This window comes from Guptibacillus sedimenti (genome assembly GCF_028610665.1).
Taxonomy (GTDB): Bacteria; Bacillota; Bacilli; order Bacillales; family Guptibacillaceae; genus Guptibacillus; species Guptibacillus sedimenti.
In genome coordinates, this window is the sequence record NZ_JAQQWV010000008.1 from 1 (window position 1) to 57,671 (window position 57,671).

Consider the following 57,671-nt stretch of genomic DNA (forward strand, 5'->3'; position numbering starts at 1 on the left):
GTTGAACCCACCGGCGAACCATTTTGGGGTCAATTTCTAATTCTCTTCCTACTGTTTTGTAACCCATTCCCTCTTTCAGATACATATCTACAGCTTTTTTCTTAAATGGCACATCATATGTTTTCCTAATTTCTCCCATAGAAAAATCCCCTCCATAGTAGACAGCTTAATGTGCTTTCTTTTCTCTGTCTACTATGTGGGGATCATATCATATTGCGGGGGCTTTCTTCATTTCAATACAGGACGTAGATCTTCCAGCTTTTCAAACAAATGCCAAACAAAATCATCGACACCAAGCTCACGATGTGGATGCAAATCTTCAAGATCAGGATCATTCACGTAGTTGTAAATGCCCTCTTTCGATTCCCATTCAACGAGCATCATCACCTGCCTCGGCGCAATGTCCCCTTCTGGAGAGGAATCGAGCTTCCCAATAGCCACAACTTTTCCACCATATTGACGCAACGGTTCTTCTGCCCTTCTAGCATATTCAGCATATTCTTCCCCGTCTTTTACATTAAATAGATTCAGTGCGTACAGTGCCATGCTTCTCCCTCCCACTCTTTGTTTTACTAACTGTTATTGGAATTCCATTTAAAACGGCGGTTCCGGAGACAGCATCACGTCTTTTTTCATCGCTTAATAGATTGGTATTCACGCCTTTGTTATCCTTTGCTACCGCCATTTTCACACCGCTAAGACCATGCCCATAGCCATGGGGAATGCTTCCTACGCCAGCCATAATGTCGTTTGTTAGCTCCACAATAACTTCAATACGGCCTACTTCTGATTCCACAACAGCGACATCGCCATCTTGAATCTTAAGCCTCTCTCCGTCTGATGGGTTAAGCCATAATGTACACCGATCTTTTCCCTTCATAAGCACAGGTAAGTTATGCATCCAAGAATTATTTGACCGCAAATTTCTTCGACCAATTAAGAGCATCTCAGAATGACTTGATGCTTCTTTTTTCAGCCTACTCACGTCTTCTATTATTAACTTAGGAGCGAGCTCGATCTTCCCTGTATGCGTGAGCAGTACTTCTGGAATCCGTGATTTTAACGCTCCCAAATCAATGCCATGTGGGTTCTCTTCAAGCTTCTTTAGACTTAAACCATCCTGTTGTTTAAAATGGTCTCCGTAAGGCCCTGAACGGAGCATATAATCAAGCATTCGCTCTGGACCTTTTCGTCCTTCTAACGCTTTCGATATGTCCTTTGGGTTGCGACCATAAATAGGTGAGCGATCATTTTTAATGTCTTTTTTGATAAGATAGTGTATCGATGCATCATCTAATTTGCTTACAGCATCTTGATCTGGTTCTTCCTCTCCAACTAATGCTGCAAGCTTGAGAAGAATTTCCCACTCATCAAGCTGACCTTCATTTTTTTCAAAAACGGGTGGCGAGTAGTGAGAAATATTACGAACCGAAAGCTGGTAAAAGGAAAGGTCGTAGTGTGAGCGTTCAAGGGGTGTTGGTGCCGGAAAGATGACGTTTGCGTTTCTGGTCGTTTCATTTAAATAACAATCAACACTTACCATAAAATCAAGATCTTCCATCGCGTTTTGTAACCGCTTACTGTTTGGCGTTGATAAAACAGGGTTACCCGCAACCGTGACCAATGCACGAATTTGCCCTTCACCAGGGGTATCCATTTCTTCTGCAAGACACGCAACAGGAAGTTCACCTAGTACTTCAGGCATACGACTAACCCTGCTTCTAAAACGATCAAAACGATAGCCTTTTTTAGACGTTTTTCCACCGGCAGCAGGCGTTGTGAACATGACGCCGCCTTCACGATCCAAATTACCTGTCACATAATTTATCACGTCAATTAACCAGCTATTTACTGTTCCGAATGCCTGTGTACATGTCCCCATTCGTCCATATACAGCAGCGCACGTGGCAGAAGAAATGTCTCTTGCGATCGTACGAATCGTTTCTGCATCAAGACCGCATACGGCTGCCATTTTTTCAGGAGGGAAATCTTTTGCCAGTTTCTTTACTTCCGAAAGGCCGTTTACATGCTGAGCAAGATGCGTTTCCTTCGTTAATCCTTCAGCAAATAAGGTGTGAAGGATACTAAATAAGAAATATCCATCTGTGCCAGGTTTAATAAAATGATGGTCATTCGCCAGTTTAGCGGTAGCTGTACGAACTGGATCAACCACAACCAGACGCCCACCTCTGTCCTGTAAAGCTTTCAGTCTCCCACGCATGTTAGGTCCCGTCATTAAGCTTCCATTTGAAACGATTGGGTTCGCGCCAATAACTAGAAAATACTGCGTCCGATCAATATCTGGGATCGGTATGCTAAAGTCGCTACCGTACATAAACTCTGCTGCTAACTGTTTGGGAATTTGGTCAACTGTACTGGCAGAGTATTGATTACGGCTTCCAAGTGCACGAAGAAACAGAGGCAAATAGAGCATGCCTGATAGGTTGTGCACATTTGGATTTCCAAGATAGACGCCTACAGCATCTCGTCCGTGCTTTTCAATCACACCACGAAGGCCTTTCCTTACTTCCTTAATAGCTTCTTCATAGCTCACTGTAAACCATTCCGCCCCTTTTCGAATCATAGGCTCTCTTATCCGGTCTGAATCGTGGTGGAGTTCCTTTAAACTAAACCCTTTTGGACATAAATACCCTTTGCTAAAAGGATCTTGCTTATCTCCTTCAATATGCGTAACTTTTCCATTAACGGTGTGGATTTCTAACCCACACGTCGCTTCGCAAAGTGGACAGGTGCGATAGTGAACGTTCTCCTTAACCGAATCCATCATAGAAACCTCCTTTATACGATTCAAAATACCAACTGGTCAGTATTTAAGTTTACTGAAAATTCCATCATTATTCAAGAAAAAGAAAAAGCCTGCTCAGCTATAGAATCCATTTTTTTCTTAGTGCGTTTGCAACCGCTTCTGCACGATGGTTCGCATTTACCTTTCGAATCGCTGAACTCATATAATCTCGAGCTGTAAAATCACTTATATTAAGATGCTGAGCCATTTCTTTCGTACTATAACCATCAGCAGCATATTGAAGCACTTCGGTTTCACGTTTACTTAAAGGACTAGGGATTGTTGGAGTTGTTGGGAGCAAGTATGCGAGTGCGTGTTGAAAATACATCATCACTTCTTCAATAAGACCTTGATGAATCGTCACTCCTTCTTCTCTCTCGTCAAGAAGGACACAACCAATTGCAATACGTTCAATGCTTAGAGGAATAATTAAGACAGATGTTAAATCGTACGCTTCGATGTATTCTTCGGGGAAAAGCTGATGATGCTGATCCATCATTAAAAAAGCCGGTTTGTTCATAAGAAGGGCACGTTGAATGGGCGGTATCCGCCTTACGTCTTCACGAATAGCATTCATGGAGAAGACGCCATGGCGATCCACGCGAAGGATTCCTTCTCCTATACTAGTAAAGTAGGAAAAAGTGAACATGCTCGCACGCATGAATGGAAAATGAGCAAGGCATTGCTGAATCATGACTTCACAACGGTGGATTGGATCTTTGATCGAAAGCATTCGATGAAAAGAGCGCACCCACGCTTCCTCATGCATCGACATAATTCCCCCCTATCTTTTCAGGAATATAACCTTTGGACATCATTCGTTACACTAGTTATGTAAGCGCTTTCTAAGATTGCTCTTTTATTATAGAAGGTGCTCATTGAAATCGCAAGGAAAGGCGGTCTATTATGCGAAAGGAAATGATCACAACAAGTGGGCGTGGGCTTAAAGAAGATTCACTACCATTTCGCCTCTATCAAAAAGCTAAAAAATTTGGCGGATGGGACCCAAGGGAGATCGATTTTACTCAAGATGTGAAAGACTGGCAGTTTCTTACCGGTGATCAGCAGGAAGAAATTCTAAGACTCGTATCTCAATTTCAAGCTGGTGAAGAAGCCGTAACGCTTGATCTTCTTCCTTTAATTATGGTGATCGCAAAAGAAGGAAGATTGGAAGAAGAGATGTATTTAACAACCTTTCTGTACGAAGAGGCCAAACATACGGAATTTTTTCGGTTTTTTCTAAATCAGATTGGTCAAACTGGTGACCTTTCACGTTTTCACTCTGACACCTATCGCACCATTTTTTACTCGATCTTGCCGGATGCGATGGAAAAGCTACAGCACGATCATTCACCTGAAGCATTAGCGGAAGCGTCTACCGTCTACAACATGTTTGTGGAAGGTGTTCTTGCTGAAACCGGCTATTTCTCTTTCTATGAATCTCTTGCAAAAGCAAATGTGATGCCAGGATTAATGAAAGGAATCGGTTTACTTAAACGAGATGAATCGCGTCATATTGGCTACGGAACATTTTTGCTACAGCGACTGATCGCTGAACATCCCAACCTCTTTGACCTTGTTCAGAACAAAATGAATCAACTCGCTCCTCTTGCAGCACAGCTAACACAAGAAGGGATCGGTGGAAGAACACATAGTGCATTCGGAAATACGCTTGATGCGACTATGGCTTTTTCGATGAAACAACTCTCCGTTCGAATGGATATTCTGGCACGCGCAAAAGGAAAAAGTATGAACGAGATTTATCGCACTACTGAATCAGATGTTGGCGTTCTTTAATGTAAAGGAGGAAAAAAGATGTCAGTTAACGTTGAAATCAAATCATTTCCCCTCTTCATCAATGGTGAGTGGACTCCCTCGAGAGGAGGAACGCAGTTTGATGTGACGAACCCTGCAACAGGCGATGTGATTGCGAAAGTAACAGGTGGTACAGCTGAAGATGTTGATCAAGCTGTTGAAGCAGCTACTCAAGCTTTTGAAAGGGAAGAATGGCGGGAGATGCCCCCGAAAGAGCGGTCTAAATTGTTGTATACCATCGCTCAGAAAATCATGGAAAACGGAGAAGAGCTTGTCGCGTTAGAAGCACTTTCATCAGGCGGCACGGTAAGAAGGCTTGCTTCAAATGACATTATTCAAATGGTCGACCTTTTCCAAACGCTCGGCAAATTCGTACTCGAATATACGTATTCAGAAACCCTCCCTTCTCCCCCCTTTCCTGGCCCTGCCCATAACTTTATTTGGCGCGAACCAATTGGCGTATGTGCGGCCATTACGCCCTGGAACATGCCGATGCTGATTGCAACGTGGAAGATCGCTCCAGCACTTGCGATGGGAAACACCATTGTCATTAAGCCTGCTAGCTACACGCCGCTTACTACGCTCCGCCTTGCTGAGATCATCTCAGAAGTCGTCCCTAAAGGCGTAATTAATGTTGTAACTGGTAGCGGAAAAAGCGTTGGTGAACCTCTTGCAACTCATCCTAAAGTTGACAAAATCGCATTCACTGGGTCCACAGAAGTAGGGCGACACATTATGAGCCTCGCTTCTAGCACTGTTAAAAACACGACACTCGAACTTGGCGGGAAATCTCCTTCCATTATTCTTGAAGATGCAGACCTTTCACTCGCTCTTCCTGGTAGCCTATTCGGCGTTTTTCTTCACTCAGGTCAGCTCTGTGAAAGCGGGACAAGGTTGTTTGTCCCAGATAAATTATATGATCACGTCATTGATGGCCTTAAAGAACTTTCAGAGAAGCTTGTGCTTGGTAACCCGATTGACCCAGCGACAGATATGGGACCCGTGGTTTCTGCCACACAAAAAGAAGCCATTTTATCGTATATCGAGAAAGGAAGGCAGGAAGGTGCTCGTCTCATTTGCGGAGGTCACGAGGTAAATGTGAAAGGCTGTGAGAAAGGACATTTTATCGCTCCGACGATTTTTGCTGATGTGACAAACGACATGACCATTGCTCGAGAAGAAATTTTCGGACCCGTGCTATCCATCATTCGCTATAGTGACGTAGATGATGCGATTCAGATGGCGAATGATACGATTTATGGCCTTGCAGCGGGGGTTTGGACAACTGATGTGAATAAAGCCTATAAAGTTGTTCGCAAACTGCGTGCAGGCGTTGTTTGGATTAATGACTGGCATATGCTAAGGAATGATGCGCCATTTGGAGGATACAAGCAAAGCGGGATTGGTAGAGAAATGGGCAAGCATTGCCTTGATGCGTATACGCAGGTAAAACATGTGCATACATCTATGGTTCCAGAAGCTGAGCGGAGATCGTGGTATAGTCTTCTCTTTTCAAATCCATCTAAATAAAGGAGGGCGAAACGTATGTCTTTAACCTATTCACAATATATGCTTCGAACCGCCATTCATAGTGGCGCCGGCACTCGCGCACTCGTTCCAGACCTTTTCAGAGGACTTGAGGCAAAGCGAGTGGTTCTCTTTAGTGACCGTGGGCTTGAGCAGGCAGGAATTATTGAAAAGATTAAAGAAATTTTTGAGCTAACACCACATGGGACAGGTCCAGAACTTGCAGGAGTTTATCTTGATATTCATCAGGATGCTGGTAGCAATGATGTGAACGCTGCGCTTAAATTTGCTAGAGAAGTAAGTGCAGATGGGCTCCTCGCTGTTGGTGGCGGAAGCGTAATGGACACCGTAAAAGGAGTTAAATATGCCCTTCATCACGGCTTAACCGATATTAAAGAAGCGATCCCAGGCGGACTGCTTTATTTATCATGGCCAGAAGCGTCCTACATGCCAATTCCTCATATATCCATTCCAACGACAGCTGGGACAGGATCAGAAGTATCGCCAATTGCCGTGATCTATAACGAAGAAATAAAGATGAAGACAAATATCATTCATCCTTTCATTAATGCAGACATGGCCATTTTAGATCCCGAATTAACAACCGGTTTACCGGCTAAAATCACTGCATTTACAGGATTCGACGCGTTAACTCATGCCATTGAAGCGCTGGCCTCACCAACAGCTACTGCTCTAACAGATGCGTATGCACTGCAGTCGATACGCCTCATCGAATCCCATCTTCCCACCGCAGTGAAACATGGAGAAAATCTTCACGCGCGCATGGAAATGTTGCAGGCGAGCATGATGGGAATTACGGCATTTAGCTTTGCCCTTAACGCTATTCCAGTGCACAATTTCGCACATGCATACGGTGCCCTATTTCGTATTCCGCATGGACTCGCCAATGCTGTGTTCTTACCCGTTGTGATGGAAGTACTTCCAGATCTTTACCTTCCGAAAAGTAAAGAGCTTGCTGAAGCTCTGCATTTAGAGACATCTGGGAAAGAGAAACAGACGTTATTAACAGCAGTGATTGAAAAAATCCGAAACATGCAGCAGGAGATTGGACTCCCTGCTAATTTTAAGGACTATTCAATTCCCCCTGAAGCATTAGAGGCAACTGTTGCCGCCGTTAAAATGGATCCAGCCGCTCTCAACTATCCGCTTCCTCCAGAATTGATTAAAGCAGTTGGAGAACGAGTCATTCATGCTAAGAAAGTAACAGTATAATAAAAAGCACCGTGAGGTTTTCCCTCACGGTGCTTTTTTAGTAAGCAAGCCCAATTGATTCTCGAAGATAAAGATGATTGCTTACCGTTTGAAGCAAAAAAGCAGCCACATCTTCTCGTGATATTCGGCGTCCACCTTTTGGTACTCCCGTACGCGCCTTTCGATATTCCCCCGTCAATTCATCATTCGTTAATCCCATCGGCCGAGCGATTGTCCACTCTACTTCACTTGCAACAAGCAGGTCAGCAGCTCTTCGGTGATCAGCCAAAACGTTTTGCAACAGCTTACCCGCAATGAACCCTGTTACACCCGGAATTTCTTTATTAATTCCTGCCGAAGCCATATACACAATGCGATTCACCCCATGAATACTCATCGCATCGAGAATATTCGCGGTCATTGTCGAAAGTTCCGTTGTTTTTCCAAGTCCACTTGCCCCAAGGCAAGAAACAACCGCGTCAACATCAGAAGACATGGCTTGCTTCACATCAGCCGATTGCATTGCATCGCCAATTTCAACTGACAAATTCTTGTGAGACGTTTCAAGCTTTGAAGGTGTTCGAACAAATGCTGTTACGGTATGCCCTGCCGCAATCGCCTGCCTGACAAATGCATTCCCAGTACCGCCAGTCGCTCCGAATACAAGTAGCTTCATTGTATTGACCTCTCCCCTTCTCATGCGTTATATCTCTTTCATCCCTTTTTTTAAGGAATGTAAAACACCGAGCTACTTTACTTTTTTAATGAAAACGACTTTTAGATAATCCCCTTCTCTAAACTCTTTAATCGTTCGAAAATCTTCGGGAAGGGTAAATTCTTCAAGAAGCTGGTAACTTCCATTCGTTTCTTTAAAGGCTTGCTCAACGAACCCTTTAAATTTTTTCATATCGTAACCGCTATAGTTCGTAGAAGCAACAATTATCCCATTATCTTCTGTAATGGAAATCGCATCTTTCAAAAGATCTTTATAGTCTTTTGCTGCGCTAAACGTATGTTTCTTAGAACGCGCAAAGCTTGGAGGATCAAGAATCACCATATCGAACGATAAATTCTTTTTTACAGCATATTTAAAGTATTTAAAAACATCCATGACAAGGATGTTCTGTTCTTCATAATCAATTCCATTCACGCTGAATTGCTCAATTGTTTTATTTAAGCTTCGATTGGCAAGGTCAACGCTTGTCGTGTGAACTGCTCCACCTTCAACAGCAAAAACGGAGAAAGCTCCCGTATAAGAGAACGTATTTAGCACCGTTTTTCCCTTCGCATATTTATCTCGAATTAATTTACGAACCGGACGCTGATCTAGAAAAACACCTACCATTGCTCCTTCATTTAGATACACGGCAAAGTTCACACCGTTTTCTTTTACAATCAGTGGAAACTCTCCGCGTTCACCTGCGACAAAATCATCATCTTCTACATACTGCCCTTTAGCATCAAACCGCTTTTTCTCATAAATGCCTCTATAATCCACGAGCTGCTTTAACGCTCCAATGACAGCATGCTTAAATGAATAGACACCCTCGCTATACCAGTTAATGAGGTAGTATCCATCAAAATAATCAATCGTTAAACCTCCAAGGCCATCTCCTTCGCCATTCACAATGCGAAAAGCAGTTGTCGTCGGATCGTTAAAAAAGGATTTGCGGTGGTGAAGCGCTGTTTGAATTTTTCTAACAAAAAAATCTAGATCGATTTTTTCGTTTTCATTTTGCGATAGGACCCAGCCAAAACCTTTGTTTTGTCGTCCATAATAGCCTTTTGCAAGAAATTGGCCCTTCTCATCTTCTAGCCTAAGAATAACCCCTTCTTCTTTTAGGCTATCTGCATTCACGATCGATTCTTTAAAAATAAGGGGATAGCCTTTTTCGAATTTTTTCTGATGCTTTGCTTGCACCTGCACGCTTCGTTCGTTCCTCATCGTGTCATCCTAACTTTTCATGTTTTTTAATATGCTTGCATTATATCACGTATTCTTTCTCCTCCATAAGTGAGTATTCTCAGGTGGATAATTCAATACATCCGTTCAAAAACTAAGAGTGAAAGGTGGTGAACCATCGTGAAAACAAAATCAGGAACAGATATCGAGGAGGTAAAACGTCTTAACGCAAATTCCGGCCTCAGCTATAATCAAGCCAAAGAACAGTTAGCTAAAAAAATGATGAAGAAAAACAATGAGCTTCATTGAAACCTTGAAATGAGACGAATCACGTCTTTATCGTTTACAATAAGCTGGTGCTTTACTAACGCATCAGGAGGGTTTAAATGAACGAAAAAACTACTTCAAGCTATTTCAAAACCATTCTTCTTTTAAGTGTGGCTGTCTGGCTTGTAGTCATGAATACAACTATGTTTAATGTAGCACTACCTAACGTATTAACTGAGTTTAATCTCTCACCTGCTGATGGCGCCTGGATCGTATCAGGTTACTCGATCATCCTCGCGATTTTTACGATTACGTACACGCGCTTATCGGATTACCTTCCGATCAGACGACTGCTAATTGCAGGGATTGTCATATTTGGGATAGGATCTGTTCTTGGTTTCTTTGCTACAACATTCCCTTTTCTTCTTGCTGCACGGCTTTTACAAGCGACAGGTGCAGCAGCCATTCCAGGATTATCGATGGTATTCGCAGGACGGTTTATTCCATTTGCAAGACGTGGAAGAGCAATGGCGATGATTGCCTCTGCCTCATCACTTGGTTTCGGTCTTGGTCCGGTTGTAGGCGGAGTTGTGACGGAGTATCTTAATTGGAATTACTTATTTACCGTAACGTTATTTGTCGTTTTGCTTATTCCGATTCTCTTTCGTCGTCTTCCTGAAGAAGAAGTCCGAAAAGGAACCTTTGATATTGTAGGTGGAATCTTAACTGGAGCCACCGTCACAAGCTTCTTACTCTATATTTCAACATTTAACTGGCTATTTTTAGCGATTGGTATCATTGTAGGTGGACTGCTTTGGCTTCGAATCACTCGAACAAAGGCTCCTTTTATTCAGCCATCTCTTTTCAAAAACAACGGATATCGAAAGCTTCTGTATATGAGCTATCTTGGCTTCACAACACACTTTGCCATCTTATTGCTAATGCCGCTCATGCTTCAGAACGTTTACGAGAAAGGTCCATCTGTTGTTGGGTATATTATCTTCCCTGGAGCTATGCTTTCCGCTGTTGCTGCCATCTATGTTGGCAGACTGCTCGATCGCTATGGGAACATGAAAGTTATTTACCTTGCTCACGGACTGCTTCTCATTTCAACCGTGCTTTTCTATTTCCTTTCTCCACTTAATGAGTACATGATTATGATTGGCTATATGTTCACAAGTTTCGGTTTCTCTAGTCTTTCTTCAAGTACTACAAATGAAGTATCACGCATTCTCCCTTCCGAAGAAATCGCGACTGGCATTGGCATGAAGCAACTCATTCAATTTGTCGGCAGCGCTTCGGGATCTGTAGCCGGAGGAATACTCTTAGAGCTAAACGGATTAACCTACAGCACACAATCCTTTCAGCTCACGTATGCCTTCTTGTTCATCTTAATGGCTCTATCAGCAGTCATTATGATTGTTTATGCAAGAAAAGCAAAATCGTAAATTAGTGGTAAAACAGAAAAAATATGACCCACATGAAAACCCACCCTAAAACACGAGGGTGGGTTTTCATTCGACAAAAAGCGCGAGTGCCTGTCACCTCAAGCCCCTCTGCCATGTAAGCGGAACAATAAACAGTAGAAGCGCGAGATAAATCCATATCCCAAATGGAACATTTGTTACAACAAAATGAAGGCCTCCAAATACAGGAATTAAAAGCGCAAAAGGAATCGTCTTCCAGCCATCACTCTGCCCTGCAGACTCGAAAGGCTGTGAGAAAGGTAGCTTTCCTTTCAACATTCGAAAGCAAATGACGCTGTAGATCACAGCGATTAAGAGTACGATAACCAAGTCTGGTATGATCCGCATCCCAAATAAAATCCCATACAAAATACTAATCACAACAAATACCGGGGCAAACAGACGGATTAGGAAGGCTTTTAGTGTACCTTTAATGATCACTCCCTCACCTTGCAGGGGTGTAACGTGATAAATCCACGAGCCTTTGCTCTTGCTGGAATACTGAAGCATAATCACAATGCCAGGAATCATCATCATGCTTGCATAAATGGTTAAATACATTCGACCAGAAGTGATGCTATCTAAAGATCCACCAGCAGAGTATCCATTGTAAAGAAAAACAAAAGGAAAGATGATGGCAAAGCCTAACGAAGGATAGATTTTAAGCTTTAAATCACGCTCATTTTTCAACATTCTTTCTGCAAATTGATAAAAAGCATGTTCTTCTTTACTCGTTGTTAGAAGAGAAGCTAGACGGTTCATTCCTTTCGTCGTTTTCTTTTTCGACGGTCCTGCTTGATCCATTAATTTCAGTAGATTTTTTTCAAAGGTAGGTAATAGCGAAAGGTAAATCCATAAAGCGATTAAAGGAACTAGAAGTGCTAAAGCCATAAAAACATAGTAATAAGCTCCGCTAGCACCATTTAAAATAACGGCAAATGGCGCTCCAAACCAGACCGGCGGCAATAACACGTTCCACCATGCTGCTTCAAAGCTTGACTGTAATCCTTGAAATTCAAAGGCACGTGCAAGTACTTGGTAACCTATAACAATGGTAAAGGAAAGTCCTATTTGCACATAGTTAATGACGTCTCGCAAACGTTCTCCACCAAAAAATTTTAGAATCACATAATAGAGTAACGCAGTGATGGCCACAATGAACAAGTCGCTAAACAAAACCGTTACACTAAATAGTAATGCAAAGATAACGCCAAACTGAACAATTCCAACAACAAGAGGAACACTCACAATCGCTGCTGTTAAAAAGAACAAATAGACGGTCACATGGATCGCACGTGCAGCACTAATGGTCCTGTGATCAACTGGCCTTGTCCCTATTACCGTCTGATCACGAACGTCCAATAGTACAGATGAGAAATCGGAAATCATTGCCGTCATTATTAAAAACATTAACACTCCAAAAATCAAACTCATCTTAAACATAAAATTGTCGCCAATAAACAAAATGGGGATTAACGTTAACCCAATGAAAGCATAAAACCAGAGCGATTTCAGAAACTGGTTTGAATCCTGCTTTTTCTCCCCGCTCCTATTTTGACTCATAATCGTGGTAGGTCGCCTACCATCCATCATCAGCTTCACCTGAAGAATACGCCTCATTGTCGGATAATCAATGTCAAATCGCTCAAATATCACTCGAAACAAATCTAGAATTCTTAACGTAGTAAAATTCTTCATCTATGATCACGCTGAACGATCTGCACAAAATCCTCTGCAAGATTTTGGTGCTCATTAAATCCTGTCAACTGATTGAAAATTTCCTCTAAAGACCCTTCTTTGTTTTTCTGACGAAGCTGTTCAAAGCTTCCATCCGCTACGATTTTGCCATCGTTTAAGAGAAGGATGCGACTGCTGATTTTTTGAACAACCTCCATAATGTGAGAAGAATAAAAAATCGTTTTCCCCTGTGATGAAAGTTGTGCAAGAATTTCCTTAAACACCATGACACTGTTCGCATCTAGCCCATTAATTGGTTCATCTAGGAACAGAATATCAGGATCATGCAGTAAGCTCGAAATCAATAAAACCTTCTGTTTCATTCCTTTTGAGTAAGAAGAAATGCGCGAATCATAAACATCTTCAAGGTTAAATACACCCATAAGTAATCGCGCTTTGTAATCGGCTGAATCCGCGGTTAAGCCATAAAGCTCTCCTGTAAACGTTAAATATTCTCTCCCAGTTAAATTATCATAAATGTCCGCAGCTTCTGGTACGTAACCTATTCTTTTCTTGTATGCTACCCCACTTTCCTTAATGTTCTGGCCAAAAATTTCTACTTCTCCCGAATAAGACGCTTCTAGTCCAAGCATGATTTTAACCGTCGTGCTTTTACCTGCTCCATTCGGACCTATGTAACCAATGATCTGCCCCTCATATACGTCAAGATCAATATCATCGAGAACAAGTTTCTCATCATACCATTTTGTTAATCCTTTTAAAGAAAGTATCTTGCCCGGTCCGTGGTCCATTAAATCCCCTCCGTGTGTAAGCTTCTACTTCTTTCTACGAAACTTACAAAAAAAGGTTTCACTCTAAATAGGAGCTTCAAAGAAATCAAAGAAAAGACGATGCTTCATGCATCGCCTAACCTCTTCTTATTGGCTCTGTCTACCTAATAACGAATTTGCCTTCTCTGTCAGCGCATAGCCTTTTGAAAGCTTTTCGAGCATGCCATCCTTCTCGATCGATTTGATTGCTTTCACAACGTGTTTTTCTTCCCAATCGTTCAACAAACCATAGTTTTCATCCTCATGCAATCCTTGTATTCGCAGGGCATTTGTTGTTTTTCCAGTTAATACTTTTGACATCACATGTAGCGGCTGATTCTCATGCATCGAAATGAACTGAAGTACACCTTTTAATTCCCCGAAAGTGAGCACATTTCCCTTTATCGTTACATACTCCTCCTCATTTCTTGGACTGTGCTTAACTAGTGAGATTAGGCTGTCTAAATAAGTACGTACACGCGTAAATTCCGTTTCATTCACAATAGGCAAAATCACTCTCGGTTTAAAAGGTTCAATGGTATCTGTAGAGATTTTTGAAACCCATAGTAGCGGAGAACCTTCTCTTTCTTCAGGGAGGCTCACCTTTCTTAACTGCTCATATAAAATCACTGTATCTGGGGCCTCGTCTATTTCTAATCTACTTTTAAGGTCCAGCACATCGTTATAAAAGTCTACAACTGGTTCAAACGTCGAGAGTGCTTTTGCTACCTCATCAATCTTTTCAACTAAGCGAGGTGTTTTTTCTACCATTTCATTAAATTGACGTTCAATTGTGGCAATACGTTTCTGCGCACGTTCCATATTGATCTCTTCTCTTAGACGCACCCGCTCGTCCGATACGTTATAATAAACCGAAAATCTGCACGAAACACAACAATATTCAATCTCCGAGCTCGCAGCGTGAAAAATCATTTGTTTTTCATGTGAGCAAATGCTTTCGCCCATCCATAACCACGCATCAGGAATTTCCCGATACGGTCGCATGACAATCTCTACACGGTGTCGCCAAAAAGAAAGGTCTTCAGGAGAGTTTAACAAAGAAATTAACGGAGAATGATTGATTTTTTCTACTGCTTGAACAACTTCTTCCTTTTCTTTTGCTAGTTGAATAAAGGGATGGCGTTGAAAACCATCAACAATTTGTTTTTCCAAATCATGTCGAGTCTGTTTTGCGACATCAGCACAAAACAAATAATCGCGAAGCACCTGATCGAGATGATGATCAAGCTCTTCCTTTGAAAGATTTATGTACGATTCTCGATAGGTGGAAGAGCTATGAATTGGTATACCGTGCATCGGCGAAAAAGATTGCCAGATTAATTGCTCAGGTTTAATCAAATGTGGGTATAATTCATCTTCTTTATTTAAAGGAATCGGTAATACAGCATCGGTATCTTGATCGAGAAATGCCTGCAATTTCATCCGTTCTTCCCTAGTAAAAGCATCCATTTTTCGTTTCACATGATCATGAAGGCGATGAAGCAATCCTTTTTGTACTTTTTGTCCAACTGATCGAATTCGTTTGTTCTTCTTTCCCATTGGTACAAAAGCAAACATTGGATAAGCGTCAAAATGGTACGTATGTTGTTCCACAGACATTATGCAAAACCTTCTTTCTACCTTCCAGTTGGTTATCCATCAGTATAAGCCTAAGCTCACATTTCAAACAACCATTCGACATGCAAAAAACACATTCAGAATGAGGATACTTTTGTACGACATAGGGTATATAAAAAGAAAATCGAAGTTAGGGAGCAAGTCCTATGAAGAAACGGTCATGGTACAGAAGAAAGCGTTGGATTTTATTCAGTATTGTCATTCTCATTTTTGTCTCCGTTATTACATATCATCGTTTTAAGCCTTTACCAGAAGGAGTTTCTTATGCAAGTGAGGTTCATGAATTAAGCAGTGATGACATCGAATTCCTGTATGATTTAACGTACGATAAAGATGACGAAGAAGTGTATGACCATAGTATCTTTGACGAAGTCAACAAAACGATTAAAGAAGCGGATGAATTTCTCATTTTGGACCTTTTCTTATTTAATGGATATACAGATGGAAAACGTAATTATCCGAAAATTAGCGAGGAATTGTCAAAAGCTGTTGTTGAAACGATGGAAAAGAAACCTGACCTAAATGTAATTCTAATAAGTGATGAAGTGAATACAACTTACGGCTCTCATGAAGCAAAACAAATCAAGAAAATTGAAGACATGGGGGCGGAAGTGATTTTTACAGATTTAGAACGACTTCGCGACCCTAGTTTGTTTTATTCAGGGGTATGGAGAATGGCGTTTTCCTGGTTCGGACAAGATGGAAAAGGATGGCTTCCAAATCCAATGGCTCCTTCTGCACCGAAAGTGACGGCACGGTCCTACCTGGAACTCTTAAATGTAAAAGCTAATCATAGAAAAACGGTTATCACAGAAGATGCAGGAATGATCATGTCTGCCAATCCACATGATGCGAGTGGTTTTCATTCAAATATCGCTTTCAAGGTGAAAGGTACAATTTTAAATGAGCTCATCAAATCAGAGAAGGCTGTTGCCGCGTACTCTGGAGGGAATGTGTCAAAATTCCCGGACAAATCAATTTCTGATGCAAAAGCTACCGACGATGTGAAAGCGCAAATCGTAACCGAGAGTAAAATTCAAGATAGCGTTGTAACCGCAATTGATGATGCTAAGGAAGACGACCTTATTTATATTGGCATGTTCTACCTTGCTGATCGAGATATTATTGATGCTATCGTTGATGCGACGGAACGATCAGTTGACGTAAGACTGATACTCGATCCTAACCAAAATGCCTTCGGACAACAAAAAATAGGGTTACCTAATTTACCTATTACTGCGGAGCTGACGAAACAGGGAAATAAGCACCTCTCTATCCGCTGGTATGATACGAACAAAGAGCAGTTTCATACAAAACTTCTTTACGTAAAAGGAAAGAAACAAAGCACGATTGTCGGTGGATCAGGTAACTACACCTCTCGAAACATGGATGATTATAACATGGAAACTAATATCCATTTAAAAGCTTCAAACGACCAGAAAGTGATGGAAGACGTTGATCGCTATTTTGAAAGAATGTGGACGAACGAAGATGGTACGTATACAGTCGATTACAAAAAATATCAAAATTCTCTGTCTTCTTATAAGTATGTCATGTACATCTTACAGAAATTATTCCAGGTAACCACCTATTAAACCTAACTAAAAAAACCCCGGGGACCGGGGTTTTTCTTTATCTAGTTCTTCGTTTATTTCGCATTTTTTTCACAATCGGATAAATAATCGGACCGTATTTCATCGCTTTTTTAATCAGGTTTCTCATAAAAAGATACCCTCCTCTGTTACTTAGGACTATTCCCGTTTTCGTAGGACATAAACGAAAAAAATTAAAGGGATTTCATGTTATGTAGTAGAAATAGCAACTAAGCTTAAAACTAGGAGGAAAATCCCTTTTATGATCAAACAAGTGAGCCAGATTGCGATTCCCGTGAAAAAAATGGAACGAGCTGTTCAGTTTTACAAGGAAATGCTGGAGCTACAGTTATTATTTGAAACGGATCAAATGGCCTTTTTTGATTGTAACGGACTGCGTCTTCTTCTTAGCCTTCCAGATAAAGAAAAATTTGCTCACGCTAGCTCTATTGTTTATTTTCAAGTAAAGAATATTGAAAAAAGTTATGAGCGATTAAAAAAAGATGGCGTGCTATTTAGTAGTAAGCCTCATTTGGTTGCGAAAATGGATGATACCGAAACCTGGATGGCTTTTTTCGAGGATAGTGAGCAAAATACGCATGCCATTATGAGTGAAATTTCTACGAAGTAAAGAAAGGATGCCAGTTGGCATCCTTTCTTTACTGTCATTAATCTTCGTCTTTTACATCAGGATCTTCTGGAATTGGCTCATTCGCTTCCTCTTCTAATTTTAGCTTCATTTTTTCAAGCTGTTCAAAGTGAGTATTAAACTGCTCTTTATATAACAAATGCTGCTCACCATCAAAAATGGTACGAACGCGGTTTTCACGAATGAGCGTTTCAATATAAGATTCAGGTAGAGATAAATATTCTGCAGTCTCTTTAATCGTGAGATACATATCGTGGCCTCCAATGCCATTATTTACGTCTTAAGTCTTAGTTCATTTACTGCTCTAGTTTCTACTTTAATGATCTCAACTACTATAAGATTACCATAGAGAATATACGGGAGGGAACGACATGAGAAGTGGATTTTATGTCATTGTTGGTTTGCTAGCTGTTGGAGCAGTACTATTAATTCTATATGAAAACACCTCACTTTTTGTAGGAGGAAGCGATGAGAATAGCATCAAAGTGACGGAGCGAACGGAGGAAATCAACATAATCACACACAGTAGTGATATGAAAATCGTTCCTGAAGCTCGAAATGATGTAAAAGCAGCATTGAATGGGAATGGAGAATTATCTTTACGTAAGCAAGGGGAAACGATTGAAGTAGAAGTGAAGCAGAAATGGTATCAATTTTTCAACTTTAATGGAGAATCAGATGTCACTGTCTACTTACCCGCAGACTTTAATCAAAACCTTAAGCTTGAAGTGGGTTCAGGAAATGTTGAATTAAAAGGAGCTAGTTCTCTCGTTTTAAATGAGGTTGATATTGAGATGAGCTCTGGAGATGTTGAACTTTCTAACTTGCAAACGAAAAGCTTTAAACATGATGGATCATCAGGACGACTGATCATTGATCAACTCTCAACTGAAAAAGGAAGCTTTGATATTAGTTCTGGTGACGTGATCCTAACGAAGTATTCGGGACCACTAAAAGGAGAAATGTCATCTGGTGAAATGAAGGTTCAAATGGAACAGTTATCCGGAGATGTATCGTTTGATTTAAGTTCAGGCGATGTAGAACTAGACCTTCCCGATGATGCTAATTTCACACTCGATACAGAAGCAAGCAGTGGAGATATCTCTACAACTTTCACGTTAAAAGATCAAACGATAACGAACAATCGAATTTCTGGTGTCCATGGTAGTGGAGAACACCAGGTAAATGTTTCGCTTTCAAGCGGAAACGCTCGCGTGTATTAAATCGAAAAGGAAAGTTTGACTAACGAAATCTCTTCCATTATTGCCGGGGGAATGATTGGCAGAAGAATGCGGGAAACCAAGTAATACGATTCTCACTAAAAAAGCTCTCCACGACGGGGAGCTTTTTAACTAGGAATGAGGTTTATTTTCAAGTAGAGGTATGCGTGATTTATATTTCTTAATTAATGTTTGATTCCACTCATCTGATCCATTTACATTCCCACTTTTAAATACAGGAGGATGAATTCCTCGTTCAATTAACTGCTGAATGGCTTCTACTGTAATGCCGTTCATAACGGCCATCCCGAGTATTGTTGAAGTCGAACCAAATGAGATTTGATTCTTCTCATTATGCATCGTCGCATCGCCTGATGGAACTTGATGATCAATCACCAGATCAACCACTTCATACAAATACTTTCCTGAATGATGCCTGGAAGTTTGCCCAATTGAAGCTTTTCGCGAAGTCACTCCAATTACATATGCTCCTCTTTCTTTGCTAAGAAGAGCTACATCGATTGGAACTGGATTACGCCCTGACGTCGATACAACAATAACGACGTCTCCTCGTTGGATATCTTGATGAGCCATAAACTCTTTGGCCAGGTCATTGGTTCTTTCTAACGCAGAAGAACGCAACCCACCCCTATGAAGCATTAGGTCTTCAATTAAAATTGGACGAATTGGAGCAAGTCCTCCTGCACGATAGAAAACTTCTTCTGCCATCATATGCGAGTGACCACAGCCAAAAACATGGACGATTTGTCCGTTTTCTATACTCGTTGCCACAGCAGAACTAGCTCGCTTTATGGCGCTTACTTCTTGTTCTTCAATGACTTGAAGTGCTTGATTAATGTGATTGAAGTATTCGCTAAACAAGCGGCATCCTCCTTTAACGTTTCAGTGTAATCATAAATTTATAACGATCTGCTCGATACGAAGACTTTACAACTTCTAGTGGTGTTTCGTCAGCAAGTTTCGTATTCCGCTGAATGAGCAGGATTGGTGCACCCTTTTGAATATTGAGGTACTCGGCCTCTTGCTGTGTCGCTACAGACGACTCTAGCACCTGGGTAGCCTCATCGATCTTGATAGCGAGCTGATTTTCAATGTGATGATACAAGGAATGTTGAACAGTTTCTTCTGTTAGTCCTTTGACGAGGTTCGCTGAAATGTACGTCTTCTCGAGAGCCATCGGAATGCCATCTGCAAGTCTAATCCGCTTTATTTCGTATACTGGCGCGTGTTCTTGTATTTTTAACTGCTGCGAAATGTAAGAAGGAGCTGGTACGATTTCAAATCCAACAAGTTTACTGCTAGGCTCCATTCCTCGAGATTTCATATCTTCAGTAAAACTGGTTAACCCCATCAACTGCTGCTCAATTTTTTTCTCGGCTACAAAAGTTCCTACGCCTTTTTGGCGATAAAGGTACCCGCCGTTCACAAGCTCTGTAATCGCCTGTCTTACCGTCATACGACTAATGCTAAACCGTTCAGCATACTCTCGCTCTGAGGGCAATGAATCACCTGGCTTTAATTCGCCACGTTCAATTAGCCCTTTTATCCACTCCACTAACTGATAATAAATCGGTAATGGGGATGTCTTATCAATCATCGAACAAACTCCTTTCAGCGCACATTTACGCCAGACAACGCTTCTTTATCAGCAATTATTGTAACATGAGAATGCTTGTTTAATACCGATGCAGGAAAAGACTCGTCGACTTCACCTTCCATCAATTTTTTCATCGCATCGTTTTTCGATTCACCTGATACAAGTAGTAAAATTTCTTTGCTTTTCATAATCGTTGCAATCCCCATCGTAATGGCCTGGTATGGCACTTCCTTTATATCATCAAAAAATCGTGCGTTGGCTTCTCTTGTTGATTGCGCCAGTTCAACAATGTGCGTCGTTGCTTGAAAGGATGTTCCCGGCTCATTAAAGCCAATATGACCATTACTCCCCATGCCAAGAAGCTGAACATCGATCCCACCCGCTTCCTCAATACGCTCTTCATAGCCTTTACATTCTTCTACGAGATCAAGAGCAGTTCCGCTCGGGAGGTGAATATTTGTCGGAGGAATGTCGATTTTTTCAAATAAATTGTCGTACATAAAGGCGTGGTAACTATTTGGGTTTTCTGGCGAAAAACCTACATATTCATCAAGGTTGTATGTTGTCACCTTTTTATATGACGTGCCGTTTTGTTCATAGTCCTTTATTAGTCGCTTATATGTCCCAAGTGGCGTTCCTCCAGTCGCAAGGCCGAGTACAATCGCCGGGTTTGTTTGCACTTTGTCTATTAGATAATTTGCTGCAAGTTCACTCATGTGTTCGTAATCATTCGCTTGAATAATTCTCATTTTCCTCACTCCTTTCATTTGAATATGCAAGATGCCCTTTACAGAAAGTCATTATGACTTCCCCGTCTTCAGATCGTACGAAAAGATCTGCCTCTTTTCCTACAGCCAGACTGCCTTTACGATCAAAAACTCCGAGCTGTTTGGCAGGATTTTCTGATGCCATTTTAATCGCACTTTCAAGGGAGCATTTTGTATACTCTTGAATATTAGTAAGGGCGTCTTTCATTTTTAATACACTACCCGCTAAAGTGCCGTTTTCTAATAGCGCCTTACCATCTTTGACTTCTACTTCCTGTCCACCTAAATCATAGCGACCATTTTTAAGACATTTCGCTCGCATTGCATCCGTTATTAAAATCACGCCTGCATCCGTTTTTTGCTGATAAGCTAATTGAATCATCTCCGGTCGAACATGATATCCGTCTGCAATCACTTCTGTTTTTAATTGTTCATTCAATAATGCAGCTCCTACAACACCTGGCTCTCGATGATGTAGTCCTTTCATTCCGTTATAAAGATGCGTAATATGCGTAGCGCCGCATTTTACTGCTTCCATCACTTGCTGATAAGTGGCATCAGAATGACCAATTGATGCGATAATACCTCGATAAGTCAAATAACGAACGAGCTCTAAACCACCTTCTTTTTCAGGAGCAAGCGTCACGAGTTTAATCTTTTCTTTTGCAAGCTTATTCCAAGCTTCAAAAACTCGAATGTCCGGTCGCTGCATCGCGTGCAGCGGCTGCGCACCTGCTCTCTCACTATTTAAGAATGGTCCTTCTAAATGAATGCCAAGAACTTCAGCATGACCTGCCTTTTGGTTCTCCTCCACATACTCTCCTGCATTCTTCACAGCACGTTCGATTGCTTTTGGATCCTGGGTAATGGTCGTTGCTAAAAAGCTTGTTGTGCCTTCGCCAGGAAGTGCTTTAGTGATCGTATCTAGTGCTTCCGTCGTTGCATCCATCGTATCCGCTCCATTCACCCCGTGAATATGAACGTCAATCATACCTGGAAGCAAAGATACTTTCTCATGGAACGTATATACTTTTTCACCATCACTTTTATTACGTTGCTTTGCCGGCCCAATTTCAGTAATGATGCCATTCTCAACTTTAATGTAACCATTCTCAATCGTTTCTCGTTCGCTAAACACTGTTACCTGATCGATAACGAAACTTGTCTCAGCCAAACCAAACACTCCTCGCAGTTCTGTTAAATGAATACTACCACCATTAAGTACAGTTGTCTATACCAGTAATCAATCCAATGTTAGATCAGACGACATAATTGGTATAGACAACTATATTTAGTGCTGTTATGATGAACAGGATAATAAAACGTTTTCAAATTTTGAAAGGGGTTGAACGTTTATGCTCGGAGCTTTACAACGCATTGGTAAGTCATTGATGCTTCCGATTGCCGTACTTCCGGCTGCAGCTTTGCTACTGAGGCTGGGACAAGATGACTTACTTGGTATTCCATTTGTCGCTGCTGCAGGTGGAGCAATATTTGATAATCTTGCTCTCATTTTTGCCATTGGTGTGGCGATTGGCTTCTCAAAAGATAGCAACGGAGCAGCCGGTCTAGCAGGGGCAATTGGTTACCTGGTTCTGACTCAGGGAACTCAAGCAGTTAATGAAAACATTAACATGGCGATTCTTGGAGGGATCTTATCTGGTATCGTTGCTGGACTGCTTTATAATCGATTTCACGATATTAAACTCCCCACCTGGCTTGGTTTCTTTGGAGGGCGGCGGTTTGTACCAATCGTTACAGCCACTGCAATGGTTATACTTGCAGGACTATTTGGATTTGTATGGCCTCCTATTCAGGAAGGTATTAACGCGATAGGACAGTGGATTATTGATGCAGGCGCACTTGGGGTAGGGGTATTCGGATTCTTAAATCGATTGCTTATTCCTTTCGGGTTGCATCACGTACTAAATAGTTTGGTCTGGTTCGTTTTCGGTGAATATAACGGCGCCACAGGTGATCTGAATCGATTCTTTGCCGGAGATCCTTCAGCCGGTATTTTCATGGCTGGCTTTTTCCCTATCATGATGTTCGGGCTACCTGCAGCGTGTTTTGCGATGATTGCTGCGGCTAAAAAAGACAGAAGAGCTGAAGTAAGCGGAATGTTAATCGGTATTGCCTTTGCATCATTCTTAACAGGTATTACGGAACCGATTGAATTCGCCTTTATGTTCTTATCACCTTTATTATATGGTATTCACGCTCTTTTAACAGCTAGCTCCATGGTTCTCACTTACGTTCTAGACATCCACCATGGATTTGGCTTCTCTGCCGGTGCCATTGACTTTTTCCTTAATTATGGACTAGCACAGAAAGCAGGACTATTACTTGTTATTGGTTTGATTTACGGAGTCATATATTTTGTGGTATTCTACTTCTTAATAAAAAAATTAAACTTAAAAACACCTGGTCGAGAAGACGAAGATATGGCCACGGAAACGACTTCTCTTACTGAAGGTGACAAATACGATGTGATGGCTGGACATTTTATTCGCAGCATTGGCGGCATTGATAACATTTCATCCATCGATAACTGTACAACAAGACTACGTTTACAAATGAATGATATGTCAAAAGTAGACGAAGCAGAATTAAAGCGTTATGGAGCTCGAGGCGTGGTCAAAGTGAATAATCGTAACCTACAAATTATCGTCGGAACAGATGTTGAATTTGTGGCAGATGCCATGCGAGGCACGCGCTCTAATCCATCTAAAGCGACTACTAACGCTGGAACATTAACAAAAACAATAGCAGATCAAGCGTTTATTATGCCAGTAAAAGGAAAGATCATTCCATTGAACGAAGTGCCAGACGAAGTATTTTCTGCCGGAATGATGGGAGATGGTTTCGCCATTCTTCCTGAAGACGGCCATTTTGTTTCGCCAGTTGACGGCGAAGTCATAAGCGTCTTCCCTACTAAGCATGCAGTCGGTATCAAATCTGAAAGTGGAGTCGAAATATTGATACATGTCGGCATTGATACGGTCAATTTAAAGGGCGAAGGGTTTACGACTCATGTAAAAGAAGGAGATACAATCAAGAGAGGGGATAAACTAATGACTGTTGATTTAAGTAGCGTCAGAAGTGCTGTGCCATCTCTTGCCACTCCAGTCATTTTCACAAACTTACAAACGTTAAAAATTAAAAAGACAGGAAACATTCCTCAAGGCGATAGCGGGATCATTTCGATTGATTAATCGCTAGAAAATGAAGAAAGGCAGCGGAAATTCCGCTGCCTTTCGTTTTATTTATTCATTTTATCAAGAAATCCGCCGAGCAAATCATCTACGCTCTCTTCTTCCTCTTCTTCAACCGCTGAGCTTTGCTCTTGTTTTGCCTGATCCCAATCAAAATTCATTAGATCATCATCAGACATCTGTGGTAAAGCCTCAACAGGTTCTGATACTTCTCTCTGGACTGCTCTTTCTTCCTGCAAATAAAGGGCCTGATCAATATCAATCGAGTTACTGTTAAATGATGCAAGAAGAGATGCAGCGCGTACAGGATCTGATAAAATTTGGTAAACGATGTTTCCAAGAAGCGCTTCTGAATGCTCATGTTTTAACCAATCCCTTTGGGCTTTGCTTAATCCCTTGGGCAAAGGTACTGTAATTGCATCATTATCGCGTCTGATCGTTTGCGTGACACCATCTAAAACATACTCCGCAATGCGGCTTGAGAAGTTCCGTTTTTCTTCCTCTTTTAACTTCTGCAGCTGCTTTAGAATATGATCAGGTGTATCAGAAGGAAGGCGAAAAGTGATCGCCTGTCCTCTCTGTAACCCCGTCATCCCCGCCTTTTTCATCAAATCACCCTACTAGTTTTTGACCTTGTTCTTTTCTTCTTTCTTATCCTGGTGCTGAGGCTTGCTATTTTTACGAGTGAAGTCAGAGATGAGCTTGTAGTACGCATTCGACATCATCCAGATGCTTTCTTTCTCATCTTCAAAGAAATCAATATTGTACCCATCAAGGTTATTGTTCAACGTTTTGAGGTAATCTTTCAATACAATTGAACCGCCGCCAACGAAATAGCAGATTTCAGATTGAGAGTTCTTCTGCCATACGTTACGAAGGTGACGATATTGTTTCTTCGCAAGCTCTAAGAGAATACGATCTGTAATATCATGAACGCTTGTACGACTTCCGCGGACCATAATGTGATTACGATCGTTCTTCTTCGTAATAATATCTACCACATCACGACGGCTATCGAGTTCTACTCCGTGCTTCGAGCGAATTTCTTCACGTATGGCTTCAAGCGACTCAGCGACGCCAAGGTTAAAGCCCTGTGCCTTATCATCGTCGACATTACGGTTTTTAATAACCGCGATATCGGTAGAAAGACCACCAATGTCTTGAATTAAAATTCGCTTGTCGATCAAATCTTTATTAATGATATTTAAATCGCTATCCATAACAAGGTTAATGTAAGCTGCAAATCCCTCAGGATAAACTTTCACTTCATCAAATTTAATATTTACTTTCTTACCTTGATATTTCGGTGTTACAAGAAACTCTACCTGGTGCACAGATCCAAGAAGTCTTGAACGATAACCAACGTCTTTTCCTTCTTTTACTTCACGAAGCGGAAGACCTGTACCAAGTGTGTAATTGGCATCAATCACGCCGTTTTGGTTTTTGAAATTCGCTGAGTTCTTTGGATCAACTGCATCTAAAGCTAGAGAAGCAAACAGCATAACTAGTGTTTGGTCTTCTTCTGACTTTGCACTTCCAGGATCTAATTCAGTCGGGTTGTCACTCTTTGTTGCTAGATTACCAACTCGGTAGATCGCATTGTTATCCTTCAAAGCAGGGGAATGAACGCGAATGTGAATACCGTCAAGCGGATCTTTCGTATCCAATTCTTCAATTCCAATAACCGGGCGATCTTCTATATCTCTTGCAATCACATTTGGTATGTATAGGTCAGATTCGATTTTTCCATAGATTCCTTTTAGTGAGTCGTTACCTACATCGACTGCTGCAATTCTTGAATTACTCATAAAAATAATCCATCCTTTCATATTTAAAATCTAGTATTTCTACTATTAACTTAAAATTTATAGAATTTTTCAACCGAAGTCAATGAGCCATTCTATCTAGTTTACAAATATGTTTACTTGTATACAAAAACGTACACACGTAAACATATTTTGTATACATGTATACGTTTTTGTACACATATTGATATAAAGACATGTGTACGCATTTGTATACTTGTGTACATAAAAAGTTTACAAGAATACAAAATTGTATTCTTGTAAACAAATTTTGTATACATACATTTTTTTCTGCTCAGATTAAGTTTTAGCTACTTCCTTACATCCTTACTCTTACTCTCTTGTTAAAAAAGATAGTTAAAAGGATGGCCCAATTAGAATAGAGAAAGAGCTAACTAGTTTATTAATTTAAAATTTATTGATAAGAAAAAGACTACACGAGAGGTAGTCTTTTTAAGAAGTTTATATAAAAGGGGTTACATGAAAAAAACGACTCCTGCCCAAAACCATATTTTCAAACCTAACGTAACAATGCCAGTTACAAGACCTGTTATAGCAAATCCTTTCTTAACCGGGTTTTTCTTGCCGATTATCCCAAAAATGATGGCCAGAATAGCCAATGGATAAGGAATTAGAGGAATTAAAAAGAGGACAAGGCCTATGATGCCCAATACCATTGAGGATACAGCTAGACCATTACTGCTACTCTCTGGTTGAGGTGTTGTATTTACGTTACCTTCCAAATCAAATTCCCCCTTTTGAATCTGTTTTTTTTCATAATTGAATGTATTTGAGGAATGAGCATTTTATTACATAAAAGAAGCATGTAGCAGTTTCTTTATGCCACACGCTCACATTTTTTCTATATCTTATCAGTGATCAGCTATAAACAGGTTCGCCTTCATTAAGACCAAGAGTCTGAGCAATTAAGTGATTAATTTCCTTGAATAACTCTGGATTCTCTTCTAAAGCATATCCATGTGATGGGATCATTTCTTTAATTTTAGGCTCCCATTCTTGTAGGTATTCAGGGAAACATCTTTCAAAAACCTCTAACATGACATGTACAGCAGTGGATGCACCTGGGGATGCACCAAGTAGCGCTGCAATTGAGCCATCTGAAGCCGTAACCACCTCTGTACCGAATTGAAGCGTTCCTTTGCCCTGTTCTTCCGTATCCTTAATAACTTGTACACGCTGTCCAGCTACAACGATATCCCAGTCTTCCTTTTGTGCTGTCGGGATAAATTCACGCAATTCTTCAATGCGCTTATCCTCGGATAACATTACTTGTTGGACAAGGTATTTCGTTAATCCCATTTCCTTAACGCCTGCAGCCATCATCGTTAATACATTATTAGGCTTTACTGAACTAATTAAATCCATATTTGAACCAGTTTTAAGAAATTTAGGCGAAAATCCTGCAAATGGACCAAATAATAGGCTCTTTTTATTATCAATGAACCTTGTATCTAGATGAGGAACAGACATTGGAGGCGCTCCCACTTTCGCTTTGCCATAAACCTTACCATGGTGTTTTTCAATCACTTCTGGATTATTGCAGACCATGAACAGTCCACTTACTGGAAAGCCGCCAATTTGTTTTGATTCGGGTATACCGGTTTTTTGAAGCAATGGAAGGCTACCGCCCCCTCCTCCAATAAAAACAAAGTCTGCGGTATGCAATTCTAAGTTATCATTCGCCATATCTTTTACTTTTACTTCCCACAGGCCATCTTTCGTACGTTTAATATCCTCTACGCTACTCTTGTAGTGAATGTCTACATTCTCGCGTTCTAAGTGCTCAAACATGAGACGGGTTAACGCCCCAAAATTCACATCTGTACCAGAATCGATTTTTGTGGCAGCCATCGGCTCATCCGACGAACGACCTTCCATAATAAGTGGAATCCATTCCTTAAGCTTTTCAGGATCCTCAGAAAGTTCCATGCCCTGAAACAGAGGATTTCCTGACAACGCTTCCAAACGCTTTTTCAAAAACTTTACGTTATCTTCTCCAAAAACCAGACTCATATGGGGTATTGGTTTAATGAATTGTTGTGGATTGTGGATTAAGCCTTTGTTAACGAAATAAGACCAGAACTGTTTAGAGAGCTGGAACTGCTCGTTAATCTTGACCGCCTTGCTAATATCAATTGATCCGTCCGCTTTTTCAGACGTATAGTTTAGTTCGCATAGAGCAGAATGACCTGTCCCTGCATTATTCCATTCGTTCGAGCTTTCTTCTCCTGCACTTCCAAGTTTCTCAAATACTTTAACATTCCATTCAGGTGCTAATTCTTTTAATAAAGATCCCAAAGTTGCACTCATGACTCCAGCACCAATTAAGATAATATCTTTTGTTTGATTCTTGCTCATGATACCCTTCCTTGTCTCATTTATTTGTAATAAAAAGAATAGGCGCTCATGCTCAGATGTCATAAAAAGCAAGGCGACACTTAGGTACACAACATGTTCTATCCTAATTATACCTTATCATAGACAATTGTTATAATTGTAGAAAAAATAACAGATAATCTGATGCATTTTTACTAATTTTTACACATGATTAACTAGTAAAATGGTGAAAATAAAGATAGGTAAGAAACCAAAGTAGAAATCAGAAACCAGTTAAATAGGACATTTTAGTATGCTTCCCCATCCACCTAGTGTATAGACACTTTTGTTTTGATATGAGGCTCTGTTAACATAAATCGACTCGTTCTCTTGCACTTTTCGTATAATACTATTAAAGTATATATCGGTTGAAACCGAGTCTAACTTGCGATAGATCAGACGGAAACTTTTTTACTTTTTAATTTTGGGAATCGTTTTTCTCTTAAGGAAAGGGTTTAGATATAAAATGAAAGAGAATTTTTGGAAAGAGTTGCCACGGCCGTTTTTTGTTTTGGCACCGATGGAAGCTGTGACAGATGTCGTTTTTAGACATGTCGTGAGCGAAGCAGCAAGACCTGACGTATTTTTCACAGAATTTACAAACTCGGAAAGCTACTGCCATCCGAGAGGAAAAGACAGCTTACGAGGCAGACTTACATTTACGGAAGACGAACAGCCCATTGTCGCTCATATTTGGGGAGACAAGCCCGAATACTTCCGTGAAATGAGTATTGGTATGGCAGAAATGGGGTATCGTGGAGTTGATATTAATATGGGCTGTCCTGCTCCCAATGTTGCTCCAAAAGGAAAAGGATGTGGGTTAATTCGTCGTCCTGATGTTGCAGCAGAAATCATCCAGGCAGCAAAGGCTGGAGGGCTGCCCGTTAGTGTAAAGACTCGTCTCGGTTACACAGAAGTGGATGAGTGGCGTCACTGGCTAAGGCACCTTCTAGAACAGGATATTGTGAATCTTTCCATCCACCTTCGCACTAAGAAGGAAATGAGCGATGTAGATGCCCACTGGGAGCTTATTCCAGAGATCAAGAAACTTCGTGACGAGGTAGCACCTGATACGCTTCTGACGATCAACGGAGATATCCCAGACCGTCAAAAGGGACTTGAACTTGTAGAGAAATACGGCGTCGACGGAGTGATGATCGGACGAGGAATCTTCCATAATCCATTTGCTTTTGAAAAAGAGAAGAAAGAGCATACGAGTGAAGAATTGCTTGATCTGCTGAGACTCCACCTCGACCTTCATGATAAATATGATAGAGAACTCGAGCCACGGATCTACAAAGCGCTTCCCCGTTTCTTTAAAATATACGTTCGCAGTTTTCGCGGAGCAAGTGAATTGAGAAATCAATTGATGAATACAAAATCTACTGACGAAGCACGGGCTCTTCTAGATGAATTTATAGAGAACAATGGTTTAAAGGGCCAGAATGGTTTTACGGTTTCTTGAGTAAAATTTGTTTCGTTTAAAACGATAGTAGGTTCTTTCTAGGAGAGGAAAGCCAATCGTGCTTTTCTCTCTTTTTTTTTGTTATTTAAGTAAAAAAGCATTGGTAAGCAACTAGGCTTCTCAATGCTTCCATTATTTTAGCTCCACCGACTATTAATCTTTATCTCTAGCCACCTGAGTATCTCGAATGTTTTTCTGAATCGTAATAGCTGCAAATAGGCTAAGAACAAAGGACATACCATAGAATCCTTTTTCACTTAAAATAATACTTCCAGCGTTATAAAGTCCGATTGCCATCAAGCCAATGGCTACAATAACCGCTAACCAACTAAGGCCATAATAAATGCCCGAAACAGGGATATCCTCATCCTTGTCCCTCACCGCTTTTTGGAGGGATACAGCTGCATACAGTCCAAATACCAATACAGCGAAGTAATACCCCTTCTCATTGAGCTCCATTGCCGCATTGAAAAGGCCAATCAAATAAGCAGAAACACCGATGACCAAAGCTGTCCAACTTGCTCCTTTAAACGCAGCAGTCGGTTCACCTTCTTTTCTTTCCATCTTGATCTTTTTTTCAGTCGACTCCATTAACGGATTTTCATTCATATCAGACATTAGAAGCCCCCCTTTACTTTTATTCACCTTGTAAGTTTCCTATAAAAACCATTATAGCAATTTTCTACAAATTGTTTTTACTAAAATTGAAGAAATGATTTATTAATTAACCATATGATCATACTGAGGAACACCCACTCATTCATCACAGCTTTAAAATAAACGAGAATAGGACCCAAATCATATGTTTATGATCCGAGCCCTTTATAATTATTTCTGGATAATAGTTTCCGAGTCTACTTTTTTCATATGTGATATCTATTTCAGACCAGTAAAACCGTATTTATTTACTTATGATACGGTTCACCTCGATTAATCTTAAATGCTCGATACACCTGCTCCACCAAAATAAGCCGCATCAGCTGATGAGGAAACGTCATTTTTGAAAAAGAAAGCGTATCGTTTGCTCGTTTCAGAACCTCATTACTTAATCCAAGTGATCCACCAATGACGAAGGCAATCTTGCTTTTCCCATATGTCGCTAACTGATCAAGATCTCGAGCAAGTTGCTCAGATGTTTTCATTTTTCCATTTATGGCAAGAGCGATGACGTGTGCATCAGGTGAAATCTTAGATAAAATGCGGTCTCCTTCTGCTTTTTTCACCTGGATCATTTCCGTCTCACTTAAATTTTCTGGTGCTTTTTCATCAGGAACTTCAATCACGTCGATTTTAGCGAAAGGCCCTAATCGCTTTGTGTATTCTTCAATTCCCTGTTTCAAATATTTCTCTTTCAGCTTTCCTACCGTTACAATACTAATATTCAAAAGTTATCCCCACCTGTGTATCATTTTGTAAGTCCACAGCAAATAAACAGGTTATCCACAGTTTCTATCCACATATACACAATTTTCATCCACATATCGTGACCGAATATTAGTTCGACACCATATATGTTGCGTTATTTTTACAATACTCACACTCTGTGGACAACTTTTCTAAGTCATTTTCAACTTTCTCTAGTACAGGAAACTGTCCTGTTTCATCTACAGCAACATCAAGAGCCAACTCTACATGTTCTTCACAACAATAAATTTTCATACAATCGCTCCTTTCTAACCACATCGTTGCTAAGGGGTTTTTCCAAAAGGAAACAGGAGAGTTTCCTCCCCTGTTATGATTACGAATGCTGCTGCTCAGCTAGCGTAACTTCAACCTCTTGCTTAGTTCCTTCACGATAGATCGTTAATTTCACGCGATCGCCAATTTCTTTCTTCGTGTAAAGAAACTTACGTAGATCAATGGAATTCTTAATCTTATTCCCATCCATCGCTGTAATCACATCTAACTCTTTTAGACCCGCAATTTCTCCAGATGATGTTGGAAATACGCTCATCACCACAACGCCATAATCGACCTTATCAGGAAGCTTGAGAGACTCGCTCCAATGGTAAGTTGGAATTTCAGATAGTGATTTTGTTCCGATTCCAATCTCTGGTCTTCTTACTTCACCGTACGATTCAAGATCGTTAATAATTGGTTCAGCAATATTGATGGGAATTGAAAATCCGATTCCTTCTACGCTTGATTGGGCAATCTTCATAGAGTTAATTCCTACAAGTTGACCTGAAATGTTAATTAACGCTCCACCACTATTTCCAGGATTAATCGATGCATCTGTTTGAATAACATCTGCATTCCAATCAATCGTCCCGTTTTGATCTGTATCTACTGGAAAGGATCGCTCCGGATTACTGATTATCCCCTGCGTTACCGTTCCTTCTAAGAAGCCTAAAGGGTTACCGATCGCAATAGCTGGCTCACCTGGCTTTAACGTATCAGAATCGCCGAACTCTGCAACCATTGTAACCGCCTCAGAAGGGATTTTAAGCACCGCCAGGTCCATCAGAGGGTCAGTGCCTATAAGCTCTGCTGAAACGCGTTTCTCGGCGTTTAAACTCACCTCAAGCTGCCCCGCACCTTCTACTACGTGATTATTCGTTACAACAAAAGCATCTTTACCCTCTTTTTTGTAGATAACACCTGATCCCGCTCCAGCTTCTCCGTAATCTTCTGCCCAAAAATCGGTTTTCTGCAGATTAATAACACCTACTACCGCTTCCCCTACATTCTGTACCGCTGAAGTAATATCATTTGTTACATCAATGCTAAGGTTCTTCGTAATCGGTTGCTGTTCAGCTTCTGATTCCGCTTCCTCTTCTTGAGGAGGAGCAATATCAGGTAGTACCCCTACGTCTGATAGAGCAGGAACCGTAAATAGAATGAGCAGTGCACCGAGGATCGCACCAACTAATCCCGCCACAAATGCTCCGCCGCGGTTCCCTTTCTGCCGCATTGGTCGGTTGTTTTCATCGCCATCATAATAGCCCAAAGTGTTCACCAATCCTTTCAATTAAAAAAGGAGACCTTTAAGACCAATTTCGTTCACCAAAACTCTTCTCTACGAATTTATAATTTTGTTAGAACGGTAGGGGAAGCAGGGTCTGTATCATATAACGCAACCTGTTCTCCTACTGCAAAACCATTTTGTTCAAGAGTTTGTTGGACAGAAAGTCTTGCCAGGTCTTTCATGTTATTATCTTTACTTAAATGGGCTAAATAAATACGCTTTGTTTGATCACCAATAATGTCCGATAAGGCTGCCGCAGCATCTTCATTTGAAACGTGCCCCATATCGCCTAGAATACGTCTCTTCACGTTCCATGGATAGCGCCCCATCATTAACATGTTAATGTCATGATTTGACTCAAACACAAGCATATCTGAATTACGAATCGTTCCTTTAATGCGATCACTTACGTATCCAAGGTCAGTTGCAATACTCAACTTCTTGCCTTCGTGATGAAAGGCATAAAACATCGGCTCAGCTGCATCATGTGACACACCAAATGATTCAACATCCAGATCATCGAAAGTTTTGATTGTATCCATATCGAAATGAAACTTTTGCTCCACAGGTATTTCCCCAATTAATCCTGACATTGCATCCCATGTTTTTGCATTGGCATAAATGGGAAGTTTGTAGCGTCTGGCGAAAATACCAAGACCTTTAATGTGATCGCTATGTTCGTGCGTCACAAGCAACCCATCCAGATCTTTTGGATCAAGATGGGCTTTCGCGAATAGTTCTTCAAGTTTCTTTCCACTTAATCCGGCATCGACTAGAAGCTTGTGCTTCTCTGTACCAACATAAATGGCATTACCTGTGCTTCCACTTGCAAGCACACTAAATTCAAGAGACATATAACGTTCCTCTCCTACTCATCGCTTGTACCTGTCTTCGGCTTTGAAGGATCAGGCTGATCGCTGGCATCTGATTCCTTCTCATCCTGTTCACTTTCAATACTTTCTTCGGTATCACTAAACACTGTTTTTTCTATCGCATTAACGTAATAATTTTTTTCTGGATCATCATTCTTTTTATTCGATACAACAACTTGCCACGTTGGAACAAAAACAAATGTATCTCGCTCATCTTCGTTTGCGACAGTTGTATAATAACCAATCGACATATTTTCAACTTCATCATTTAAACCAATATCTTGTTGGTTTAATAAAAGGCCAATCGTTTCAGAAGCAGGATCAATTTTACGTTCTTTGCCTATTTTCTGAAGACTTAAATAAGTTTGTGTATAAGAAACAACTTTATCGTCCTTAAGTGTTACAATCAACATGCCTGATTCTTGACTATATATCGGGCGATCCTCAAACGTTTCTACGAAATACTTAATATTTGGGTTGTTTTCAGCAGGACCGTAATATTGATACTTCCCACCTTCGTAAACATACGTTTCCAGAAAGATCGAAAAAGCAGAAGGCTCTGTTGGATCACTTATAGGAAAAGGCTTCTTAAGCGTTGAAACTAATTTTTCTCCATCAAGTGTAATATCCTGACTCGTTCCTTCTTCTAACGTTTTTTCTTCTTCCTCTGTAAATTCATGAACATCTCCACTAATAAAAGACATTTTTTCTGATTGCACAGGAAGGTTCTTTTCATACGTTACGTTTAGATTTTTTAGCTGATCTTCAATCGTAACCTGTTTCTGTTGTTCAATTTCACTTAATTCCGTTTGCTTTTTAAATAAATCACTTGCGAGAAAGATATTAAACACTAGGAAGGTTAAGATTAATATCGTTTTCGTTCTATTCCAATCCAACTTCTTCCCCTCCCAGTGCATTGCTAGTAGATTGCAGCGGTGTCCAGGTACCATTCAATTTAACAAACCATTGGGGTATAAGCGAAAAGTCATATGGCTGATTTGCTGAACGATCAATTGTATAACCAACTGTCATGTTTTGTATCTCACTTGTTTTAAAGCTTCCTTCTTCAAGTAGGGCCTCAACATCTTCATAACCTGGCAGCTGACGTTCACTAATTTCCTTCGTGTATTGGATAATTTTCAACATCCGCTTGTACGTACTAACGTCATTATTTTCTAATGTCACGTTAACTTCATCTAAATCTTCTGTAGAAGAACTATAAACCGGATAACCTTCTGTATAAAGACGGAAAGTGATTTGATCTGTATTTTTCTGAGAAGATGTAACCCATTCGCTCAGCACATACTTATCATCGTTTAAATCAGTTACACGAAAGCCAAAATGTTTGTTAATAAAGCCATACGCATCAAGAATAGGTGATTCATTTGCGTCAAATTGACTTGACGTTGATGGTGGATTTTTAAAAACCATGTATTCATTATCGTAATTAAACGTTAAATCACGGCTTCCATCTGTATAAAGATCTGAAATGTTGTTAAACGTGTTCTTTTCAACCGTATCTTGTTCAGGGAAAAGCGCTTCTTTAAAATCTTCTTCATTTGCTAGTTCGTCTGTACTTCCTCCAAATGAAGCAATCGACTGACCTTGAATCGGTAAATAAAAAATGGGAGATTTATCAGAAACTTGAAGTTCATTAGCTCGGGCCATCTCCATTTCTTCTGCTTCATTACTCGTAATATCGAAGGAAGAGAAGACGTTTGCATACCATTCTTTCATTTTACTAGAAGCCTCAATCGTGGCACGCATGCCAACTTGACTCGATGTGTTGAGAAGAATGATCTCGTTATTTTTACCAGATGCAATTGAAGGAATAATAATACGATCAAACGTCGAAAGAGGAATATCGTCTTTTGATATACTCACTAATTTTTTTAACACATCATTTGAAAGCAAGGTAGGGAAAATAAGCTCAACGCTATCCCCTCTTCCCTCTAAATCTTCCATATCATTTTCCACCGTAAAGGATTTAATTTTAATTCCAGAAATAAATTCATTATAAAATTCATTAATGGTGTTGAAATTAAAGGAAGTAAAGTGCTGATTATCAATATGATAAACGAGCTGATTTGGCTTCACCACATCACTAATATTCACTTCCTGAATACCAACAGGACTTGCTTCTGTTGGTGCTGCTTCTTTCTCATACTCAGGTTCGAACGTCCAGATCTGCCAGGTGAGAAATAAACTAGTTAGAACAAGGACGTTCAATAAGATTGTTTTAAAATTCTCAAACTGCTTCTTTGTCATTCTCACTTGTCCTCAACCTCCCTTATTCGTTTATAAGGGAGAGTAAAGTAGATCGTTGTTCCTTGTCCCCACTTACTCTCTGCCCAGATGTCCCCATGATGTGCATGGATCATTTCCTTGGCAATAGCCAAACCAAGCCCAGTTCCCCCGATCTGCCTAGAACGGGCTTTATCGACGCGGTAGAACCGATCAAATATTTTTGAAAGATTATTCTTCGGAATCCCTACACCTTCATCACTAATGCTAATCCGGATCTTCTTACCAATCGTCCAGCATCGCGCAGTGATCGTACCGCCATCAGGTGAATACTTAATCGCATTGGATAGGATGTTATCCAACACTTGTGTCATTTTATCTTGATCGACTTTCGTATAAATTGCGACGCGAGGAAGCTGTCTGACGATGTTAATATTATCCCGCTTTGACATTTCAAATCGATCTAGGACATGATCAAACATTTCGACAAAATCAACTTCCGTGAACTCTAGACGATATTCCTTTTTATCCATTTTAGATAATTGCAGAAGATCATTCACTAATCGAATCATTCGTTCCGTTTCATTTTGCGTCACACTTAAGAAGCGAGGTGCAATCTCAGGATCCTGGAGCGCCCCTTCTTGAAGAGCTTCGAGATAACTTCTCATCGTTGTAAGTGGCGTGCGTAGCTCGTGTGACACATTGACAACGAACTCACGACGCTCCTGTTCAAGCTGTTCTTGTTCAGTAATATCATGGAGAACAGCAATTAACCCGTTAATAGGACCATCTTCTTTATGGATAATTGAAAAATTAACGCGTAAGATAAACGTTTGATGGTCATCACTTAAATCAAGAATCATTGAATCTGGTCCGTTGTAGACATCATCCCACGTTTTTTCTTCTGAAAACTGGAGAATTTTATTCAAAGATGTTCCAAGGACCGTTTCACGTGAAACGCTCATCATTTCTTCTGCACGATCATTCATTAAAATAATCATACCTTCTCGATCTGTAGCAATAACGCCATCTGTCATATAAGCAAGAACAGATGTAAGCTTACGACGCTCACCCTCCGTTATGGCATTAGCCTCTTGAAGTCTACGTGTTAAATCATTGAAAGCTAGAGCAAGTTGTCCGATCTCATCTTCACCATATACTTTTACTTTTCTGGTGAAATCTCCACGTGCCATGACAAGCGCTTGTCTTCGCATATCCGAAATTGGCCTTGTAATTGTACGAGAAATAATAATGCCAAGTAGCCCAGTTAACACTAATGCGATGAGAGCGGATTGAGCCAATAAGCTATTCACTTCATCTGCCTGTTCAAAGACTTGATTCATATTTGCTTGAATGTAGACTGCGCCGACAGTTGTATTGGTTTCGCCCTTTATAGGATAACTATAAGCAAAAAAACGTTCTCCTTCACTGTCGATCAAAATGTTTTCCTTTGACACGCCATTTAAAGCACTAGTCACATAATCGTTTGTTGCGCGTGTTCCTTCAAGACCGTCATCATTAAGCGTCCCGACTACCTGCCCTAATGAATTAACAACGAGAATTTGGCGAATTTCATTTTGCCTAAAATTTCTTATTAAGCTTGTAATCGTATTTTCTTCTTCATCACTCTTACTATTCACCTGATCAGACACATTATCAGCCAGGAGCTCAGCACGGTCTCGAATTGAACTCATATAGTTCTGCTGAAACTGATCTTCTAATTTGTCATTAAAATAAACAGAAATAAACTGAATCGCAACTAAAATGAGGAGAACATACACAATTGCAAACTTAAAATGGATGGACTTAAAAAAACCGACCTTTCCCATCTAAAGTTTACTGCTCCTGTTCCGGTTCACGCATATAGTACCCCACACCACGTCTTGTAATAATCCATGTCGGGTGGCTTGGATTATCTTCTACTTTCTCGCGCAAACGACGTACCGTTACGTCAACTGTTCTTACATCACCGAAATAATCATAACCCCATACGGTCTGTAATAAGTGTTCACGCGTCATCACTTGTCCGATGTGCTTCGATAAATAATGCAGCAGTTCAAACTCTCGGTGCGTCAATTCAATCGATTCCTCGCGCTTTGTAACAAGATAAGCATCTGGATGAATCGTTAGCGCCCCTACCTTAATAAGAGAATTTGGAGAAGACTCTTTCTCAGGCTCCTGCTGACGACGGCGCAAATTCGCCTTCACTCGAGCAATCAGTTCTCTTGTGCTAAAAGGCTTCGTCACATAGTCATCCGCGCCAAGTTCAAGTCCTAACACCTTATCAATTTCGGAATCCTTTGCGGTAAGCATAATAATCGGCATTTCATATTTTTTACGAACTTCTCGGCAAACTTCCATGCCATCACGCTGAGGCAACATAATATCCAAAAGAATCATATCAGGATTCTCTTCCTCAACTTTAGCAATAGCCTCATCTCCATCGTAAGCGCAAACAACTGTAAAGCCTTCCTTCTCAAGGTTAAATTGCAGAATATCCGCAATTGGTTTTTCATCATCTACAACAAGAATTTTCTTGTCCATTATGAACGCTCCTTCTTTGATATGACAATATCAATTTACCGTTGATATGAAACATGCATACTTTCGTCTATTTTATCATATTATGTAGGTTTTATTACGATCTTCCCTACAGCTCTTCCCTTAACTTCTTTAAGAGAAACGCTTCGCCTTCTATAGATCGCTCAAAAACACTAGCTTACCTATATAAAAGAAACCTTCAGCTCTCACTGAAGGCTCATCTCTTTATTTCTTTAAGTAATCCATCGGATTTTCTAACTCACCATTTTTATAGACTTCAAAATGAAGGTGGACTCCGGTCGACTTCCCTGTTGTTCCCATTACACCAATTTTATCACCTTTTTGTACCTTATCACCTTTTGTGACAGAGATTGATGCTAGATGAGAATAGGTTGTCTTCATTCCATTGTTATGACTAACCGTTACCTGTTTTCCATAACCACTTCTCGTACCTGCGGCTGTAACCTTTCCATTATCAACAGTTTTAATGGTTTTATCTGTCACACCAGCAATATCGATTCCTTTATGATAAGAACCCCAGCGTTCTCCCTGTTTACTAGTAATTGTACCTCCGACAGCTGGCCATCCAAATGTACCCGTTCCTTTAGAGGAAATTTCTTTCGTTCCAATCACTATTTCTTTAGAAATAGGTTTTTTCGTTACATCCTCTTTCACAACATCTTCCTCGACTACCTGCCCATTCTCATATTCCTTGGAATATGTAACAAGCTTCTTTCCTTTTTCTCCATCTTGCTTTACTTTCTCTTCGCCTTTAAGAAGTTTACTACTTTTTTTCTTAATCACTTCAAAATCGATTTCTTCTAATTTCTCGACTTCGATCGTTTCCAAAACAGTCGCAAACTCTTTTTCCTGAAGAACCTTCAGTTGATCGCCTTTCTTAATTTCATCATCATTCGAAAGATTATTTCGATCCAACAGTTCTTCTTTCTTCATTTTAAACTCTTCTGCAATTTCGTTAAGCGATTGATTTTTTTCTACTTCGTATTCCATCTCTTCCTTAAAGCCATTAGCCAAGAGCGAAACACCTTTTTCTTTAGACACAATGTCATTCGGATGAACCTCTACCTTTTCAATTTCGAAGGGACTAGAGAAGTCTACCGCTTCAACAGGATGAAACTCTTCTTCTGAATCTTCCATGCTTTTAACCGTCTTCTCAATTTCTTTTACTTTTTCATCAGAAAGAAAAGGTTTAGCATAGCTCCAAAGAGCATCCATGGCTTCTTTTTCACTCGAAAAGCTTCCAACCTGTTCGTCATGAAACGAAAGGGAGTGGCCTTCTCCAATAAACGTGATTTCCTCTTCTAGTTGTTCAAGAGCTTCCTTGTTATCATAAGGCGGTTTAAAAAGTCGTTCGGTTACGACTTCAACATCATTCTCAACTGAGAGCTCAATACCATCGATATCTTTTTCATCCTTCAGTTCTTCTATGTTTTTGTCTAATACCGCTCGATTATCAACCGTTCCGATATTTTCTCCATCTATATAAACATGATAAACAGGTTTCATTAAATTATGAACAGACGCTCCGACTGGTTCGATCCAAAGAAGCGAACTGAAACTTGTAACAATAATGGAAAGTTGTAAGAAACGACGTACATTCATTCTTTTCATGCGACTTCCTCCTGCAATAGCTGAAACTATCTTTTTTACTCACGTTTCGCACTTTATCATAAATAGGAAGTCACATGGGTACAAGTACTCAACTTGTAATAAAAATGTAGTCTTTTCGTCACGATCGTGGCAAGTGATGGTAATAAACTGGAAGGTTATTCATGAGTTACCACAAGAATTGATCAAGAGAGCACATTACGAAAATTCCTCAACAAAAAACGCATATCCCTCAAAGAGAGATATGCGATATATGTACGTTGTTAATTGAGAACTATGGTGGCTCCGGACGGAATCGAACCGCCGACACGTGGATTTTCAGTCCACTGCTCTACCGACTGAGCTACAGAGCCATTGAGATAATGTCTAGTAAGTTTTACTATTGCCATTTAATAGATTAAATGGCGGTCTCGACGGGAATCGAACCCGCGATCTCCTGCGTGACAGGCAGGCATGTTAACCGCTACACCACGAGACCAAGTTATGATTGTGTTTAGCTCACTTATGTTAGAAAGAAGTTATATATAGCTGTGAGTTTAGGTTGTCCCAAAAACGTAGAAGTAAATTCGACGTAGTCAGAATTTAGTATTGGTTGCGGGGGCAGGATTTGAACCTGCGACCTTTGGGTTATGAGCCCAACGAGCTACCGAACTGCTCCACCCCGCGACGATATGAGTGTAAATATGCTACACATGCTTCATTATGCTGTGCACTGTTTCTTCCTCTATATGTATCATTTCCATCTAAAGAAAGAAAATGGTGAGCCATGAAGGACTCGAACCTTCGACCCTCTGATTAAAAGTCAGATGCTCTACCAACTGAGCTAATGGCTCGTCATAAATATCTTGTAACGACGACAAGATTCATCATATCATTGGAATTCATAAAAAGCAAGCGATCTTCAAAATAAAATAAAAAAACAGTCATGGAGCAAGTTGATTTACTCTTACTTTACCCCTTTGCCTGTTTATTTAATCGCTCTTTCATCATTTCACGGATTTCTTGTTTACGACGATGACGTTTAATCGCAAAACGATTAACCTCTTGGAAAATCAAAGATGACTCCTTTTCCGTTTTGAGATAAAATTTTACACCGAAGAAGTTTCTTGCTCTCGTATTTGGGTCGTTAGGATCGTTGGGTTTCCCCCATACGACTTCACCTCTAATTCGGAATGGTTCATCGTTTAATTTGATTGAGAATTCCATATCCGTATGCATTGGTACTTCTAGATCTACTGAAAAACCAATACCTTCGAGTCCAATATCATGGATATATATTTTATGATTAAATTCTGGAGCGACAGGTGATTCTTTTTCAATAACTCTCATTCTTGCTGCAAATGGAACGTCAAGTTGCTGACGAAAAACCTGCCTTTTATTACGACTCATATGCACACCTCATTAAAGGTCACCGATTTTAATAGATTAAGTTTACCATAAAATTTGTTTTTCTGCAGAATTTTCCAACATTTAAACCCTAAAAAAAGCTGACAGTTTTAAGCTGTCAGCTCTGTTCATTAAGCAAAAACGCCACGAATCATATTTGTTTGATTGCGATCAGGTCCAACGGAGAAGATCGACAATGGAATGCCAGTAAGTTGTGATACGCGCTCAATATAATGACGTGCATTAGGAGGTAGCTCTCCTAAGTTCTTAACACCCGTAATATCTTCTTTCCAGCCAGGCATTTCTTCATAAACTGGCTCGCATTCAGCCAATACTTTAAGGCTAGCAGGAAATTCTTCAATAATTTCGCCTTTGTACTTATAAGCTGTACAAATTTTAAGCGTTTCAATTCCAGTTAATACATCAATTGAGTTCAGAGAAAGGTCTGTAATGCCACTCACGCGACGCGCATGACGGACAACAACGCTATCGAACCAACCAACACGACGAGGACGTCCCGTTGTTGTTCCATATTCATTTCCTACTTCACGAATTTGATCGCCAACTTCGTCATGAAGCTCAGTAGGGAAAGGGCCATCTCCAACTCTTGTTGTATAGGCTTTTGAAACACCTACAACATGATTGATTTTGCTCGGTCCTACTCCAGATCCAATCGTAACGCCACCAGCGATTGGGTTAGATGATGTAACAAACGGATAAGTACCCTGATCAATGTCGAGCATAACGCCCTGAGCGCCTTCGAAAAGAACACGACGTCCTTCATCAATTGCATCATTAAGAACGACTGAAGTATCTACAACATATTTTGCGATCTGTTGACCATACTCATAGTATTCTTCTAGAATATCCTCTTTTTTGAAACCTTCTACTTCATACATTTTTTCAAGAAGGCGGTTTTTATCTGTAAGGTTACGTTCTAATTTTTCTTCAAAAACTTCACGATCAAGTAAATCACAAATACGGATACCAACTCTTGCTGCTTTATCCATATATGCTGGACCGATTCCTTTTTTCGTCGTTCCAATTTTATTAGCACCTTTGTATTCTTCCTCAACGACATCGAGTTTTAAGTGATAAGGAAGAATAACATGCGCGCGATTGCTTATACGCAAATTATCTGTATTAATATTACGTTCATGTAAGTATGAGAGTTCTTCTAGAACGGCTTTTGGATCGACAACCATTCCATTTCCAATAACACAAATCTTATCATCATAAAAAATTCCTGATGGAATCAAGTGAAGTTTGTACTTCGTATCATTAAATACAATGGTATGTCCAGCATTGTTTCCACCCTGATAGCGAGCGACAACCTCTGCATTTTCCGAAAGGTAATCCGTAATCTTTCCTTTACCTTCATCGCCCCACTGTGTACCTACCACAACTACTGATGGCATTTGAGCACCTCCAGATGCTTCCTAGAATTATTTGTCAGAAGCATACTACTTTTTTAAAAAACCCAGGCTAAGTGTACCAATTTGATCCTAATAAGTCAACAAACCCGAACAATTATATAAGTAAAAGTAAATACGTTCGTTATTCAGTTTTGCTTCCCCATCAACATAAACAAATCATGCCCCTTTTATTATGCACAAAATTGGTCATCTAATAAAAGGTCGCCGCGCTAATACAATCTCCCAATAAATAAAAAAGCCTCAAAAATGAGGCTTTTTTAAGCACCTGGTGGCATGTCACCTTCATCGTGACGCCTCTCCAAATTAACGAACTTATTATATTCTTTCACAAATGCTAGCTCGACTGTTCCAACAGGACCATTTCGCTGCTTTGCAATAATAATTTCAATGATATTTTTATTCTCTGATTCCTTATCATAATAATCATCTCGATAAAGAAAGGCAACGATATCTGCATCCTGCTCAATACTTCCAGATTCACGAATATCCGACATCATCGGTCTTTTATCCTGTCTCGATTCAACACCACGTGAAAGCTGTGAAAGCGAAATAAGAGGGACTTCAAGCTCACGTGCAATCCCTTTTAGAGATCGCGATATCTCAGAAACTTCCTGCTGTCTGTTTTCACCAGATCCATTTCCACGTATCAGCTGCATATAGTCAATCAGAATCATACCAAGACCTTTTTCTTGCTTCAATCGCCTGCACTTGGCACGAATGTCACCAACACGAATACCTGGTGTATCATCGATATAGATTCCCGCATTCGAAAGACTTCCCATTGCCATCGTGAGCTTTTGCCAGTCATCACCTGTTAACCCACCTGTACGAAGACGCTGAGCATCTATATTACCTTCTGCACAAAGCATACGCATCACAAGCTGTTCCGCACCCATCTCAAGGCTAAAGATCGCGACATTCTCATCGGTTTTCGTTGCAACGTTTTGAGCAATGTTAAGCGCGAATGCTGTTTTACCTACAGAAGGACGTGCAGCTACGATGATTAAGTCGTTTCGTTGGAAACCTGCCGTCATTCGATCAAGCTCAGAGAACCCTGTAGGGATACCAGTGATGTCTTCTGTATTGTTCTGAAGCGTTTCAATATTGTCATAAGCAGTGACAAGAACATCTTTAATCGAGATAAAGGCTCCTGTATTCTTACGCTGAGAAACTTCCATAATTGACTTCTCAGCTTCCGAAAGAAGATTCTCAATTTCATTCTCTTTCGCATATCCATCAGATGCTATATCTGTTGCTGCGCGAATCAATCTTCTCAAGATCGACTTCTCTTCAACAATTTTAGAATAATACTCAACATTTGCAGCAGTTGGGACTGAATTAGCTAGATCACTTAAATAAGATACTCCGCCAATTTCCTCAAGAATCTTAAGATCCTGAAGCTCTGAAGTTACCGTGACAAGATCAACAGGCTCTCCTTTTTCAGAGAGATCGATCATCACAGAGAAAATCTTCTGATGTGCCGCTCGGTAAAAGTCTTCCGGCTGCAGTACCTCTGTTGCTGTTGTGAGTGCATCGATTTCCAAGAAAACAGCACCGATTACCGCTTGTTCAGCTTCAATATTTTGAGGTGGCGTACGATCAGCAAATAAATCACTCATGTTGTTTTCCCCCTGAGCAGTTCGCTATTTTCCACCCGTAATCACCTACTATTGCTCTACCACATGTACTTTAACAGTTGCTGTTACATCATGGTGCAATTTAAGGGGTACATTTGTGTAACCCAGGGAACGGATTGGTTCATCTAGTTCAATTTTGCGCTTATCAACTTTGATGTTGTGCTTTTTCAGTTCTTCAGCAATATTTTTGCTTGTAATGGAACCGAACAAACGGCCACCTTCACCAGATTTTGTTTCTAATTCAACCTCAAGGCTTTCGATTTTTTCCTTCAACGCTTTCGCTTCATCAAGCTCTTCTTGCGCTTTCTTATCGTCGCTACGTTGTTTCGCCTTTAGGGTTTTCATATTTGCATTATTCGCTTCTAGAGCAAGATTATTCTTAAGCAGATGGTTACGAGCATATCCATCTGCTACGTTTTTAACTTCACCTTTTTTACCTTTACCTTTTACATCTTCTAGGAAAATCACTTTCATGATTCATCTTCGCTCCCTTCCAAATAATTATCAATTGTTTCCTTAAGCATTTCTTCGGCTTCTTCAATTGACCCTGAGTCAATCTGCGTCGCAGCATTCGTTAAATGTCCACCACCATTAAGGCCTTCCATAATGATCTGAACATTCACTTCCCCTAGCGACCTAGCACTTATGCTAATTTTACCATCATTTCGTTTCGAAATAACAAAAGATGCAATTACGCCACTCATTGATAGAAGCGTATCTGCTGCTTGAGCAATTAATACTTGATCATAGGTCTGATCCTTTTCACCTAGTGCGATCGCAATCCCACTGCGATAAATGTGTGACTTCTCTATGATTTTGGCTCTTCTAATATACTGCGCAATGTCTTCACGAAGGAACTCTTGAACAAGCACAGTATCAGCACCATGCGCCCTCAAATAAGAAGCAGCGTCAAAAGTTCTAGAACCGGTCCTAAGCGTAAAGCTTTTCGTATCCACAATAATACCGGCTAGAAGTGCAGTTGCCTCCATGATGTCCATTTTAAGCCGTTTTGGCTGGTATTCAAAGAGTTCCGTAACAAGTTCCGCTGTGGAAGAAGCATAGGGCTCCATGTAGACAAGAACGGGATCTTCAATAAACTCTTCTCCGCGTCTATGGTGATCAATGACAACGACATGATCGAGCTTTTGCAAAAGCCGCTCTTCCATAACAAGTGAAGGTTTATGCGTATCGACGACAACTAAAAGCGTGTTAGGCGTACAATTCTCAAGCGCATCTTCAGGATCGATAAAACGTGCCCAAAGTTGCTCATTCCCTTCAATCTCTTCGATTAATCGTGAGACACCGCTAGTCCGTTGATTTTGATCAAAAACAATTGAACCTTCTTTTCCATTTGCCTGGGCTACTTTAAGAATACCAATAGAAGCACCAATGGAATCCATATCAGGGTTTTTATGCCCCATGATAATCACTTGGTCACTATCAAGGACAAGCTCCCGTAATGCATGGGAAATGACTCGTGCTCTTACCCTCGTTCGCTTTTCAATAGGGTTTGTCTTTCCACCATAAAATTTCACTTTTCCTGTCGTCTGCTTAATAGCAACTTGATCACCACCGCGTCCAAGCGCAAGATCAAGGCTAGATTGAGCCAACTGACCAAGTTCGGTAAGCGTACTATGTCCGCTACCAACTCCAATACTTAATGTAATCGAAACATTTTCCTTAGAAGTCGCTTCACGAACTTCATCAAGAATCGAAAACTTATTTTTTTCTAAGTCTTGAAGAATTTTTTGATTTAAAACAGCAAAGAATTTCTCAGAAGAACTTCGCTTCAAGAAGATTCCCTGTTCATCTGCCCAATTATTTAGAATCGATGTGACGGAGCTGTTTAAGTTACTGCGCACTTGGTCACCAAGACCCTGGGTGACTTCTTCATAGTTATCAAGATAAATGATCCCAACAACTGTTTTTTCTTCATTATAAAGACGCTGAATTTCAACTTTTTCACTCACATCAAAGAAATAGAGCAATCTTTCTTCTTGCTTAAAATACGTTTTGTATTTTCGATCATGAATCGTTAAAATCTCTTCATTCGCCTCTGATTTTAGAAAGGGAATAATTTGTTCGGAAATATCATTCACAGAAAGTCCTATCAATTGCTCTTTCTCCATCATGATAGGCAAATAAGGATTCGTCCATTCGATGTGATATTCCTCATCATACAGCAAGATTCCAAATGGCATTTCCATTAGAGCCTCGTCTCCCACCTTCTTTACGCGGTGAGACAGAGTCGAAACGTAGTCTCTAAGAGCAGCTTGGAATAAAGACTCAGCTCGAATCGCTGTATAAACAAGAAGCGTCATTACTATTACGCTCCCAATTCCTAATATCCAGTTGTAATAGGTGATGATGCCGATAAACAGGATGGAAATGACGAACAAGGCTACCACATGATAACCATGCCACCGTTTCGTTAAAAACTTTGGCATACTTTCAGCTCCTACCTATGATTTCATTCTCCTTCGCAATTCGAAACCAAGATCAATGATTCCAATAATAACAACAAATGATGTTAGTGCGAAGCCAAGAAACGTTAACAGAATTGGCACGACGATGGGCCATCCTTTATGATGACTAAAAAAGTAAATGACAGCAAGACCCTGGACAAATATCAGAGCATTGAGTATAGAGTAAACATTAATGGCTGCCACAAATACAGCCGATCCTTCTTCTAATCCTACCATCATAACAATAGTAACAACTAAATAATACCATAAAAAACTCTTCGGAAATGCCCATTCTCTGATTGGCTGAAAGACGGGTGGCTGAAAGTTGCCTACCCTCCTTAAAATTGGAATGGAAAGTAGCTGTGAAATAAGTGCAATCACAACACCCATGAGCACTAAACCTGTCGGAATTAAATAGCGCAATAAACTAATTTGCTCTTTAAGTTGATTAAACTGGCTAGTGTCCAAACCTAATGAACGATATATCGATTCTGCTTGTTGAAAAGATTGATTCATCATTTCGACAACAAGATCAGCTGGATTTTGACCGATCACTAGAATACTCGATACAAAAGCAAGCACAAGGCCGACTACATACGCTAACCCGCTTCCTACCAATACAGCAAGTGCAGACTTACGAATTGCGTATAAATACCCAGCAGTTATCCCTCCAAGCCCTACCGTAAACGTCATAACGAGAGAAGGAAGACCTGCCGTTAACACCCCAAGCACAAGCGTCACAGCCCACATCACTAGCCCACTCTTCATACCATTGCGCACAACCATCAGTATAAACGGGATAGGAAGAGCCCAGAGCGTAAGAGAACCTAGAAGTGGTACATAAATCGTAATCAGAAACAATACAGCAAACACGGCCGCAAGCGCAGCCCCTTCAACTAACTGCCTAACACCTTGATTCTTCAATAGTCTTCTCCTTTTTGTAAAGCGGAAGTGACCGTTTAGGCTCGACAAGCACTGGAACCTTTACCTTTGAACACGGTCTTTGTGTTCAGAGGTAAAGGTGAAGTGATCGAGAGACTGGTCACTGCAGCTGGATCAATGTAAAGCGGAAGTGGGCGATTAGACCCGTCAGGCACTGGAGCCTTGCAAATTGAACACGATCTTTGTGTTCGAGTTGCAAGGTGAAGTGACAGAGGGGCTGCCCACTGCAGCTGGATCAATGTAAAGCGGAGCGGGCCTGCTTAAATCCGTAGGATGTTGGAGCCCATGAGACTGAGACGCTTTTTGTCTCATTCGATTGGGCGAAACAACCGAAGGATTTGGCCCGCGCAGCTGGATCAGTAAAGCGGAAGTGACCGTTTAGGCTCGACAAGCACTGGAACCTTTATCTTTGAACACGGTCTTTGTGTTCAGAGGTAAAGGTGAAGTGATCGAGAGACTGGTCACTGCAGCTGGATCAGTAAGCGGAAGTGACCGATGAAACACAATAATCTATTGCTACCTTCTAGTCACTTGAATCTTATTCATACAGTATATTCTTTCATTTTATCAACCTGCTTAGTTGAAATACAAAAAACGGGTCGAAATCCCCTTACTACATTGTAAGAATTTCTGCCCGTTTCAGCAAATGTTTCATTAATTTGAATAGTGAGCATTAAGAAAAGGCTGTATCGTTAACAGCCTTTTGTGTACTACATAAGAGATAGTGTCTCTTCCTTCGCACCATCCATCTCTTTTTGAAGCCACTCGACTAATTGCACAGATGCTTCTTGCGCATCTTCGCCGTCTGCAATAAGTAGAATCGAATCGCTTTCTTTCACGGTGAGATTAAACGTAATAACGCTCGTTAAATTTTTTCCGTTAATGCTATGCCCATTTCGATAGAGAGAGACGTGACTATCAAACGTTTTTGCTTTTTTGACGAATGCCATAAGAGAATTCATACTAAGCGGTGCGGTAAGTGTTACTGTTGAAGTTTCAACGTTCATTATTGTGGTTCCTCCTTACAGGATTCTTGTAAGGTTTGTATTCCCTCATCATGCAGGGGTGTAAACCACTTATTCCAAAATCGCGTTATCATCTTAGAATAACATTGTATAGAAAAAAGCAGTAGGATATCATCCTACTGCTTTTCATCCTTACTCACCAAGTACGTATGGTAGTAAAGCCATTTGACGAGCACGTTTAACTGCGCGAGTCAATTGACGTTGGTATTTAGCGCTAGTACCTGTTACACGACGTGGAAGAATTTTTCCACGCTCAGATACGAAGCGTTTAAGAAGATCTACATCTTTATAGTCGATGTAAGTGATTTTGTTTACTGTGAAGAAACAAACCTTTTTACGACGACCTCTGCGTCCACCTGGTCTTGCCATGGGTAGTTACCTCCTTTGCATATAAAATTCGTTCTCTGCTTTCACCGCTCGAAACAGAGAGTATTAGAAAGGCAAGTCGTCATCTGAAATGTCGATCGGCTTGCCATCGCTCGCAAACGGGTCATCTCCAAAATTGGAGTGATCACGGTTGTTATCACGATTTTGGTTCTGATTCCCGTAACCGCCGGTTTCTCTGTTTTGGTTGCCGCCACCGTAATTGCTACTGTTGCCGCTTCCGCCACCGCCTTGGTTAGAACCTTTAGGCTCGAGAAATTGGACGCTTTCAGCCATCACTTCTGTCACAAACACACGCTGTCCCTGGCTATTATCATAAGAGCGAGTCTGAACTCGTCCATCTACACCAGCAAGGCTGCCTTTTTTCAAGAAATTGGCTGCATTTTCTGCCTGTCTGCGCCATACAACAATGTTGATAAAATCAGCTTCGCGGTCTCCCTGCTGATTCGTAAACGGGCGATTCACAGCAAGTGTGAAGTTCGCAACCGCTACGCCACTAGGGGTATAACGCAATTCAGGGTCTTTTGTTAAACGTCCAACTAATACGACGCGATTCAGCATCAGAACCCCTCCTATTTATAAAACAATTACTTTTTAGCTTCTTCTAGGTTGATCGTCATGAAACGAAGAACATCGTCGTTGATTTTCATCAAACGGCTGAATTCATCAATCGCTTCAGTGTTACTGTTAATGTTAAGAAGCATGTAGATCCCGCTGTTGAAATTCTCGATTTCATAAGCAAGACGCTTCTTACCCATTTCTTTAGTTTCATTAATTTCCGCACCATTGTCAGTAAGGATGTTGTTAAAACGCTCAACAAGAGCTTTCTGTGCATCCTCTTCAATGTTTGGACGGATAATGTACATAATTTCGTAGTTACGCATTCCGTTCACCTCCTTTTGGTCTAACGGCTCTTAACTGGAATTAAGAGCAAGGAGTAAGTATACAAAGATAATTACTCACAGCTTTAGATTATACCAAATTAATTCTTTATTAGCAAGTTCGATTTAAATTTTAAACGTTAAAACGGAAATGGATCACGTCTCCGTCTTTTACAATGTACTCTTTTCCTTCAAGACGAACTTTTCCTTTTTCTTTCGCGATCCCCATTGTTCCAGCTTCAACCAGGTCATCATAAGCGACAATTTCAGCACGAATAAAGCCACGTTCAAAGTCGGTATGGATGATACCTGCTGCCTGAGGAGCTTTCATACCAAGACGGAATGTCCACGCACGAACTTCTTGCTCACCTGCTGTGAAATAAGTTGCTAATCCAAGAAGGTCGTAAGAAGCGCGAATTAATTTATTCAAACCAGGCTCTGAAATACCAATATCTTCAAGGAAAGCATCTTTCTCTTCTCCATCAAGTTCAGCAAGTTCAGACTCGATTTTCGCACATACAACAATGACTTCAGCGCCTTCTTTTGATGCATATTCACGAACTTTAGCAACATATTCGTTATCTGAAGGATCTAGAAGATCATCTTCATCAACGTTTGCTACATAAAGAACAGGCTTTTTCGTTAGTAGGTGATACCCATATACGATTTTCTCTTCTTCTTCTGTTAATTCTACACTTCGGGCAGGCTGCTCTTCTTCAAACGCTTCTTTCAACTTAGTAAGAACGTTAAACTCAGCCAATGCTTCTTTGTCTTTCTGTTTCGCCATTTTTTGAACGCGCGCAATCCGCTTATCAACTGATTCAAGATCGGCAAGAATAAGCTCAAGGTTAATCGTTTCAATATCTGAAATAGGATCTACTTTACCAGACACGTGCGTAATGTTCTCATCATCAAAACAACGAACAACCTGAGAGATTGCGTCTACTTGGCGAATATGAGAAAGAAACTTGTTTCCTAGTCCTTCTCCTTTACTTGCCCCTTTTACAATTCCAGCAATATCGGTAAACTCAAATGCTGTGGGGATGGTTTTCTTTGGCTTTACTAGTTCAGTAAGCTTTTGTAGACGCTCATCAGGGACCTCTACAATCCCAACGTTCGGATCGATTGTACAGAATGGATAGTTCGCTGACTCTGCTCCTGCCTGTGTAATTGCATTAAATAACGTTGACTTCCCAACATTTGGAAGCCCTACTATACCGGTGGTTAATGCCATCTCGGTCACTCCTTTAAAGTATCTGCCTAAACAGGCGATTTTTATAAAATAAAGATGGCTAAACAAGCCATTCCTAGACTATTTTCTTCATTCTGGTACACAAACGACATACCTTACTAATTATAGAGATGAGAACGTAAAAAAACAAGCGTCCTCCATTTCTGTGTAAGTAAAATGACCGCCCAAATTGGACGGTCAAGATTCTGCATGCTCAAGGACTTTCTTCAGCTTTTTAGAAAACTCTTTTCGTGGAAGCATTACACTGTGATCACAACCAAGACATTTAATTCGAATATCCGCTCCCATTCGAATCACTTTCCATCGGTTCTCCCCACACGGATGGGCTTTCTTCATTTCAACAACGTCATTTAAGCCAAATTCTTTATCGGACATAAGGATTCCCCCTTTATGCTTTTTCCTTCACTTCACCCTGTTCATCACGTTGATACATCACGACACGCGGAAGAGCAATTTCAATTCCTATTTCATCAAAACGTTGCTTAACCGCTTTTCTAATTTCTCGACCAATGACCCAGTGCTCCATTGGCTGCACTTCCGAGATGATTCTGAGAACCACTTCTGAAGGCCCTAAATTCTGCACGCCAAGATATTCTGGTTTTACAATCATAGCATCGAACTGTTCATATAGCTCGTCCAATAAGTGAATGATTACTTTTTCAGCTTCCGGTATACGTTCTTCATACGCAATGTTTACATCCACTACGGCAATACTATTATGAATGGAGTAATTCGTCACTTGATTTATGTTACCATTCGGTAGAATATGAAGCTCTCCTGTCCAACTTTTAATTTTCGTAACACGTAACCCTATTTCCTCCACGAAACCTTCCACTCCAGAAATCCGCACATAATCTCCGACGGAAAACTGTTTCTCAAAAATAATAAAAAAGCCTGTAATGACGTCGCGAACGAGGTTCTGAGCACCGAAACCAACTGCCAAACCAACGACACCAGCTCCGGCAATAAGCGTTCGAACATCGATCTCAAACTCGCTCAAGATCATGACAAGTGCAATAAAATAGGTGACGTAGGTTAAAATATTTTCAATTAAGCGGATAAGCGTCGCTTCTCTCCGTTCTGATAATCGAAGCGGGCTTTTCAATCGGATCGCGAAAATTTGCGCAAGGGCCGATTTTGCGATCCGCAGAAAAATCCACGTTCCAATGATAATTGCAAGAATCGTAAACCCTCTTTTGACTACATTTCCCCAAAGATCACGATTGGATAAATAATCGTACGCAGAATTCCACATTGGCTCGAACCAATCCAAGCATCATCCCTCCCAGTTTTTTGTACTATGATAACAAATCATACCGTTTTAGAACTGGGAAAATCAAGATAGATGCCAAAATATAGAGATTGAGCACACCATAGAGAGGGTATAAAAAAGCAACTAGTGTAGAAAAACCAAACGAAGTAAAAGGAATCATCGTCAACACAATGAGAAAGGCAACGAACCATAAAGGAAGTCCTAATACACCGCGGAATCGTGACGTAAGACCAAACACACCGCTAACTGCAGTCGTGTAAATGGCTAACCATAGTAAGACAGACATAATTAAGATCATATAGTATGGGTAACTTTTCAAAATCGCAAACAGTGGGATTTCATATACAAGTAAGTCATGAGCAACTTGGATCAACGATTGATTGTAGAGAAATGAAACACCCCCCAGGATAACCCCGCTTCCAACGCTCGCAATCCAAATCTCCCCCCGATGCTTAATTTGATGGCCAACAGCCGAAAGAACAGCAACGAGCGGTAAAATATTAAGTGCAGTAAAGGTGAATGCGGCAGGCCAATTTGACTGCTTTGTCCAATTAAACAACATCGTTGATGGATTAGCATTAATAAACAATGTAAGCACAGAAAGTAGTAGAATAATAAGAAGAGGAAGAATAATAGCATTCATTGATAACATGCCATTAATATCCCAAAAGAATAAAATAACAACGAGTACTGCGAGAATACCAATACCTAACGCATAAGGAAGATGAACAACTTCCATCGTTGCCCCGCCACCTGCCAACATCACAATCGTCGTCGTAAACAAATACAAGATAATTAACAAATCATAAATACCCGTCAACTTTTTCCCGACAAGTCGCTCTAAAATAGGAATATAGTGCGTTGATTTCGTTTCATAACTAATTTTCATAACCACATAACAACAAATTGAGAACATGATCGTAAACAATACAATGGCAAGTACACTTTCATGACCAAAAAACTGCCAAAGTTCACGGCCGGAAGCGTAACCAGCGCCAATCATCGTACCTAATATAAGAAACAGCCATTTCAATCCACCGCTTAACATGGCATTCCCTCCTTGGACTTCTCGTTATACGATCGAAGTGAAATACATTGAAAAATCATCTTATATGTATAGATCACGTCAGATTTCCGTATACTGTTACTACTATTACAAAGGAGAGAATCCTATGAATCTTCGAGACAAGTTTTTTCAAAAAAAGCCTGCTGCGTATCGAATCCATCATGAGGATACTCTTGCTAGTAAAACGCTTAGTGAGAGGCTAGCCTTACTTTTACCAGCACGAAGAACGGATTCAATCGTAATTGTTTGTATTGGCACTGACCGCTCAACAGGAGATGCACTCGGTCCGCTTGTTGGTACCAAACTGCAACAATTAAAGCCTAAAGCTACAATATACGGAACACTTGAATCGCCTGTGCATGCTGTCAATTTAAATGAGGTTATGGAATCAATCGCAGAGCGGCATCCTCGTCCATTTATTATTGGAATTGATGCTTGTCTTGGACGACTTCACTCAGTCGGTATTATTACTGCTGGAGAAGGACCAGTTAAGCCAGGAGCAGGCGTGAAAAAGGAGCTTCCGGAAGTAGGAGATATTCACTTAACTGGCATTGTGAATGTAAGTGGGTTTATGGAATACTTTGTCTTGCAAAATACGAGGTTAAATCTTGTGATGAAAATGGCTGATGTGATGGCAATCAGTCTTCACGAATCGATTGAAGCATATGGAAGAGACGTTCCAATTGAAAAACACAAAGCAAATTGGGGAGATGACCTCATTCAACTTCCATAGCAAAAAGCTCATGCTTCGGCTACAAAGCCAAAACATGAGCTTTTTTAAATCTACTTAATTAAAGAGTAGCGGGAAAAGATACAAGGTCGTTACAAGAATCGCAGCAACTAATAAAGCAGGAAGAAAATTAGCCACACGAATTTTTATGATACCAAGCAAGTTTAGGCCAATCGCCATTATCATAATGCCTCCAGCTGAAGTCACTTCTGCAATAAAAGCATCAAGGAGGAACTGAGGGACGACTTGATTAATTTGAGAAGCAAACAAAGCGATTAATCCTTGATAAATCATAACCGGAATAGCTGAAAACAACACCCCATAACCAAGCGTGGCGGTAAACATAATTGCGGTAAAACCATCAATTAGTGACTTCGTAAATAAAATCGAATGATCATTTCGCAGTCCGCTATCAAGGGCACCAAGAATCGCCATCGCACCAACTACATAAACGAGAGTAGCTGTAACAAAAGCCTGGGCAACGCTACCCTCAGAAGTAGCGCCTGTTTTCTTTTCAATCCAGTTACCTAATGTTGCAAGTTTCCCTTCAAGATCCCAGTACTCTCCTAGCATCCCACCAATAACAAGACTGCCAATCACAATAAGGAATTGCTCACTTTTCATAGCCATTTGAAGGCCAATCACCGTAATAACGAGAGCAAGCCCTTGCATGATGGTCGTTTTCATTCTGTCTGGAATTCGACTGCTAACTGTTCCGATTAAAGCACCAACCATAATGGCTAATCCGTTTACAACCGTACCTAAAAACACCATTCCCTACATCTCCTCAGCCGAAGTACCCCTCAACGATTTCTTCTATTGCTTCAATTACTTTATAAACCTCATCTTCCGTATTATAAGGCCCTACACTTAAACGAACAGTTCCCGTTCTGCTCGTACCAATCGTCTCATGACCGAGCGGAGTACAATGCAACCCAGCTCTCACCGCTATTTTATAATGCTGATCTAGGATAATTGCAATCTCCTGGGCATCTATTCCTTCAATTGTAAATGGAATAACGGCAAGTCGATGTTCTGGTCCGTAAACATGAACATAATCGATTTGATTCAACCGATTAACGAGAATCTCTGTTAGCTTCTGTTCATGTTTTCTTATTTCAGGAAGACCCATCTTTTTTACCGCGTTTAATCCAGCTAGTAACCCTGCAATTCCAGGCGTATTTAGTGTACCGCTCTCAAGACGCTCCGGCAGTTGATTGGGTTGATCAATTAATTCTGAGCTACCACCTGTTCCTCCGTGATAAAGAGGATTTAGTTTGATTCCTTCATTAACCATTAGCACACCAGTCCCTTGAGGGCCTAACAAGCCTTTATGACCAGGAAAGGCTAATAGATCAATACTCATATCACTCATATGGATAGGGACGATACCAGCGGTTTGAGAGGCATCAACTAAAAAGGTGATTTCTTTTTCTCTTGCAATCTCACCTACAACATCAATTGGAACAATGTTACCGGTTAAATTCGATCCATGTGAAACGATAATCATTTTTGTATTTGGTTGAATCGCCTGGCGAAATGCATTGCTATCAAATTCATTGAATTCCCCTAGGTTAACGTAATCGACTTCAATTCCCACAGTCTTTTTCATGTATTCAAGAGGACGGCGAACAGAGTTATGCTCATAGGAGGTCGTTAGAACATGGTCTCCTTCAAGAAAATGAAAACCTTTAATCGCCTGATTTAGAGCCGCAGTTGCATTAGCTGTAAAACAAACGCGTTCCGAATGGTTAAAACCAAAAAAATCTGCCAGTTGTTCACGTGCACGAATAACCGTATCATTAGCACGTCTAGACAAAGCATGTCCACCTCGGCCTGGATTTGCTGCATACTCTGTCATCACCTCTGTCATAGCTTGGACAACTTCCGGCGGTTTAGGAAAAGATGTAGCCGCTTGATCGAAATATATCACGTTACCACCCCATCATTTTCGTTAGAATAAGAGCATGAACTAAGCTCATGCTCTTATTCGGTACCTTCTTCTAAAACTTCTAAAATACGATTAAGATCTTCCTCTGAAAAGAATTCAATTTCTATTTTACCTTTTTTCTTTGACCGTTTAATTGAAACAGATGTTCCGAACTTCTCACGAAGGGAACTTTCTTTTTCCTTCAAAAACGGGTCAGACTTCTCATCTTTCTTTGTTTCACGTGAAACGCTCTGATTCAATTGTGTAATTAACTTTTCAAGCTGCCGCACGTTTAATTTTTCTTCCAATGCTCGATCAGCTAACTTTTTTCGAGCTTCTTTTTTCTTTAATCCAAGTATCGCTCTTCCGTGTCCCATTGAAAGTTTCCCATCAGAAATATACTCCTGCACCTCAGATGGTAATTGCAGTAAACGTAAAAAGTTAGCCAAATGCGGCCTGCTTTTTCCCAGGCGCTTTGACAACTCTTCTTGGGTAACGTCTGTTTCTTTCATCAACTTCTGATAAGCAAGAGCCTCTTCAATTGGATTTAAATTTTCGCGCTGTAGATTTTCAATTAATGCGATTTCCATCATTTTTCGATCCGTTAACTTTTTCACAACAGCAGGAATTGTTGTAAGACCGGCTTCTTTTGAAGCGCGATATCTTCGTTCCCCTACTACAATTTCATACCCCTTAATACTTTGTCGAACGATTAATGGTTGAAGAACACCGAAAGATTCAATCGAAGCGCGCAATTCTTCAATTGCTTCATCACTAAACTTCTTTCTTGGTTGATAGGGGTTAGGACGCAGTTCATTGAGCGGTATTTCTTTCACAACCTCGTCCTCTTTTTGAGAAGGAAATAAAGCGTTGATTCCCTTTCCCAAACCACGATTAGCCATTGTCTAACACTTCCTTCGCAAGTTCTAAATAAGTTTCAGCTCCTCGAGATTTTGGATCATATACAATGACTGGCTTACCATGACTTGGCGCTTCACTCAAACGTACATTCCTTGGAATAATTACTCGATACACTTTTTCTTGAAAATATTTCTTCACCTCTTCAATGACTTGAATACCAAGATTTGTTCTGGCATCAAGCATTGTTAAGAGCACTCCTTCAATTTCTAATTCTGTATTT

Annotated in this window: 58 protein-coding genes and 4 tRNA genes (1 of these 62 running past the window's edge); 11 read left to right on the forward strand and 51 right to left on the reverse strand. The window is 40.5% G+C overall.

Translation table 11 applies throughout. The features are described 5' to 3' along the window. The 4 genes from PQ578_RS22450 to PQ578_RS19910 all read right to left on the reverse strand — a co-directional run. Window positions 1-139, reverse strand: a 139-nt coding sequence (locus PQ578_RS22450; RefSeq protein WP_337958036.1) for a transposase, incomplete at its 3' end; no start/stop codon positions are given. A gap of 89 nt (window positions 140-228) precedes the next feature. Beyond that, complete coding sequence (locus PQ578_RS19900; RefSeq protein WP_160918363.1) at window positions 229-546, reverse strand: DUF1330 domain-containing protein; 318 nt, start codon at window positions 544-546, stop codon at window positions 229-231. Further along, window positions 518-2,785: a molybdopterin-dependent oxidoreductase gene (locus tag PQ578_RS19905; protein WP_273836330.1), complete on the reverse strand. Its 2,268-nt coding sequence runs from the start codon at window positions 2,783-2,785 to the stop codon at window positions 518-520. The genes PQ578_RS19900 and PQ578_RS19905 overlap by 29 nt, the downstream gene beginning before the upstream one ends. A 100-nt stretch (window positions 2,786-2,885) precedes the next feature. Next, on the reverse strand, window positions 2,886-3,581 hold the full coding sequence (locus PQ578_RS19910; protein ID WP_273836332.1) for a helix-turn-helix transcriptional regulator: 696 nt from the start codon (window positions 3,579-3,581) through the stop codon (window positions 2,886-2,888). 131 nt (window positions 3,582-3,712) lie between these two features. On the opposite strand from PQ578_RS19910, the gene PQ578_RS19915 reads away from it, so the two are divergent. The 3 genes from PQ578_RS19915 to PQ578_RS19925 are packed head-to-tail and all read left to right on the forward strand — an operon-like array spanning window position 3,713 to window position 7,381. Then, window positions 3,713-4,603, forward strand: a complete 891-nt coding sequence (locus tag PQ578_RS19915; protein ID WP_273836334.1) for a R2-like ligand-binding oxidase — start codon at window positions 3,713-3,715, stop codon at window positions 4,601-4,603. 18 nt (window positions 4,604-4,621) lie between these two features. Then, window positions 4,622-6,151 carry an aldehyde dehydrogenase family protein gene (locus tag PQ578_RS19920; protein ID WP_273836336.1) on the forward strand — a complete coding sequence of 510 codons (1,530 nt, stop codon included), beginning with the start codon at window positions 4,622-4,624 and terminating at the stop codon, window positions 6,149-6,151. A 15-nt stretch (window positions 6,152-6,166) separates the two neighbouring features. Beyond that, the gene (locus PQ578_RS19925; RefSeq protein WP_273836337.1) at window positions 6,167-7,381 is read left to right on the forward strand and encodes an iron-containing alcohol dehydrogenase; all 1,215 of its coding nucleotides are present in this window, start codon (window positions 6,167-6,169) and stop codon (window positions 7,379-7,381) included. 37 nt (window positions 7,382-7,418) lie between these two features. Here PQ578_RS19925 and PQ578_RS19930 read toward each other — a convergent pair whose 3' ends face one another. Then, the gene (locus PQ578_RS19930; protein WP_165998954.1) at window positions 7,419-8,036 is read right to left on the reverse strand and encodes an NAD(P)-dependent oxidoreductase; all 618 of its coding nucleotides are present in this window, start codon (window positions 8,034-8,036) and stop codon (window positions 7,419-7,421) included. A gap of 72 nt (window positions 8,037-8,108) precedes the next feature. Further along, a complete protein-coding gene (locus PQ578_RS19935) occupies window positions 8,109-9,305 on the reverse strand; it encodes a class I SAM-dependent rRNA methyltransferase (protein ID WP_273836340.1) in 1,197 nt (398 codons plus the stop codon). Window positions 9,306-9,443: 138 nt separating this feature from the next. On the opposite strand from PQ578_RS19935, the gene PQ578_RS19940 reads away from it, so the two are divergent. Then, window positions 9,444-9,572, forward strand: a complete 129-nt coding sequence (locus PQ578_RS19940; RefSeq protein ID WP_273836341.1) for a hypothetical protein — start codon at window positions 9,444-9,446, stop codon at window positions 9,570-9,572. Window positions 9,573-9,649: 77 nt separating this feature from the next. Beyond that, window positions 9,650-10,978: an MFS transporter gene (locus PQ578_RS19945; protein WP_273836342.1), complete on the forward strand. Its 1,329-nt coding sequence runs from the start codon at window positions 9,650-9,652 to the stop codon at window positions 10,976-10,978. A gap of 93 nt (window positions 10,979-11,071) precedes the next feature. Here PQ578_RS19945 and PQ578_RS19950 read toward each other — a convergent pair whose 3' ends face one another. From PQ578_RS19950 to PQ578_RS19960, 3 genes are all read right to left on the reverse strand, one after another. After that, window positions 11,072-12,694, reverse strand: a complete 1,623-nt coding sequence (locus PQ578_RS19950; protein WP_273836343.1) for a hypothetical protein — start codon at window positions 12,692-12,694, stop codon at window positions 11,072-11,074. Then, window positions 12,691-13,485 carry an ABC transporter ATP-binding protein gene (locus PQ578_RS19955; protein ID WP_273836344.1) on the reverse strand — a complete coding sequence of 265 codons (795 nt, stop codon included), beginning with the start codon at window positions 13,483-13,485 and terminating at the stop codon, window positions 12,691-12,693. Before PQ578_RS19955 ends, PQ578_RS19950 begins: the two co-directional genes overlap by 4 nt. 126 nt (window positions 13,486-13,611) lie before the next feature. Next, window positions 13,612-15,123 carry an RQC-minor-2 family DNA-binding protein gene (locus PQ578_RS19960; protein WP_273836345.1) on the reverse strand — a complete coding sequence of 504 codons (1,512 nt, stop codon included), beginning with the start codon at window positions 15,121-15,123 and terminating at the stop codon, window positions 13,612-13,614. Window positions 15,124-15,287: 164 nt separating this feature from the next. On the opposite strand from PQ578_RS19960, the gene PQ578_RS19965 reads away from it, so the two are divergent. Beyond that, window positions 15,288-16,736 (forward strand): phospholipase D family protein, encoded by a 1,449-nt coding sequence (locus tag PQ578_RS19965; protein WP_273836347.1) that lies wholly within the window; start codon window positions 15,288-15,290, stop codon window positions 16,734-16,736. Window positions 16,737-16,773: 37 nt separating this feature from the next. Here PQ578_RS19965 and PQ578_RS22570 read toward each other — a convergent pair whose 3' ends face one another. After that, the gene (locus PQ578_RS22570; protein WP_489753147.1) at window positions 16,774-16,863 is read right to left on the reverse strand and encodes a hypothetical protein; all 90 of its coding nucleotides are present in this window, start codon (window positions 16,861-16,863) and stop codon (window positions 16,774-16,776) included. Between the two features lie 132 nt (window positions 16,864-16,995). Between PQ578_RS22570 and PQ578_RS19970 the strand changes: the two genes are divergently transcribed. Next, complete coding sequence (locus PQ578_RS19970) at window positions 16,996-17,364, forward strand: VOC family protein (RefSeq protein ID WP_273836349.1); 369 nt, start codon at window positions 16,996-16,998, stop codon at window positions 17,362-17,364. Window positions 17,365-17,401: 37 nt separating this feature from the next. Here the strand turns inward: PQ578_RS19970 and PQ578_RS19975 are convergent, their stop codons facing one another. Further along, a complete protein-coding gene (locus PQ578_RS19975; protein WP_273836350.1) occupies window positions 17,402-17,632 on the reverse strand; it encodes an excisionase family DNA-binding protein in 231 nt (76 codons plus the stop codon). A 121-nt stretch (window positions 17,633-17,753) separates the two neighbouring features. Here PQ578_RS19975 and liaG point away from each other — a divergent pair, with 121 nt between their 5' ends. Then, on the forward strand, window positions 17,754-18,605 hold the full coding sequence (liaG, locus tag PQ578_RS19980) for a LiaG family protein (protein ID WP_273836352.1): 852 nt from the start codon (window positions 17,754-17,756) through the stop codon (window positions 18,603-18,605). A 129-nt stretch (window positions 18,606-18,734) separates the two neighbouring features. Here the strand turns inward: liaG and PQ578_RS19985 are convergent, their stop codons facing one another. The 4 genes from PQ578_RS19985 to nagA are packed head-to-tail and all read right to left on the reverse strand — an operon-like array spanning window position 18,735 to window position 22,161. Then, a complete protein-coding gene (locus tag PQ578_RS19985; RefSeq protein ID WP_273836353.1) occupies window positions 18,735-19,484 on the reverse strand; it encodes an SIS domain-containing protein in 750 nt (249 codons plus the stop codon). Between the two features lie 13 nt (window positions 19,485-19,497). After that, a complete protein-coding gene (locus PQ578_RS19990) occupies window positions 19,498-20,220 on the reverse strand; it encodes a GntR family transcriptional regulator (RefSeq protein WP_273836354.1) in 723 nt (240 codons plus the stop codon). A 14-nt stretch (window positions 20,221-20,234) separates the two neighbouring features. Then, window positions 20,235-20,969, reverse strand: a complete 735-nt coding sequence (gene nagB / locus PQ578_RS19995) for a glucosamine-6-phosphate deaminase (RefSeq protein WP_273836356.1) — start codon at window positions 20,967-20,969, stop codon at window positions 20,235-20,237. Next, on the reverse strand, window positions 20,947-22,161 hold the full coding sequence (gene nagA, locus PQ578_RS20000; protein ID WP_273836357.1) for an N-acetylglucosamine-6-phosphate deacetylase: 1,215 nt from the start codon (window positions 22,159-22,161) through the stop codon (window positions 20,947-20,949). Before nagA ends, nagB begins: the two co-directional genes overlap by 23 nt. Before the next feature lie 181 nt (window positions 22,162-22,342). Here nagA and nagE point away from each other — a divergent pair, with 181 nt between their 5' ends. Next, window positions 22,343-24,202, forward strand: a complete 1,860-nt coding sequence (gene nagE / locus PQ578_RS20005; protein WP_273836359.1) for an N-acetylglucosamine-specific PTS transporter subunit IIBC — start codon at window positions 22,343-22,345, stop codon at window positions 24,200-24,202. Window positions 24,203-24,249: 47 nt separating this feature from the next. On the opposite strand, the gene PQ578_RS20010 is transcribed toward nagE, so the two are convergent. The 4 genes from PQ578_RS20010 to mqo form a co-directional block, all read right to left on the reverse strand. Then, window positions 24,250-24,810: a hypothetical protein gene (locus PQ578_RS20010; RefSeq protein WP_165998979.1), complete on the reverse strand. Its 561-nt coding sequence runs from the start codon at window positions 24,808-24,810 to the stop codon at window positions 24,250-24,252. A gap of 12 nt (window positions 24,811-24,822) precedes the next feature. Next, window positions 24,823-26,010 carry a ParM/StbA family protein gene (locus PQ578_RS20015; protein ID WP_098445589.1) on the reverse strand — a complete coding sequence of 396 codons (1,188 nt, stop codon included), beginning with the start codon at window positions 26,008-26,010 and terminating at the stop codon, window positions 24,823-24,825. A 473-nt stretch (window positions 26,011-26,483) separates the two neighbouring features. Continuing rightward, window positions 26,484-26,750 carry a DUF4190 domain-containing protein gene (locus PQ578_RS20020; protein ID WP_273836363.1) on the reverse strand — a complete coding sequence of 89 codons (267 nt, stop codon included), beginning with the start codon at window positions 26,748-26,750 and terminating at the stop codon, window positions 26,484-26,486. Window positions 26,751-26,886: 136 nt separating this feature from the next. After that, window positions 26,887-28,449 (reverse strand): malate dehydrogenase (quinone), encoded by a 1,563-nt coding sequence (gene mqo / locus PQ578_RS20025; RefSeq protein ID WP_273836404.1) that lies wholly within the window; start codon window positions 28,447-28,449, stop codon window positions 26,887-26,889. 421 nt (window positions 28,450-28,870) lie between these two features. Here mqo and PQ578_RS20030 point away from each other — a divergent pair, with 421 nt between their 5' ends. Beyond that, window positions 28,871-29,869, forward strand: coding sequence for a tRNA dihydrouridine synthase (locus PQ578_RS20030; protein ID WP_273836365.1), 999 nt, complete (start codon window positions 28,871-28,873; stop codon window positions 29,867-29,869). A 153-nt stretch (window positions 29,870-30,022) separates the two neighbouring features. On the opposite strand, the gene yiaA is transcribed toward PQ578_RS20030, so the two are convergent. From yiaA to PQ578_RS20170, 28 genes are all read right to left on the reverse strand, one after another. Next, window positions 30,023-30,487 (reverse strand): inner membrane protein YiaA, encoded by a 465-nt coding sequence (gene yiaA / locus PQ578_RS20035; RefSeq protein WP_273836366.1) that lies wholly within the window; start codon window positions 30,485-30,487, stop codon window positions 30,023-30,025. Between the two features lie 287 nt (window positions 30,488-30,774). Continuing rightward, the gene (gene rlmH, locus PQ578_RS20040) at window positions 30,775-31,254 is read right to left on the reverse strand and encodes a 23S rRNA (pseudouridine(1915)-N(3))-methyltransferase RlmH (protein ID WP_273836367.1); all 480 of its coding nucleotides are present in this window, start codon (window positions 31,252-31,254) and stop codon (window positions 30,775-30,777) included. Window positions 31,255-31,363: 109 nt separating this feature from the next. Next, window positions 31,364-31,528, reverse strand: coding sequence for a CxxH/CxxC protein (locus PQ578_RS20045; RefSeq protein ID WP_273836368.1), 165 nt, complete (start codon window positions 31,526-31,528; stop codon window positions 31,364-31,366). A 79-nt stretch (window positions 31,529-31,607) separates the two neighbouring features. After that, window positions 31,608-32,819: a S1C family serine protease gene (locus tag PQ578_RS20050; RefSeq protein ID WP_420541605.1), complete on the reverse strand. Its 1,212-nt coding sequence runs from the start codon at window positions 32,817-32,819 to the stop codon at window positions 31,608-31,610. 77 nt (window positions 32,820-32,896) lie between these two features. Next, window positions 32,897-33,691 carry an MBL fold metallo-hydrolase gene (locus PQ578_RS20055; RefSeq protein WP_273836369.1) on the reverse strand — a complete coding sequence of 265 codons (795 nt, stop codon included), beginning with the start codon at window positions 33,689-33,691 and terminating at the stop codon, window positions 32,897-32,899. A 14-nt stretch (window positions 33,692-33,705) separates the two neighbouring features. Beyond that, a complete protein-coding gene (locus PQ578_RS20060; protein ID WP_273836371.1) occupies window positions 33,706-34,605 on the reverse strand; it encodes a two-component system regulatory protein YycI in 900 nt (299 codons plus the stop codon). After that, window positions 34,592-35,977: a YycH family regulatory protein gene (locus tag PQ578_RS20065; protein WP_273836408.1), complete on the reverse strand. Its 1,386-nt coding sequence runs from the start codon at window positions 35,975-35,977 to the stop codon at window positions 34,592-34,594. The genes PQ578_RS20060 and PQ578_RS20065 overlap by 14 nt, the downstream gene beginning before the upstream one ends. 2 nt (window positions 35,978-35,979) lie before the next feature. Then, on the reverse strand, window positions 35,980-37,782 hold the full coding sequence (walK, locus tag PQ578_RS20070) for a cell wall metabolism sensor histidine kinase WalK (protein WP_098445598.1): 1,803 nt from the start codon (window positions 37,780-37,782) through the stop codon (window positions 35,980-35,982). A gap of 7 nt (window positions 37,783-37,789) precedes the next feature. Further along, the gene (yycF, locus tag PQ578_RS20075) at window positions 37,790-38,497 is read right to left on the reverse strand and encodes a response regulator YycF (protein ID WP_098445599.1); all 708 of its coding nucleotides are present in this window, start codon (window positions 38,495-38,497) and stop codon (window positions 37,790-37,792) included. A 222-nt stretch (window positions 38,498-38,719) separates the two neighbouring features. Next, the gene (locus tag PQ578_RS20080; RefSeq protein WP_273836373.1) at window positions 38,720-40,126 is read right to left on the reverse strand and encodes a peptidoglycan DD-metalloendopeptidase family protein; all 1,407 of its coding nucleotides are present in this window, start codon (window positions 40,124-40,126) and stop codon (window positions 38,720-38,722) included. Between the two features lie 274 nt (window positions 40,127-40,400). Beyond that, window positions 40,401-40,476: transfer RNA gene (locus PQ578_RS20085), tRNA-Phe, on the reverse strand. A gap of 49 nt (window positions 40,477-40,525) precedes the next feature. Then, window positions 40,526-40,601 (reverse strand) — tRNA-Asp (locus tag PQ578_RS20090). Window positions 40,602-40,712: 111 nt separating this feature from the next. Then, window positions 40,713-40,789, reverse strand: a tRNA-Met gene (locus PQ578_RS20095). 91 nt (window positions 40,790-40,880) lie between these two features. Further along, window positions 40,881-40,956: transfer RNA gene (locus PQ578_RS20100), tRNA-Lys, on the reverse strand. A 118-nt stretch (window positions 40,957-41,074) separates the two neighbouring features. Next, window positions 41,075-41,512, reverse strand: a complete 438-nt coding sequence (locus tag PQ578_RS20105) for a PilZ domain-containing protein (RefSeq protein ID WP_273836374.1) — start codon at window positions 41,510-41,512, stop codon at window positions 41,075-41,077. A gap of 128 nt (window positions 41,513-41,640) precedes the next feature. Next, window positions 41,641-42,927 (reverse strand): adenylosuccinate synthase, encoded by a 1,287-nt coding sequence (locus PQ578_RS20110; RefSeq protein ID WP_165998994.1) that lies wholly within the window; start codon window positions 42,925-42,927, stop codon window positions 41,641-41,643. 275 nt (window positions 42,928-43,202) lie between these two features. Beyond that, complete coding sequence (gene dnaB, locus PQ578_RS20115; RefSeq protein ID WP_098445603.1) at window positions 43,203-44,564, reverse strand: replicative DNA helicase; 1,362 nt, start codon at window positions 44,562-44,564, stop codon at window positions 43,203-43,205. A gap of 48 nt (window positions 44,565-44,612) precedes the next feature. Further along, window positions 44,613-45,056, reverse strand: a complete 444-nt coding sequence (rplI, locus tag PQ578_RS20120; protein ID WP_159786940.1) for a 50S ribosomal protein L9 — start codon at window positions 45,054-45,056, stop codon at window positions 44,613-44,615. Beyond that, window positions 45,053-47,029 (reverse strand): DHH family phosphoesterase, encoded by a 1,977-nt coding sequence (locus tag PQ578_RS20125; protein WP_273836375.1) that lies wholly within the window; start codon window positions 47,027-47,029, stop codon window positions 45,053-45,055. The genes rplI and PQ578_RS20125 overlap by 4 nt, the downstream gene beginning before the upstream one ends. A gap of 15 nt (window positions 47,030-47,044) precedes the next feature. After that, window positions 47,045-47,971 carry a YybS family protein gene (locus PQ578_RS20130; protein WP_273836376.1) on the reverse strand — a complete coding sequence of 309 codons (927 nt, stop codon included), beginning with the start codon at window positions 47,969-47,971 and terminating at the stop codon, window positions 47,045-47,047. Between the two features lie 728 nt (window positions 47,972-48,699). Continuing rightward, on the reverse strand, window positions 48,700-48,996 hold the full coding sequence (locus tag PQ578_RS20135) for an HPr family phosphocarrier protein (protein WP_273836377.1): 297 nt from the start codon (window positions 48,994-48,996) through the stop codon (window positions 48,700-48,702). A gap of 150 nt (window positions 48,997-49,146) precedes the next feature. Beyond that, window positions 49,147-49,383 carry a 30S ribosomal protein S18 gene (gene rpsR / locus PQ578_RS20140; protein ID WP_098445608.1) on the reverse strand — a complete coding sequence of 79 codons (237 nt, stop codon included), beginning with the start codon at window positions 49,381-49,383 and terminating at the stop codon, window positions 49,147-49,149. Between the two features lie 63 nt (window positions 49,384-49,446). After that, the gene (ssb, locus tag PQ578_RS20145) at window positions 49,447-49,959 is read right to left on the reverse strand and encodes a single-stranded DNA-binding protein (protein WP_098445609.1); all 513 of its coding nucleotides are present in this window, start codon (window positions 49,957-49,959) and stop codon (window positions 49,447-49,449) included. A gap of 26 nt (window positions 49,960-49,985) precedes the next feature. Then, complete coding sequence (rpsF, locus tag PQ578_RS20150) at window positions 49,986-50,282, reverse strand: 30S ribosomal protein S6 (RefSeq protein WP_224591209.1); 297 nt, start codon at window positions 50,280-50,282, stop codon at window positions 49,986-49,988. Window positions 50,283-50,412: 130 nt separating this feature from the next. Beyond that, window positions 50,413-51,513, reverse strand: coding sequence for a redox-regulated ATPase YchF (gene ychF, locus PQ578_RS20155; RefSeq protein ID WP_273836378.1), 1,101 nt, complete (start codon window positions 51,511-51,513; stop codon window positions 50,413-50,415). Window positions 51,514-51,708: 195 nt separating this feature from the next. After that, on the reverse strand, window positions 51,709-51,906 hold the full coding sequence (locus tag PQ578_RS20160) for a DUF951 domain-containing protein (RefSeq protein WP_098445611.1): 198 nt from the start codon (window positions 51,904-51,906) through the stop codon (window positions 51,709-51,711). A gap of 13 nt (window positions 51,907-51,919) precedes the next feature. Continuing rightward, window positions 51,920-52,804, reverse strand: a complete 885-nt coding sequence (locus PQ578_RS20165) for a mechanosensitive ion channel family protein (RefSeq protein ID WP_273836379.1) — start codon at window positions 52,802-52,804, stop codon at window positions 51,920-51,922. Between the two features lie 25 nt (window positions 52,805-52,829). Beyond that, on the reverse strand, window positions 52,830-53,852 hold the full coding sequence (locus PQ578_RS20170; protein ID WP_098445612.1) for a YkvI family membrane protein: 1,023 nt from the start codon (window positions 53,850-53,852) through the stop codon (window positions 52,830-52,832). Between the two features lie 124 nt (window positions 53,853-53,976). Here PQ578_RS20170 and yyaC point away from each other — a divergent pair, with 124 nt between their 5' ends. Continuing rightward, window positions 53,977-54,603, forward strand: coding sequence for a spore protease YyaC (yyaC, locus tag PQ578_RS20175; RefSeq protein WP_098445613.1), 627 nt, complete (start codon window positions 53,977-53,979; stop codon window positions 54,601-54,603). A 54-nt stretch (window positions 54,604-54,657) separates the two neighbouring features. On the opposite strand, the gene PQ578_RS20180 is transcribed toward yyaC, so the two are convergent. The 4 genes in view from PQ578_RS20180 to PQ578_RS20195 are tightly spaced (at most 53 nt apart) and all read right to left on the reverse strand, a layout consistent with a single transcriptional unit that may run on beyond the window. Next, a complete protein-coding gene (locus tag PQ578_RS20180) occupies window positions 54,658-55,374 on the reverse strand; it encodes a DUF554 domain-containing protein (protein ID WP_273836381.1) in 717 nt (238 codons plus the stop codon). Between the two features lie 13 nt (window positions 55,375-55,387). Then, window positions 55,388-56,533, reverse strand: a complete 1,146-nt coding sequence (locus PQ578_RS20185; RefSeq protein WP_273836383.1) for an aminotransferase class V-fold PLP-dependent enzyme — start codon at window positions 56,531-56,533, stop codon at window positions 55,388-55,390. A gap of 53 nt (window positions 56,534-56,586) precedes the next feature. Further along, complete coding sequence (locus tag PQ578_RS20190) at window positions 56,587-57,432, reverse strand: ParB/RepB/Spo0J family partition protein (RefSeq protein WP_273836385.1); 846 nt, start codon at window positions 57,430-57,432, stop codon at window positions 56,587-56,589. Beyond that, on the reverse strand, window positions 57,425-57,671 hold the 3' portion of the coding sequence (locus PQ578_RS20195) for a ParA family protein (RefSeq protein ID WP_098445617.1). It continues 515 nt past the right edge of the window; 247 of the gene's 762 nt are visible here — the last part of the coding sequence; its start codon lies beyond the right edge, outside the window — the gene reads right to left on this strand; its stop codon occupies window positions 57,425-57,427. The genes PQ578_RS20190 and PQ578_RS20195 overlap by 8 nt, the downstream gene beginning before the upstream one ends.

What these genes read in the sequence shown, in the direction of transcription:
- PQ578_RS19900 (WP_160918363.1), bottom strand. Translation starts at nt 546, where the DNA reads ATGGCACTGTACGCACTGAATCTATTTAATGTAAAAGACGGGGAAGAA.
- PQ578_RS19905 (WP_273836330.1), bottom strand. Translation starts at nt 2,785, where the DNA reads ATGGATTCGGTTAAGGAGAACGTTCACTATCGCACCTGTCCACTTTGC.
- PQ578_RS19910 (WP_273836332.1), bottom strand. Translation starts at nt 3,581, where the DNA reads ATGTCGATGCATGAGGAAGCGTGGGTGCGCTCTTTTCATCGAATGCTT.
- PQ578_RS19915 (WP_273836334.1), top strand. Translation starts at nt 3,713, where the DNA reads ATGCGAAAGGAAATGATCACAACAAGTGGGCGTGGGCTTAAAGAAGAT.
- PQ578_RS19920 (WP_273836336.1), top strand. Translation starts at nt 4,622, where the DNA reads ATGTCAGTTAACGTTGAAATCAAATCATTTCCCCTCTTCATCAATGGT.
- PQ578_RS19925 (WP_273836337.1), top strand. Translation starts at nt 6,167, where the DNA reads ATGTCTTTAACCTATTCACAATATATGCTTCGAACCGCCATTCATAGT.
- PQ578_RS19930 (WP_165998954.1), bottom strand. Translation starts at nt 8,036, where the DNA reads ATGAAGCTACTTGTATTCGGAGCGACTGGCGGTACTGGGAATGCATTT.
- PQ578_RS19935 (WP_273836340.1), bottom strand. Translation starts at nt 9,305, where the DNA reads ATGAGGAACGAACGAAGCGTGCAGGTGCAAGCAAAGCATCAGAAAAAA.
- PQ578_RS19945 (WP_273836342.1), top strand. Translation starts at nt 9,650, where the DNA reads ATGAACGAAAAAACTACTTCAAGCTATTTCAAAACCATTCTTCTTTTA.
- PQ578_RS19950 (WP_273836343.1), bottom strand. Translation starts at nt 12,694, where the DNA reads ATGAAGAATTTTACTACGTTAAGAATTCTAGATTTGTTTCGAGTGATA.
- PQ578_RS19955 (WP_273836344.1), bottom strand. Translation starts at nt 13,485, where the DNA reads ATGGACCACGGACCGGGCAAGATACTTTCTTTAAAAGGATTAACAAAA.
- PQ578_RS19960 (WP_273836345.1), bottom strand. Translation starts at nt 15,123, where the DNA reads ATGTCTGTGGAACAACATACGTACCATTTTGACGCTTATCCAATGTTT.
- PQ578_RS19965 (WP_273836347.1), top strand. Translation starts at nt 15,288, where the DNA reads ATGAAGAAACGGTCATGGTACAGAAGAAAGCGTTGGATTTTATTCAGT.
- PQ578_RS22570 (WP_489753147.1), bottom strand. Translation starts at nt 16,863, where the DNA reads ATGAGAAACCTGATTAAAAAAGCGATGAAATACGGTCCGATTATTTAT.
- PQ578_RS19970 (WP_273836349.1), top strand. Translation starts at nt 16,996, where the DNA reads ATGATCAAACAAGTGAGCCAGATTGCGATTCCCGTGAAAAAAATGGAA.
- PQ578_RS19975 (WP_273836350.1), bottom strand. Translation starts at nt 17,632, where the DNA reads ATGTATCTCACGATTAAAGAGACTGCAGAATATTTATCTCTACCTGAA.
- liaG (WP_273836352.1), top strand. Translation starts at nt 17,754, where the DNA reads ATGAGAAGTGGATTTTATGTCATTGTTGGTTTGCTAGCTGTTGGAGCA.
- PQ578_RS19990 (WP_273836354.1), bottom strand. Translation starts at nt 20,220, where the DNA reads ATGATTGATAAGACATCCCCATTACCGATTTATTATCAGTTAGTGGAG.
- nagB (WP_273836356.1), bottom strand. Translation starts at nt 20,969, where the DNA reads ATGAGAATTATTCAAGCGAATGATTACGAACACATGAGTGAACTTGCA.
- nagE (WP_273836359.1), top strand. Translation starts at nt 22,343, where the DNA reads ATGCTCGGAGCTTTACAACGCATTGGTAAGTCATTGATGCTTCCGATT.
- PQ578_RS20010 (WP_165998979.1), bottom strand. Translation starts at nt 24,810, where the DNA reads ATGAAAAAGGCGGGGATGACGGGGTTACAGAGAGGACAGGCGATCACT.
- PQ578_RS20015 (WP_098445589.1), bottom strand. Translation starts at nt 26,010, where the DNA reads ATGAGTAATTCAAGAATTGCAGCAGTCGATGTAGGTAACGACTCACTA.
- mqo (WP_273836404.1), bottom strand. Translation starts at nt 28,449, where the DNA reads ATGACATCTGAGCATGAGCGCCTATTCTTTTTATTACAAATAAATGAG.
- PQ578_RS20030 (WP_273836365.1), top strand. Translation starts at nt 28,871, where the DNA reads ATGAAAGAGAATTTTTGGAAAGAGTTGCCACGGCCGTTTTTTGTTTTG.
- yiaA (WP_273836366.1), bottom strand. Translation starts at nt 30,487, where the DNA reads ATGTCTGATATGAATGAAAATCCGTTAATGGAGTCGACTGAAAAAAAG.
- PQ578_RS20045 (WP_273836368.1), bottom strand. Translation starts at nt 31,528, where the DNA reads ATGAAAATTTATTGTTGTGAAGAACATGTAGAGTTGGCTCTTGATGTT.
- PQ578_RS20055 (WP_273836369.1), bottom strand. Translation starts at nt 33,691, where the DNA reads ATGTCTCTTGAATTTAGTGTGCTTGCAAGTGGAAGCACAGGTAATGCC.
- PQ578_RS20065 (WP_273836408.1), bottom strand. Translation starts at nt 35,977, where the DNA reads ATGACAAAGAAGCAGTTTGAGAATTTTAAAACAATCTTATTGAACGTC.
- walK (WP_098445598.1), bottom strand. Translation starts at nt 37,782, where the DNA reads ATGGGAAAGGTCGGTTTTTTTAAGTCCATCCATTTTAAGTTTGCAATT.
- yycF (WP_098445599.1), bottom strand. Translation starts at nt 38,497, where the DNA reads ATGGACAAGAAAATTCTTGTTGTAGATGATGAAAAACCAATTGCGGAT.
- PQ578_RS20080 (WP_273836373.1), bottom strand. Translation starts at nt 40,126, where the DNA reads ATGAAAAGAATGAATGTACGTCGTTTCTTACAACTTTCCATTATTGTT.
- PQ578_RS20105 (WP_273836374.1), bottom strand. Translation starts at nt 41,512, where the DNA reads ATGAGTCGTAATAAAAGGCAGGTTTTTCGTCAGCAACTTGACGTTCCA.
- PQ578_RS20110 (WP_165998994.1), bottom strand. Translation starts at nt 42,927, where the DNA reads ATGCCATCAGTAGTTGTGGTAGGTACACAGTGGGGCGATGAAGGTAAA.
- dnaB (WP_098445603.1), bottom strand. Translation starts at nt 44,564, where the DNA reads ATGAGTGATTTATTTGCTGATCGTACGCCACCTCAAAATATTGAAGCT.
- rplI (WP_159786940.1), bottom strand. Translation starts at nt 45,056, where the DNA reads ATGAAAGTGATTTTCCTAGAAGATGTAAAAGGTAAAGGTAAAAAAGGT.
- PQ578_RS20125 (WP_273836375.1), bottom strand. Translation starts at nt 47,029, where the DNA reads ATGCCAAAGTTTTTAACGAAACGGTGGCATGGTTATCATGTGGTAGCC.
- PQ578_RS20135 (WP_273836377.1), bottom strand. Translation starts at nt 48,996, where the DNA reads ATGAACGTTGAAACTTCAACAGTAACACTTACCGCACCGCTTAGTATG.
- rpsR (WP_098445608.1), bottom strand. Translation starts at nt 49,383, where the DNA reads ATGGCAAGACCAGGTGGACGCAGAGGTCGTCGTAAAAAGGTTTGTTTC.
- ssb (WP_098445609.1), bottom strand. Translation starts at nt 49,959, where the DNA reads ATGCTGAATCGCGTCGTATTAGTTGGACGTTTAACAAAAGACCCTGAA.
- rpsF (WP_224591209.1), bottom strand. Translation starts at nt 50,282, where the DNA reads ATGCGTAACTACGAAATTATGTACATTATCCGTCCAAACATTGAAGAG.
- ychF (WP_273836378.1), bottom strand. Translation starts at nt 51,513, where the DNA reads ATGGCATTAACCACCGGTATAGTAGGGCTTCCAAATGTTGGGAAGTCA.
- PQ578_RS20160 (WP_098445611.1), bottom strand. Translation starts at nt 51,906, where the DNA reads ATGTCCGATAAAGAATTTGGCTTAAATGACGTTGTTGAAATGAAGAAA.
- PQ578_RS20170 (WP_098445612.1), bottom strand. Translation starts at nt 53,852, where the DNA reads ATGTTAAGCGGTGGATTGAAATGGCTGTTTCTTATATTAGGTACGATG.
- yyaC (WP_098445613.1), top strand. Translation starts at nt 53,977, where the DNA reads ATGAATCTTCGAGACAAGTTTTTTCAAAAAAAGCCTGCTGCGTATCGA.
- PQ578_RS20180 (WP_273836381.1), bottom strand. Translation starts at nt 55,374, where the DNA reads ATGGTGTTTTTAGGTACGGTTGTAAACGGATTAGCCATTATGGTTGGT.
- PQ578_RS20190 (WP_273836385.1), bottom strand. Translation starts at nt 57,432, where the DNA reads ATGGCTAATCGTGGTTTGGGAAAGGGAATCAACGCTTTATTTCCTTCT.